At 70.6% G+C, this 57,671-nt stretch carries 48 protein-coding genes, 3 pseudogenes and 2 riboswitches (2 of these 53 running past the window's edge); of the genes and pseudogenes, 30 read left to right on the top strand and 21 right to left on the bottom strand.

What is annotated here, in order from left to right; all coding sequences use genetic code 11:
* From ACFYY1_RS26650 to ACFYY1_RS26580, 15 genes are all read left to right on the top strand, one after another.
* Positions 1-542, top strand: partial view of a TetR/AcrR family transcriptional regulator gene (locus ACFYY1_RS26650; RefSeq protein WP_388590082.1) — the 3' portion only. The gene continues 232 nt to the left of window position 1, outside the view; 542 of the gene's 774 nt are visible here — the last part of the coding sequence; the start codon falls outside the window, past its left edge; its stop codon occupies positions 540-542.
* Between the two features lie 96 nt (positions 543-638).
* Entirely contained in the window at positions 639-1,856 is a 1,218-nt protein-coding gene (locus ACFYY1_RS26645) for a cytochrome P450 (protein WP_388590079.1), read from the top strand.
* The gene (locus tag ACFYY1_RS26640) at positions 1,853-2,086 is read left to right on the top strand and encodes a ferredoxin (RefSeq protein WP_388590077.1); all 234 of its coding nucleotides are present in this window, start codon (positions 1,853-1,855) and stop codon (positions 2,084-2,086) included. Before ACFYY1_RS26645 ends, ACFYY1_RS26640 begins: the two co-directional genes overlap by 4 nt.
* 65 nt (positions 2,087-2,151) lie before the next feature.
* Positions 2,152-3,147, top strand: coding sequence for an aldo/keto reductase (locus ACFYY1_RS26635; RefSeq protein ID WP_388590076.1), 996 nt, complete (start codon positions 2,152-2,154; stop codon positions 3,145-3,147).
* Positions 3,144-4,778, top strand: coding sequence for an ABC transporter substrate-binding protein (locus ACFYY1_RS26630; protein WP_388590073.1), 1,635 nt, complete (start codon positions 3,144-3,146; stop codon positions 4,776-4,778). Before ACFYY1_RS26635 ends, ACFYY1_RS26630 begins: the two co-directional genes overlap by 4 nt.
* Positions 4,775-5,716: an ABC transporter permease gene (locus ACFYY1_RS26625; protein WP_388590070.1), complete on the top strand. Its 942-nt coding sequence runs from the start codon at positions 4,775-4,777 to the stop codon at positions 5,714-5,716. Before ACFYY1_RS26630 ends, ACFYY1_RS26625 begins: the two co-directional genes overlap by 4 nt.
* Complete coding sequence (locus ACFYY1_RS26620) at positions 5,713-6,954, top strand: amidohydrolase family protein (RefSeq protein ID WP_388590067.1); 1,242 nt, start codon at positions 5,713-5,715, stop codon at positions 6,952-6,954. Before ACFYY1_RS26625 ends, ACFYY1_RS26620 begins: the two co-directional genes overlap by 4 nt.
* A complete protein-coding gene (locus ACFYY1_RS26615; protein ID WP_388590065.1) occupies positions 6,951-7,847 on the top strand; it encodes an ABC transporter permease in 897 nt (298 codons plus the stop codon). Before ACFYY1_RS26620 ends, ACFYY1_RS26615 begins: the two co-directional genes overlap by 4 nt.
* Positions 7,834-9,516, top strand: a complete 1,683-nt coding sequence (locus tag ACFYY1_RS26610; RefSeq protein WP_388590063.1) for a dipeptide ABC transporter ATP-binding protein — start codon at positions 7,834-7,836, stop codon at positions 9,514-9,516. Before ACFYY1_RS26615 ends, ACFYY1_RS26610 begins: the two co-directional genes overlap by 14 nt.
* The gene (locus ACFYY1_RS26605; RefSeq protein ID WP_388590061.1) at positions 9,513-10,358 is read left to right on the top strand and encodes a metallophosphoesterase family protein; all 846 of its coding nucleotides are present in this window, start codon (positions 9,513-9,515) and stop codon (positions 10,356-10,358) included. Before ACFYY1_RS26610 ends, ACFYY1_RS26605 begins: the two co-directional genes overlap by 4 nt.
* A complete protein-coding gene (locus ACFYY1_RS26600) occupies positions 10,355-11,098 on the top strand; it encodes a 4'-phosphopantetheinyl transferase (protein WP_388590059.1) in 744 nt (247 codons plus the stop codon). The genes ACFYY1_RS26605 and ACFYY1_RS26600 overlap by 4 nt, the downstream gene beginning before the upstream one ends.
* A gap of 33 nt (positions 11,099-11,131) precedes the next feature.
* Positions 11,132-11,791 (top strand): hypothetical protein, encoded by a 660-nt coding sequence (locus tag ACFYY1_RS26595; protein WP_388590057.1) that lies wholly within the window; start codon positions 11,132-11,134, stop codon positions 11,789-11,791.
* 7 nt (positions 11,792-11,798) lie between these two features.
* Complete coding sequence (locus ACFYY1_RS26590; protein ID WP_388590055.1) at positions 11,799-12,974, top strand: acyltransferase family protein; 1,176 nt, start codon at positions 11,799-11,801, stop codon at positions 12,972-12,974.
* A gap of 13 nt (positions 12,975-12,987) precedes the next feature.
* On the top strand, positions 12,988-13,740 hold the full coding sequence (locus ACFYY1_RS26585; RefSeq protein WP_388590053.1) for a methylmalonyl-CoA mutase family protein: 753 nt from the start codon (positions 12,988-12,990) through the stop codon (positions 13,738-13,740).
* Entirely contained in the window at positions 13,635-14,192 is a 558-nt protein-coding gene (locus tag ACFYY1_RS26580; protein WP_388590052.1) for a tyrosine-type recombinase/integrase, read from the top strand. The genes ACFYY1_RS26585 and ACFYY1_RS26580 overlap by 106 nt, the downstream gene beginning before the upstream one ends.
* A 40-nt stretch (positions 14,193-14,232) precedes the next feature.
* Here the strand turns inward: ACFYY1_RS26580 and ACFYY1_RS26575 are convergent, their stop codons facing one another.
* From ACFYY1_RS26575 to ACFYY1_RS26565, 3 genes are read right to left on the bottom strand one after another with little or no spacing between them, the layout of a single operon-like run.
* Positions 14,233-15,027, bottom strand: coding sequence for a MerR family transcriptional regulator (locus tag ACFYY1_RS26575; RefSeq protein ID WP_388590050.1), 795 nt, complete (start codon positions 15,025-15,027; stop codon positions 14,233-14,235).
* Between the two features lie 12 nt (positions 15,028-15,039).
* The gene (locus ACFYY1_RS26570; protein ID WP_388590049.1) at positions 15,040-15,834 is read right to left on the bottom strand and encodes an ABC transporter permease; all 795 of its coding nucleotides are present in this window, start codon (positions 15,832-15,834) and stop codon (positions 15,040-15,042) included.
* Complete coding sequence (locus ACFYY1_RS26565) at positions 15,831-16,787, bottom strand: ABC transporter ATP-binding protein (RefSeq protein ID WP_388590046.1); 957 nt, start codon at positions 16,785-16,787, stop codon at positions 15,831-15,833. The genes ACFYY1_RS26570 and ACFYY1_RS26565 overlap by 4 nt, the downstream gene beginning before the upstream one ends.
* 117 nt (positions 16,788-16,904) lie before the next feature.
* Between ACFYY1_RS26565 and ACFYY1_RS26560 the strand changes: the two genes are divergently transcribed.
* Positions 16,905-17,396 (top strand): methylmalonyl-CoA mutase family protein, encoded by a 492-nt coding sequence (locus tag ACFYY1_RS26560; protein ID WP_388590044.1) that lies wholly within the window; start codon positions 16,905-16,907, stop codon positions 17,394-17,396.
* Between the two features lie 83 nt (positions 17,397-17,479).
* Here ACFYY1_RS26560 and ACFYY1_RS26555 read toward each other — a convergent pair whose 3' ends face one another.
* The 4 genes from ACFYY1_RS26555 to ACFYY1_RS26540 all read right to left on the bottom strand — a co-directional run bounded on the left by ACFYY1_RS26555 (position 17,480) and on the right by ACFYY1_RS26540 (position 23,600).
* Positions 17,480-18,895, bottom strand: a complete 1,416-nt coding sequence (locus tag ACFYY1_RS26555) for a lanthionine synthetase C family protein (protein ID WP_388590042.1) — start codon at positions 18,893-18,895, stop codon at positions 17,480-17,482.
* A complete protein-coding gene (locus ACFYY1_RS26550; RefSeq protein ID WP_388590039.1) occupies positions 18,892-22,161 on the bottom strand; it encodes a lantibiotic dehydratase in 3,270 nt (1,089 codons plus the stop codon). The genes ACFYY1_RS26555 and ACFYY1_RS26550 overlap by 4 nt, the downstream gene beginning before the upstream one ends.
* A gap of 103 nt (positions 22,162-22,264) precedes the next feature.
* On the bottom strand, positions 22,265-22,411 hold the full coding sequence (locus tag ACFYY1_RS26545) for a hypothetical protein (RefSeq protein WP_388590036.1): 147 nt from the start codon (positions 22,409-22,411) through the stop codon (positions 22,265-22,267).
* Positions 22,412-22,568: 157 nt separating this feature from the next.
* Entirely contained in the window at positions 22,569-23,600 is a 1,032-nt protein-coding gene (locus tag ACFYY1_RS26540; RefSeq protein ID WP_388590034.1) for an LLM class flavin-dependent oxidoreductase, read from the bottom strand.
* Positions 23,601-23,883: 283 nt separating this feature from the next.
* Here ACFYY1_RS26540 and ACFYY1_RS26535 point away from each other — a divergent pair, with 283 nt between their 5' ends.
* Positions 23,884-24,654, top strand: a complete 771-nt coding sequence (locus ACFYY1_RS26535) for a BTAD domain-containing putative transcriptional regulator (protein ID WP_388590031.1) — start codon at positions 23,884-23,886, stop codon at positions 24,652-24,654.
* 94 nt (positions 24,655-24,748) lie between these two features.
* On the opposite strand, the gene ACFYY1_RS26530 is transcribed toward ACFYY1_RS26535, so the two are convergent.
* On the bottom strand, positions 24,749-25,615 hold the full coding sequence (locus ACFYY1_RS26530) for a phosphotransferase enzyme family protein (protein ID WP_388590028.1): 867 nt from the start codon (positions 25,613-25,615) through the stop codon (positions 24,749-24,751).
* Positions 25,616-26,204: 589 nt separating this feature from the next.
* Here ACFYY1_RS26530 and ACFYY1_RS26525 point away from each other — a divergent pair.
* Both ACFYY1_RS26525 and ACFYY1_RS26520 read left to right on the top strand, forming a co-directional pair.
* Positions 26,205-28,067, top strand: coding sequence for an ABC transporter ATP-binding protein (locus ACFYY1_RS26525; RefSeq protein WP_388590134.1), 1,863 nt, complete (start codon positions 26,205-26,207; stop codon positions 28,065-28,067).
* A gap of 131 nt (positions 28,068-28,198) precedes the next feature.
* Positions 28,199-28,798, top strand: a complete 600-nt coding sequence (locus tag ACFYY1_RS26520) for an NUDIX domain-containing protein (protein ID WP_388590026.1) — start codon at positions 28,199-28,201, stop codon at positions 28,796-28,798.
* A 149-nt stretch (positions 28,799-28,947) separates the two neighbouring features.
* Here the strand turns inward: ACFYY1_RS26520 and ACFYY1_RS26515 are convergent, their stop codons facing one another.
* Genes ACFYY1_RS26515 through ACFYY1_RS26490 form a run of 6 tightly spaced genes read right to left on the bottom strand, consistent with a single transcriptional unit; the run spans position 28,948 to position 34,471 of the window.
* Positions 28,948-29,496, bottom strand: a complete 549-nt coding sequence (locus ACFYY1_RS26515; protein WP_388590023.1) for a hypothetical protein — start codon at positions 29,494-29,496, stop codon at positions 28,948-28,950.
* A complete protein-coding gene (locus tag ACFYY1_RS26510; protein ID WP_388590021.1) occupies positions 29,493-30,860 on the bottom strand; it encodes a molybdopterin-dependent oxidoreductase in 1,368 nt (455 codons plus the stop codon). The genes ACFYY1_RS26515 and ACFYY1_RS26510 overlap by 4 nt, the downstream gene beginning before the upstream one ends.
* Before the next feature lie 32 nt (positions 30,861-30,892).
* The gene (locus tag ACFYY1_RS26505; RefSeq protein ID WP_388590018.1) at positions 30,893-32,416 is read right to left on the bottom strand and encodes a glycosyltransferase 87 family protein; all 1,524 of its coding nucleotides are present in this window, start codon (positions 32,414-32,416) and stop codon (positions 30,893-30,895) included.
* Positions 32,413-33,138 carry a methyltransferase domain-containing protein gene (locus ACFYY1_RS26500; RefSeq protein ID WP_388590015.1) on the bottom strand — a complete coding sequence of 242 codons (726 nt, stop codon included), beginning with the start codon at positions 33,136-33,138 and terminating at the stop codon, positions 32,413-32,415. Before ACFYY1_RS26500 ends, ACFYY1_RS26505 begins: the two co-directional genes overlap by 4 nt.
* Complete coding sequence (locus tag ACFYY1_RS26495; RefSeq protein ID WP_388590013.1) at positions 33,135-33,764, bottom strand: DUF2064 domain-containing protein; 630 nt, start codon at positions 33,762-33,764, stop codon at positions 33,135-33,137. Before ACFYY1_RS26495 ends, ACFYY1_RS26500 begins: the two co-directional genes overlap by 4 nt.
* On the bottom strand, positions 33,761-34,471 hold the full coding sequence (locus ACFYY1_RS26490; RefSeq protein ID WP_388590011.1) for a glycosyltransferase family 2 protein: 711 nt from the start codon (positions 34,469-34,471) through the stop codon (positions 33,761-33,763). The genes ACFYY1_RS26495 and ACFYY1_RS26490 overlap by 4 nt, the downstream gene beginning before the upstream one ends.
* Positions 34,472-34,586: 115 nt before the next feature.
* Here ACFYY1_RS26490 and ACFYY1_RS26485 point away from each other — a divergent pair, with 115 nt between their 5' ends.
* Both ACFYY1_RS26485 and ACFYY1_RS26480 read left to right on the top strand, forming a co-directional pair.
* Positions 34,587-35,312 (top strand): response regulator transcription factor, encoded by a 726-nt coding sequence (locus ACFYY1_RS26485; protein ID WP_388590008.1) that lies wholly within the window; start codon positions 34,587-34,589, stop codon positions 35,310-35,312.
* Entirely contained in the window at positions 35,309-36,427 is a 1,119-nt protein-coding gene (locus ACFYY1_RS26480) for a sensor histidine kinase (RefSeq protein WP_388590005.1), read from the top strand. Before ACFYY1_RS26485 ends, ACFYY1_RS26480 begins: the two co-directional genes overlap by 4 nt.
* Before the next feature lie 74 nt (positions 36,428-36,501).
* Here the strand turns inward: ACFYY1_RS26480 and ACFYY1_RS26475 are convergent, their stop codons facing one another.
* Positions 36,502-37,563 carry an NAD-dependent epimerase/dehydratase family protein gene (locus ACFYY1_RS26475; protein WP_388590002.1) on the bottom strand — a complete coding sequence of 354 codons (1,062 nt, stop codon included), beginning with the start codon at positions 37,561-37,563 and terminating at the stop codon, positions 36,502-36,504.
* Between the two features lie 716 nt (positions 37,564-38,279).
* Here ACFYY1_RS26475 and ACFYY1_RS26470 point away from each other — a divergent pair.
* The 5 genes from ACFYY1_RS26470 to ACFYY1_RS26450 all read left to right on the top strand — a co-directional run bounded on the left by ACFYY1_RS26470 (position 38,280) and on the right by ACFYY1_RS26450 (position 50,712).
* Entirely contained in the window at positions 38,280-39,047 is a 768-nt protein-coding gene (locus ACFYY1_RS26470; protein ID WP_388589999.1) for a transposase, read from the top strand.
* 537 nt (positions 39,048-39,584) lie between these two features.
* Positions 39,585-43,115: a LamG domain-containing protein gene (locus ACFYY1_RS26465; protein WP_388589996.1), complete on the top strand. Its 3,531-nt coding sequence runs from the start codon at positions 39,585-39,587 to the stop codon at positions 43,113-43,115.
* 253 nt (positions 43,116-43,368) lie between these two features.
* Complete coding sequence (locus tag ACFYY1_RS26460) at positions 43,369-49,776, top strand: RHS repeat-associated core domain-containing protein (protein WP_388590131.1); 6,408 nt, start codon at positions 43,369-43,371, stop codon at positions 49,774-49,776.
* 15 nt (positions 49,777-49,791) lie between these two features.
* Positions 49,792-50,199, top strand: coding sequence for a hypothetical protein (locus tag ACFYY1_RS26455; RefSeq protein ID WP_388589993.1), 408 nt, complete (start codon positions 49,792-49,794; stop codon positions 50,197-50,199).
* A 171-nt stretch (positions 50,200-50,370) separates the two neighbouring features.
* A complete protein-coding gene (locus tag ACFYY1_RS26450) occupies positions 50,371-50,712 on the top strand; it encodes a hypothetical protein (RefSeq protein ID WP_388589990.1) in 342 nt (113 codons plus the stop codon).
* A gap of 343 nt (positions 50,713-51,055) precedes the next feature.
* On the opposite strand, the gene ACFYY1_RS26445 is transcribed toward ACFYY1_RS26450, so the two are convergent.
* A protein-coding gene (locus ACFYY1_RS26445) for an IS5 family transposase (RefSeq protein WP_388589987.1) occupies positions 51,056-51,867 on the bottom strand; the annotation gives its coding sequence in 2 pieces (ribosomal slippage) (positions 51,056-51,534 and positions 51,534-51,867; 813 coding nt in all).
* Between ACFYY1_RS26445 and ACFYY1_RS26440 the strand changes: the two are divergent.
* The 3 genes and pseudogenes from ACFYY1_RS26440 to ACFYY1_RS26430 all read left to right on the top strand — a co-directional run.
* Positions 51,865-52,683, top strand: a pseudogene (locus ACFYY1_RS26440) (hypothetical protein); the annotation flags it as partial. The gene ACFYY1_RS26445 and the pseudogene ACFYY1_RS26440 sit on opposite strands and share 3 nt — an antisense overlap.
* A 35-nt stretch (positions 52,684-52,718) precedes the next feature.
* A riboswitch (cobalamin riboswitch) is annotated at positions 52,719-52,861 on the top strand.
* Between the two features lie 310 nt (positions 52,862-53,171).
* Positions 53,172-54,224, top strand: a pseudogene (locus ACFYY1_RS26435) (FecCD family ABC transporter permease); the annotation flags it as partial.
* A gap of 1 nt (position 54,225) precedes the next feature.
* Positions 54,226-54,675, top strand: a complete 450-nt coding sequence (locus tag ACFYY1_RS26430) for an ATP-binding cassette domain-containing protein (RefSeq protein WP_388589984.1) — start codon at positions 54,226-54,228, stop codon at positions 54,673-54,675.
* 73 nt (positions 54,676-54,748) lie between these two features.
* Here ACFYY1_RS26430 and ACFYY1_RS26425 read toward each other — a convergent pair whose 3' ends face one another.
* Complete coding sequence (locus tag ACFYY1_RS26425) at positions 54,749-55,339, bottom strand: transposase (protein WP_388589981.1); 591 nt, start codon at positions 55,337-55,339, stop codon at positions 54,749-54,751.
* Entirely contained in the window at positions 55,336-55,851 is a 516-nt protein-coding gene (locus ACFYY1_RS26420) for a winged helix-turn-helix domain-containing protein (RefSeq protein ID WP_388589978.1), read from the bottom strand. The genes ACFYY1_RS26425 and ACFYY1_RS26420 overlap by 4 nt, the downstream gene beginning before the upstream one ends.
* A gap of 60 nt (positions 55,852-55,911) precedes the next feature.
* On the opposite strand from ACFYY1_RS26420, the pseudogene ACFYY1_RS26415 reads away from it, so the two are divergent.
* A pseudogene (locus tag ACFYY1_RS26415) lies at positions 55,912-56,181 on the top strand (histidinol phosphatase); the annotation flags it as partial.
* A gap of 4 nt (positions 56,182-56,185) precedes the next feature.
* Here the strand turns inward: ACFYY1_RS26415 and ACFYY1_RS26410 are convergent.
* The 3 genes from ACFYY1_RS26410 to ACFYY1_RS26400 all read right to left on the bottom strand — a co-directional run.
* Positions 56,186-56,881 (bottom strand): (2Fe-2S)-binding protein, encoded by a 696-nt coding sequence (locus tag ACFYY1_RS26410; protein WP_388589975.1) that lies wholly within the window; start codon positions 56,879-56,881, stop codon positions 56,186-56,188.
* On the bottom strand, positions 56,878-57,270 hold the full coding sequence (locus tag ACFYY1_RS26405) for a (2Fe-2S) ferredoxin domain-containing protein (RefSeq protein ID WP_388589971.1): 393 nt from the start codon (positions 57,268-57,270) through the stop codon (positions 56,878-56,880). Before ACFYY1_RS26405 ends, ACFYY1_RS26410 begins: the two co-directional genes overlap by 4 nt.
* Before the next feature lie 61 nt (positions 57,271-57,331).
* Positions 57,332-57,454: riboswitch (cobalamin riboswitch) on the bottom strand.
* 110 nt (positions 57,455-57,564) lie between these two features.
* Positions 57,565-57,671, bottom strand: partial view of a deoxynucleoside kinase gene (locus tag ACFYY1_RS26400; protein ID WP_388589968.1) — the 3' portion only. Its footprint extends 559 nt past the window's final position; 107 of the gene's 666 nt are visible here — the last part of the coding sequence; its start codon lies off the right edge, out of view; it ends in the stop codon at positions 57,565-57,567.

Raw genomic sequence — 57,671 nt, 5'->3', positions numbered from 1 at the left:
GCTCCAGCACCAAGTCCCTCGCCGCGCTCGAAGGCTTCCCGACGCAGCAGCCCGACGACCTGCGCACGGAACTGGAGGGCGTCGCCACCCGGCTGGTCGCCTGCTTCCGCGACGAGAACTCCTGGGCACTGCAACGGTTGCTGTACGCGGAGACCGTACGCTTCCCCACCGTGTTCGACGACTGGCGGGCCGGCGGACCCGCGAAGGTGTCCGACGCGCTCGCCGGACGACTGGCCCGCCTCGCCAACGCCGGCCACCTCGACATCTCCGAACCCGACCGGGCGGCGGGGCAGTTCCTGGCCCTGATCGCCGACGACATGCCGATGCTCTCCGCGCTCGGCACCCGGCCCATCGACGACGAGGCGCTGCGACGCGCCGTGGAGTCGGGCGTCGAGACCTTCCTCAAGGCGTTCGCCGCCAAGGAGGCGGAGAGCCCGCAGAGGCAGGAAGCCGAGCCCGACCGCCCGGCACGCCCCGGCTCCTCCCGCACCGGCGGCTCCGCGCGTCAAAGCGGCTCTAAAGCCGCTGCAAAGCAGCGCTGAGAACCGTTTGCCGCTTCCTCCAGCAGCCACTTAGCGTCCTCAGCGGACACGACGGACCCCGCTGTCCGCCCCCGTCGACCGCTGAGGACCCTGACCATGGCCGCTGCCCCGCACGACTCCGCCGCGCTCCTCGCCTTCCCCCAGCCACGCTCCTGCCCGCACCAGGCCCCGCCCGGCTACGACGCACTGCGCGACCAGGGGGCGCTGTCAGAGGTGGCTCTCTACGACGGCCGCGCCGTCTGGCTGGTCACGGGCTACGCGGAGGCCCGCGCGCTGCTCTCGGACCCCCGGCTCTCCGCCGACCGCACCCGCCCCGGATTCCCGGTCCTCGCCCCGCGCTTCCGCGCCTCGGTCGCCCGCAAGCTGCCGCTGATCGCGCAGGACCCGCCCGTGCACGACACCCACCGGCGGCTGCTCAACCCGGACTTCAGCCTCAAGCACATGCGGGCCATGCGCTCCGAGGTCCAGGAGGTCGTCGACGGCTTCATCGACCGGATGCTGGAGAAGGGCCCGCCGTCCGACCTGGTCGAGGACTTCGCGATCCCCGTCCCCTCCCTGGTCATCTCCCGGCTGCTCGGCGTCCCCTACGAGGACCACGCGTTCTTCCAGGACGCCACCAGCCGCCTGATGCGGGCCACCGAGGAAGGCCCCTCGCAGGCCGCCGGTGGTGAACTCGCCTCCTACCTCGACAAGCTGGTCACCCGGCTGCGCTCGGAGCGCGGCACCGGACTGCTGGGCCGGCTGGCCGCGGAGGACGTCGGGAACGGCACCCTCAGCCACGAGGAACTCGTCCAGATCGCCCTCGTCCTGCTGGTCGCGGGACACGAGACGACCGCCTCGATGATCGCGCTGGGCACCGTGGCCCTGCTGGAGGCACCCGAGCAGCTCGCCGAACTGCGCGCCGACCCCGACTCCCTGCCGGGCACCGTCGAGGAACTGCTGCGCGTGCTCGCCGTGACGGACCTGGCGGGCTCCCGCGTGGCCACCGAGGACATCGAGATCGCCGGCCGGACCATCCGGGCGGGCGACGGCGTCCTCTTCTCGGCCACCGTCGCCAACCGCGACCCCCAAGTGCACGCCGACCCCGACCGGTTCGACCCGCACCGCACCGGCCGCAGCCACCTGAGCTTCGGCTACGGCATCCACCAGTGCCTCGGCCAGAACCTGGCCCGGCTCGAACTCGAACTGGCCTTCCGGTCCCTGTTCACCCGGATCCCCACCCTCAAGCTGACCGTGCCCGCCGCCGAACTCCCGCTGCGCGGCGTCGGCACCGGCACCATCCAGAGCGCCGACCACCTGCCGGTGACCTGGTGAACGAGAGCCTTCCGACGCTGCGCGTCGCCGTCGACCGGACGCTCTGCCTGGGAGCCGGGCAGTGCGCCTTCAGCGCCCCCGACGTCTTCGACCAGGACGACGACGGTCTGGTCACGGTCCTCGACCCCGCCCCCTCCGCCGAGCACCTGACGGCCCTGTACCAGGCCGAGGACCTCTGTCCCTCCGGCGCGCTGCGCGTCATCGAGGCCGCGCCCGACCACGCGCCGTAGGACCCCCTTCCTTCCTCTGCTCCGCTCCCCCGCCGCTCGTTCCCGCCGCTGCCCCGGAGGCTGACGTGACCCCGATCCCCCGCAAGACACTCGGCACCCTCGCCGTCGGCGCGCAGGGCCTCGGCTGTCTGGGCATGAGCGAGTTCTACGGGCCCACCGACGAGACCGAAGCCGTCGCCACCATCCACCGGGCCCTGGAGCTCGGCGTCACCCTGCTGGACACGGCGGACGTCTACGCCCTGGGCGCCAACGAGCAACTTCTCGGCCGCGCCCTGTCCGGCGAGAGGCGCGACCGGGCGGTGATCGTGACCAAGGGCGGCGTGGTACGCCCCGATCAGCGCGTCGGGCGCGGGGTGCGCGGTGACGCGGCGCACCTGCGGGCCGCCTGCGACGCTTCACTGGCCCGGCTGGGCACCGACCGCATCGACCTCTACCTGCTGGCCAGGATCGACCCCGAGGTCCCCGTCGAGGAGTCCGTCGGCGCCCTGGCCGAACTGGTCGCGGCGGGCAAGGTACGCCACATCGGTCTGTCCGAGGCCGGTCCCGGGACGATCCGCCGGGCGCACGCCGTGCATCCGCTGACCGCCGTCGAGACCGAGTGGTCGCTGTTCTCCCGCGGCATCGAGGACGACGTGCTGCCCGTGTGCCGGGCCGAGGGCATCGGCGTCCTCGCCTACGCGCCGCTCGGCCGGGGGCTGCTCACCGGGCGGCTCCGCTCGACGAGCACGCTCGGCGAGCACGACTTCCGCAGGATCGCCCAGCCCCGCTTCGAGGCCGCCAACCTGCCCCGCAACCTGGCCCTCGTCGACGCGCTGGCACTCGTCGCCGGCGCCGCCGGCCTCACCCCCGCCCAGCTCGCCCTCGCCTGGCTGCACGCGCAGGGCCCCGACGTGGTCCCCATCCCCGGCGCCAAGCGCCGTTCCCACCTGGCCGAGAACGCGGCGGCGACCGTGCTCGACGTACCGGCCGCAACCCTGGCCGAGGCGGTGCGGGCCGTCCCGCGCGACGCGGTCGCCGGTGAGCGGTACCTCGCGACCAGCATGGCGATGGTGGGCCTGTGACCAAGCCCCGTTCCAGCCCGGGAGCCGTCCGCGCCGCACTGCTCGCCCTCGCGCTCGCCGCCACCCTCACCAGTTGCGCCGACGGGTCGCAGGCGGCCCGCGTCCGGGCGAACGTCCTGGCCTTCGGCACCGACCAGCAGCCCGACTGCCTCGACCCCCAGGTCAGCCCGCTCGACGTGACCGCCATGGTGGGCCGCAACCTCTTCGACTCGCTCGTGGAGATGACCGCCGACGGCCGCTTCCAGCCATGGCTCGCCAAGAGCTGGACGCTCTCCCCCGACGGCCGCACCTACACCTTCGTGCTGCGCGAGGGCGTCGTCTTCCACGACGGCACCCCCTTCACCGCGCAGGCCGTCAAGGCGACCCTCGACCATGCCGTGGACCCGCGCACCAAGTCGCAGTACGCCGCCTCGCTGATCAGCTCGTACACCTCGTCGCGGGTGGTGGACGACCACACGGTGACGGTGCGGCTGTCCCGGCCGGACGCCGCCTTCCTCCAGGCGCTGAGCACCACCTACCTCGGCATCCAGTCGCCCGCCTCGCTGCGGAGGAACGCCGGGAAGCTGTGCAGCACACCGGTGGGCAGCGGCCCCTTCGAACTGACCGGCTGGACCCGCAACCGCAGCCTCACCATGAAGCGCAACCCCGCCTACCGCTGGGCACCACCCGGTGCCCAGCACTCCGGACCCGCCCACCTGGACGGCCTGGAGATCCGGTTCATCACCGAGGGGACCGCCCGCTTCGGCGCGCTCACCACCGGCCAGGTCGACGCGATCGGCAACGTACCGCCCGCGAAGATCGGCACCCTCAAGGCCTCCAGCCAGCTGCGGCTGCTGCGGGCCGAGGCCCCCGGAGCGGCCAGCACCGCCTTCCTCAACACCCGTTCGGGCCCGCTCTCCGACGAGCGGGTACGCAAGGCCCTGCTGCGCAGCGTCGACCTCGAACAGCTCGTACGGACCGTGTACTTCGGGCAGTACCGCCGCTCCTGGAGCGTGCTGACGCCCACCACCCCGTATTACGACAAGGGAGTCGAGGGCAGTTGGCCGTTCGACCCGAAGGAGGCCGCGCGCCTGCTCGACGAGGCGGGCTGGACGGGCCGTGACGCGGCCGGCATCCGCACCAAGGACGGCAAGCCGCTCTCCCTGCGCTGGCCGTACATCCAAGAGGTGCACGGGAAGATCAGCACCCTCGCCCAGGGCATGCAGGCCCAGGCCAAGCAGGTCGGCATCGATCTGCGCTGGACCAGTGTGGACGCGGGCGCCTTCATCCAGATGACCGACTCGGGGCGCGGTCTCGACATGTTCAGCGCCGGGTTCGTGCGCGCCGATCCGGACATCCTGCGCTACTGGTTCGGTACGTCGATGACGATCGCCAAGGGCGGCGGCAACGTCTTCCACCTCAGCGACCCGGCCCTCGACAAGGCCCTCGCCGAAGGGCTGGCCGGTCGCGACCCGGCGGCCAGGGCCCGTGCCTACGCCAAGGCGCAGCAGGAACTGGCCGACCACGCGCTGGCGCTGCCGGTCTTCGTGCCCGTCTCGCTGGCCGGCACCACCGACCGGGTGCGGGGGCTGCGTTTCGAGCCCCACGCGTATCCGCTGTTCTACGACGCGAGTCTGGGTGAGGCCCGATGAAGAACCGCACGGCCGCCCTGTGGGTGGCACGCAGACTGCTGCTCGCGGTGTTCGTCGTCCTCGGCGCCGCCACCGCCGCCTTCCTCGGCATGGAGCTGACGCCGGGCGACCCGGTGCGCACCCTGCTGGGCACCGCGCCGACCACCCCCGCCCTCACCGAGCAGATCCGCGAGGAACTGGGCTTCGACCGCCCGCTGTACGCCCGTTACGGTCTCTTCCTCGGCAGGCTGCTCACCGGGGATCTGGGCTCCTCCTACCAACTGGAGGAAAATGTCTGGTCCCTGATCACCAGTCAGCTGTGGTCGACGGTCGTGCTCGCCGTCACGGGGTTCCTGCTGGCCCTGCTGGGGGCGGTACTGCTGGCGGGGTTCACCGCGGGCGGCCACTGGCTGCCGCGGCGCATCGCCGGAGCCTTCGAGCTGCTCACCATCTCGGCTCCCGGTTTCTGGGTCGGGGTGCTGCTGCTCACCGTGTTCTCGTTCCAGCTGCGGATCTTCCCCGCGGCGGGCGGTGACGGCCTCTCGGGGCTGGTGCTGCCCGCGGTGACGCTGGCGCTCAGCATGGTCGGCACGTTCTCCCAGGTGCTGCGCGAGGCCATGGAACGGTCGCTGGAGGAGCCCTTCGCGCTCAGCGCCCGGGCACGCGGCACGGGCCTGCCCGGTCTGCGGTTCAGGCACGCGCTCCGGCACGGCCTGGTCCCGCTGGTGACGCTGTCCGGCTGGACCCTCGGCGCGCTGCTCGGCGGTGCCGTCGTCATCGAGACGGTCTTCAGCCGTCCCGGCCTCGGCCGGGTGCTCGCCACCGCCATCATCAGCCGGGACCTGCCGGTCGTCACCGGGGTCGTGGTCGTGTCGGCGGCCTCGTTCGCACTGATCAGCCTCGTCGTCGACGGGCTGTACCGGGTCGTCGACCCCCGACTGCGGGAGATACGCGCATGACGCCGCCCCCTTCCACCGACCGGATCCTGCTCGCCGCACTGCTGCTTCCGGGACCGCGCGGCGAAGCGGTCCGCGACGCCGCCGTCGTCGTACGGGACGGGCTCGTCGCGGACGCGGGGCCCCGCGAGGAGGTCCTGGCCAGGGCGGACGACCGCGCCCCGGTCCTCGACTTCGCCACCCGTACGCTCCTGCCGGGCCTCGTCGACTCCCATGTCCACCTCGTCTTCGACGCCTCGCCGGAACCGGTGGCCGCGCTGCGGGCGGCGGACGACCATTCCGTGCTGCTCGCGGCGGCAGGGCGCGCCCGCGCCCTGCTGGACGCCGGTGTCACCACCGTGCGCGACCTCGGCGACCGGAGCTTTCTGACGCTGGCGCTGCGGGACGCGGTGGCCGACGGCACGCTGGCCGGGCCCCGGATCCTCACGGCCGGACCTCCGCTCACCATCACCGGGGGCCATTGCTGGTTCCTGGGCGGAGAGGCGGACGGCGAGGACGGGGTCCGGCGCGCGGCCCGCGCCCGGCTGCGGGCCGGCACCGACTGGATCAAGGTCATGGCGACGGGCGGTACGTTCACACCGGGCGGCCCGCCGCCGTGGCGCAGCCAGTACGGGCTGCCCGAACTCACCGCGGCGGCCGACGAGGCCCACCGGTTCGGCAGGCGCGCGGCGGCCCATGTGCACGGCACCGCCGGGATCGAGGACGCCGTCGCGGCGGGCTTCGACACACTGGAGCACTGTTCGTTCAGCACCGGCGCCGGGGTGGCCACCGACCGGGACGCGGCACGCCGTCTCGCCGACCGGCTCGCGGAACGGGACATCGCGGTGTGCCCGACGCTCAGCGGCGGACTGCGCGACAAACTCCCCGACCTGGGCGAGGAGTTGGTCTGGCGGGTCCTCGACCAGGTCGGGCTGCTGCACCGGCACGGAGTGCGCGTGATCGCCGGTACCGACGCGGGCATGCCGGGTTCGGACTTCGGCCGCTTCGCGGAAGGGCTCGAATGGTTCGCCGAGGCCGGACTGTCCACGGCGGAGGTACTGGAGTCCGCGACGGTCGGCGCGGCCCACGCGCTGGGCCTGGCGGACCGCACGGGCCGGATCGCCCCCGGACTGGACGCCGACCTCCTGGTCGTCGACGACGACCCCCGCACCTCGCTGCACACCCTGCGCAGGCCGCACGCGGTGTTCGCCCGCGGCCGCCTGCACGTCCCGCACGACTCCGCGGAAGGGAGCCTTCGATGACCACCGTGGAAGACCCCCCCGTCCGGGCCGTTTCCGTGGGCGGACCCGCGCTGCCGGCCCGCCCGTCGTCCCGCCGGCTGCCCGGGATCGGCACCGCGCTCGCGGTCCTGGTGCTGGCCGTGGTGGCCGTCGCCGCGCTCTGGCCCGGCCTGCTCGCCACGTACCCCCCGGACCAGGTGGATCCCGTGTCCGCGCTCCAGGGGCCGAGCGGCACCCACCTGCTGGGCACCGACCAGTTGGGCCGGGACGTCCTGAGCCGCATGGTGCACGGCACCCGGCTCACCCTGGTCCTGGGCCTGGGTTCGGTACTGATCTCGGTCGTCGCGGGCACCGCGCTGGGGCTCGTCGCCGCGGCGGGCAACCGGGCCGTCGACGAAGCCGTCATGCGGCTGACGGACATCCTGATGGCCTTCCCCGGTCTGCTGCTGGCACTGCTCGTGGTGGCGGTGCTCGGCCCGGGCACCACCAATGCGACGATCGCCATCGGTGCCGCCGCCGCCCCTGCCTTCGCCCGCCTGGTGCGCGGCCAGGCACTCGTGGTGCGCGGGTCGGGATACGTACAGGCCGCACGGGTGCTGGGCACCTCCGGGTCCTCGGTGTTCCTGCGGCACGTCGTGCCCAACTCGCTGCCGCCCGTCCTGGTCTTCGCCACCGTGCACACCGGGTCGGCGATCATCTCCGGGTCCTCCCTCAGCTTCCTGGGGCTCGGCCCGCAGGCGCCCGCGTCCGAGTGGGGCGCGATGCTCTCCGAGGGCCGGGACTACGTGGACCTCTCATGGGGCCTCGGGGTGTTCCCGGGCCTCGCCGTCACCGCCACGGTCGTGGCGATCAATGTCGTCGGCACCCGCCTCCGGCGCCGCTTCGAGGGAAGGATTCCCGATGGGGAACGCTGAGGCCGGGCGGCTGCTCACCCTGTCCGACCTGGAGGTCTCCTTCCGGGGCCGACAGGGCCGGACCGACGCCGTCCGGGGGGTGAGCCTGACCGTGGACGCGGGCGAATGCCTCGCGGTGGTCGGCGAGTCCGGGTCGGGCAAGAGCGTCACCACACGCTCCCTGATGGGACTGGCAGGACCCGGGGCACAGGTGCGGGCGGGCCGGATGAGCCTGCACGCACCGGACCTCGACCTGTTGTCCGTACGGGGCCGCCAGTGGCGCCGGATACGCGGCCGGCGCATCGGGCTCGTCCTCCAGGACGCGCTCACCTCCCTCGACCCGCTGCGCACCGTGGGGGCGGAGGTCGCCGAGGCGCTGCGCAACCACCGGGTGGTGCCGCGCGGCGAGCTGAACGATCGTGCCGTGTCGCTGCTGACGGACGCCCGGATCCCGGAACCGGCCCTGCGCGCCCGCCAGTTCCCCCACCAGCTGTCGGGCGGTCTGCGCCAGCGCGCGCTCATCGCGACGGCGCTGGCCGCGGCACCGCCCCTGCTGATCGCGGACGAACCCACGACCGCCCTGGACGTCACGGTGCAGGCGGAGATCCTCACGCTGCTGGCCGCCCGGAAGGAGGCCGGCACCGGCATCCTGCTGATCAGTCACGACCTGGCGGTGGTGGCGCGTCTGGCGGACCGGATCGCGGTGATGCGGCAGGGCGAGATCGTGGAGGAGGGCCCGGCCGCACATGTGCTGTCGGACCCCTCACACCCGTACACCCAGCGGCTCCTGGCAGCCGCGGGCCGGACCTCGGCACCTCGCAGGAGTACGGCCGAGAAGACCCGGGGGGCCGAGGGCGCCGAGGGATCCGCACAGCCGGTCCTCGAAGTCGGCGGCGTCGAGAAGTCGTTCAGGTCGCCCGACGGACTGCGCAGGCCCGCCGTCGACGGCGTCTCCTTCCGGCTGCACGCGGGTGAGACCCTCGGAATCGTCGGCGAGTCCGGGTCCGGCAAGACGACCACCGCCCACATGGTGATGGGGCTGCTGGAGCCGGACGCCGGGGAGGTCCAGCTGCTGGGCCGCCCCTGGTCGGCGCTGCCCGAACGCGAGCGCAGGTCCCTGCGGCGGCGCATCCAGCTCGTCCAGCAGGACCCGCTCGGTTCCTTCGACCCGCGCTACACCGTCGGGCAGATCGTCGGTGAGGCGCTGAGGGCGCACGGCCGGCGCGGCGTCCACGCACACCACGACCGCCTCGTGGAGCTGCTGGGACTGGTCGGTCTCGGCCCGGAGATGCTGGAACGGCGGCCCCGCCAGCTGTCCGGCGGCCAGCGCCAGCGCGTGGCCATCGCCCGCGCCCTGGCCCCCGAGCCCGAGGTCATCGTGTGCGACGAGCCCGTCTCGGCGCTCGACGTCTCGGTCCAGGAGCAGATCCTCGACCTCTTCCACGACCTCCAACAGCGCCTGGACGTCGCCCTGTTGTTCATCTCGCACGACCTGGGTGTGGTCCGGCGGATCTGCGACCGGGTGCTGGTGATGCGGGGCGGCGAGGTCGTGGAGAGCGGCGCCGTCGCAGATGTGTTCCGCGCCCCGTCCCACCCGTACACCCAGGCACTGCTGACCGCACTGCCCCGTCCGCAGGACGCACTGGCCACGGGCGGTGGGCCGCTCGTCGGTACGGCGGAGACGTCATGACCGGGTCCCGGGGCGAACTGCTCGCCGTGAGCGACCTGCACGTGGCGTACGCCGAGAACCGGGAGGTCCTCGACCGGTTGCGCCCCGGCTCGGACGACGACTGGCTCATCGTCGCCGGTGACGTCGGCGAACTGTTCGCCGACGTGGAACGGGCCCTGCGGCAGCTCTCCGCGACCTTCGCCAAGGTCATCTGGACACCCGGCAACCACGAACTGTGGACGCACCCGCAGGACCCGGTCCAACTCCGTGGCGAGCAGCGCTATCTGCGCCTGGTGGAGATGTGCCGTTCGCTCGGCGTCCTGACGCCCGAGGACCCCTATCCGGTGTTCGAGGGCGTCGGCGGACCGGTGACCGTGGCGCCGCTGTTCGTGCTGTACGACTACTCGTTCCGGGGCGGCGACACCGCCGGCGCCACCAGTGTGGGCGAGGCGCTGGCACTGGCCAGGGAGGCGGGAGTGGTCTGTTCCGACGAGCACTTCCTGCACCCCGACCCGTACCCGACCAGGCAGGCGTGGTGCGAGCAGCGCGTGGCATACACGGAGCGCCGTCTCGCGGCGTGCGACCCGAAGCTTCCGACCGCGCTCGTCAACCACTTCCCGCTGACCAGGCTGCCGTTGCGGCCCCTGCACTACCCGGAGTTCTCCCTGTGGTGCGGCACCGAACGCACCGTCGACTGGCACCGCGAGTACCGGGCGGCCTCAGTGGTCTACGGGCATCTGCACATCCCCCGGGTCACGGAGGAGGACGGGGTCGTCTTCACGGAGGTGTCGATCGGCTATCCGCGTGAATGGCGCCGCCGGGGGCTGCCGGCCGATCCGCTGCGGAAGGTGCTGGCCCGGTGATCGAGGATCTGCTGCCGCCGGGCGTGTACGCCGCCGAGGCCTTCGACGACCGTGACGCGGAGGAGCAACTGCATCCTGTGGAGCGGCAGTTGGTGGCAAGGGCCACTCCCGGCCGCCGTCGCGAGTTCGCCACGGCGCGGCTGACCGCGCGCAGGGCGCTGGCACGGGCGGGGCTGCCCGTGGTGCCGATACCGACCGGGGAGTTCGGCGAACCCCGCTGGCCCGCGGGGGTCGTCGGCAGCATCACGCACTGCGCCGGCTACCGTGCCGCCGCCGTGGCCCGGGCCGGGGACGTGACGGTGCTGGGCATCGACGCCGAACCGGACCTGCCGCTGCCGTCCAGCGTGCTGGAGGCGATCACCCGCCCCGCCGAACTCGCCCGCCTGCGCGCCCTGGACCGGGCCGCACCGGGCCGTGCCCCGTGGGGGCGACTGCTCTTCAGCGCCAAGGAGAGCGCCTACAAGGCGTGGTTCCCGCTGGGCCGCCGCCGTCTGGACTTCGTCGAGACGGACGCGGACATCGCGGCCGACGGCTCGTTCCGCGTCATGTTGCTCGTGCGGGGACCGTTGCTGAACGGCGAGCGGGTCACCGGGTTCACCGGGAGCTGGGCCACCCGCGGCGGTCTGCTGCTCACCGCGGCCAGCGCGGTCGTGACCGCTCCGGCAGCGGCCCACGACTCCCCTCGCCAGGACCACCGCAACCACCCGGACCAGCAGCACCGAGAGATCCGACAGAGCTGACGGAACCAACAGCACTCACAGGAGGAGAACGTCATGAACGAACGATTCGCCCTGCCCGCCCACAGCCCGGCCATCGCGGCGCTCGTCCCCGAGTTCCTCGACCTGGCGCGAGCCGCCGCGCACGGTGGGACGGCCGCCGAGGGGAGGGACCTCGCCCTGTGGGAGAACCTGACGGAGCACGTGTCGCTGGACTACCGGTTCGCCAATCCGCCCGTGCACGGTCCCGGCGACTGGGACACGTACGACAGCCGGTTCGTCGACTCCTCCGGCATGGAGATCGGCACCCTCCAGGGCACCGGGCGCATCCTGTACGAGCGTTCGTCGGACGCGCACCTGATGATGTACTACCGCGAGCAGCTGACCTTCCCCGACGGGTCGGCGCAGACCGCGGGCTGGGTCGACGGCACCGCGATCCTCGGCGGTGCGTGGCAGCGCTTCCCCATCCTGGGTTCGGGCGGCCGGTACGGCTCCATGATCGGGCTGCGCTCCTTCCAGCCCACCCCGGAGGCCCCGCACAGCCTCTACCGCACGCACCTGGTGCTCAGGGAGGTCCCCGGCGGACACGGGCTCACCGGTCCCGAGGAGATCGACGCCGCGCTGTCCCTGCTCGGCTCCTTCCTGGGCCCCTCGGTCAACCCGGCGACCGGGAACGGCCGCCTCGAACCCCCCGTACGTGCCCAGCAGTCCGCCTGAGGGAGCGGTGAGCCGCACACGGGCGGAACGAACGGCCGGGGTCCGTTCCGCCACCCGGCTCCCCTCGCTCACGGGCATGCGCTTCGGTGCGGCGTTCCTGGTGTTCACCACGCACGTGGCGGTGTCCCGGCCGTTCGCCGACCAGGGCGCCGACGACGAGCTGGCGAAATGGCTGGGCCGGGCCGGGTTCCTCGGCGTGAGCTTCTTCTTCACGCTGAGCGGCTTCGTACTGACCTGGTCGGCCAGGCCCGGCGAGCGGCTGCTGCCGTTCTGGCGACGGCGCCTGATGAAGATCTTCCCGAACAACGTCGTCGCCTGGCTCGCCGGACTCCTGCTCATGCTGGGGGTGGGGAAGCAGGTGACGGCGGGGCAGCTGGTGCCGAGCCTGCTCCTGGTGCACGGCTGGTTCCCGCAGATGGCGATCGTCGGCGGCACCAACGGCTCGACCTGGTCGCTCGCCTGTGAACTGGCCTTCTATCTGCTGTTCCCCTGGCTGCTGCGACTGGTGCGGCGCATCCCGGAGCGGTGGCTGTGGGGAGCGGCGGGCCTGGTGATCGTCGCGATGTGGCTGGTCCCGCTGGCGGCCCGGCTGCTGCCGTCCGAGCCGTCGTCCCCGTTCCAGTCCGTGCCCTGGTGGCGCTACTGGTTCACGTACTTCTTCCCCGGCACCCGGGTGCTCGACTTCCTCCTGGGCATCGTCGCCGCCCGCCTCGTGCTGAGCGGGCGCTGGATCGGACCGCGGCTCGGCCCGGCCCTGCTGCTCCTGGTTCCCGGCTATCTGCTGATGGCGCTGCTGCCGGACGCGTTCGGCCTGGTGGCGCCGACGGCCGTGCCGATCGTGCTGGTCATCGCGGCCGCCGCGACCCGGGACGCCGCGCACAACCGTACGTTCTTCGCCGGCCGGACCATGGTGTGGCTGGGCGAGGTGTCGTTCGCCTTCTACCTCGTCCACTTCCTCGTGGTCGCGTACGGGCCGCTGCACATGGCGTCCGGCGACCCCGCCGCCGGACCGACGTGGTCGGTGCCCGGCATGCTGGCGGTGAGCCTTGCCAGCTTCCTGGTCAGTCTCGTACTCAGCTGGGCGCTGTACTCCCTGGTCGAGAAGCCCGCGATGCGCGCATGGGGACGGAGACGGGAGCGTCCCGGTCGCACGAGCGCCCCGTCCGTCGGCCCGACACGCTGAAGGAGACCCGTCCGTGCCGCAAGCGGAGTCCGCACCCACGTGGCCCCTGACCCCAGGTGTCCGTACGCCGGGGGAGGCCGGGGTCCGGCAGCCCGTGCGCCCCTTCCCCGGGGCTCCCGGGTGCGGGGCCGCCGGTGCCGCCAACGCCCACTTCAAACAGCTGCTCGCGGGCGGGGCGCGGGCCCTGTCCGTCCCCTTCGACCTGCCGACCGGGGCGGGCCGGGACTCCGACGCGCCCGAGGCCCGGGGGAAGGTCGGGCACGGCGGCGTGGCCGTCGGCTCGATCGACGACATGCGGGTGCTGTTCGGCGGCATCCCGCTGGACCGGGTGCACCTCTCGCTGGAGGCCGACGCCCCGGCAGCCGTGCTGCTGCTTATGTGCCAACTGGTGGCGGAGGAGCAGGGGTTGGGGGCCGGGGTGCTGACCGGCAGTCTCCGCAACGACGTCCTGGACGCCCAGGACGATTCCCTCGCGCGCGGGACGTCCTTCTTCCCGCCGGCCTCCGCGCCGCGGCTGGCGGCCGACACCTTCGCCTACTGCCGGGCGGAGGTCCCCCGTTGGAGCACCCTCGCGATCCTGGGCGGCCGGCCGGCACCGTCGCCCGCCTGCTGCGTAAGACCCTGGCCCGGATGGGACTGCGCGACCAGGCCGGCAACCCCTTGCGCGTCACGCCCCACGACTTCCGCCGGATGTTCGCAACCGAGGCCGTCACCGGCGGACTGCCCGTCCACATCGCCGCCCGCATCCTCGGACACAAAACCCTGACGACCACCCAGGCCTACCTCGCCGTCTTCCAAGACGACCTGATCCGGACCTACCGCGGCTTCCTCGACCGCCGCCGGGCCGAGCGGCCCGTCGAGGAATACCGGGAACCCACCGAGCAGGAATGGCGCGACTGCCAGCAGCACTTCGAGCTGCGCAAGGTCTCCCTGGGAACCTGCGGGACGTCTTGCAAGCACGAACACGCCTGCATCCGCTGCCCCGTCCTCCAGATCGACCCACGCCAGCGAGGTCGGCTCATCGAGATCATCCAAAACCTCCGCAAGCGCGTCCACGAATCCCGCGGCAATGGCTGGCTCGGCGAGGTCGAAGGGCTCCAGGTCAGCCTCGACGCCGCCAACGCCAAGCTGCACAGCCTCAAGCGCGCCCCCGCCGACGGCCGACCACAGCTGGTCGACCTCGGCATGCCCCTCTTCACCGACACTCCAGGTTCCTGACGTATGCGATGGCACGGGCCTTGAGGTTCAGCCCACTGAACTACCGTGTTCCGGCCGCACCCCGTGTTGGGTTCACGCGCTTGAGCTTGGTCCAGCCGGTCCAGCCTCGCTTCGTCAGCAGCTCGATCAGCCGACGGGTCGGCGGCAGGGTGTCGAACACATGCGTATCCAGCAGCTCCGCGAACGGCGGCTCGAGGCCGGTGTCGTCGACGTAGAACTCGCCCTGCTCGTTGGCCATCTGCGTTATGTAGGTGGCCAACTTGTCGGCCAGTTCATCCAGCCGTGAGTCGTCGTCGGTGCGGTCGAGAGCTTCGCTCAGGGTGAGATAGAAGTCGATGAACTGCGGATCGGCGATCTGCTTCCGCTTGCGTGCCATCCACTCCGGGACGCGATCGGGTGAGCGCGCGGCCAGCGGAATCCAGCCGTCGCGCTCGACCTGGACAACCCGTTCGTCGACCCCGAGCGCCCGCAGCCGGTCGAGGTACTCGACCACCTCCTGGGGCAGTACCAGGCTGTCCCCGGCGGCGAGGCGGGCAATCCGCTCGCGGTGTCGCTGCCGCTCCCGAATCTCTGCCCGCAGCCGCTCATCGATATCTGCGACTGCCGCGGCGAACTCCTCCTCGTCGGCCTGCAGCAACTCCCGCACGCGCGCCAGAGGGATCCCGGCCTCGGCGAGGGTCCGGATCCTGACCAACTCGACCACGGCGTCGGCGCTGTACCTCCGGTAGCCCGAGTGGTCCCGCTCCGGCTCCGGCAGCAGCCCCTTGGCGTGATAGTGCCGCACCGCGCGCACCGTAACTCCGGCATACGACGCCAGCTCGCCGATAGTCAGCATCAGACCAGTCTCCTAGTTCGCAGCCCGGGTCCGGTAGAGACGCCGCGACCAGAGGTAGCCGACCAGTCCGATCACCACACACCAGCCGATGGCCCAGAGCGTGTCCGAACCATCGGGCGATCCGGCCAGCAGACCACGGAGAGCGTTCATGATCGGCGTGAACGGCTGGTACTCGGCGAACCACCGCAGCCCGGTCGGCATCGACTCCACCGGCACGAACCCGCTGCCCACGAACGGCAGCAGTATGAAGATCATCGGCCAGTTACTTGCGGCCTCCGGGTTCGGGCTGACCAGCCCCAGCGCCACGGTGAACCAGGTCATCGCGAACGACAGCAGCGCGAGCAGCCCGACAAGGCCCGACCACTGCATCGCCGAGGCGGCGGTCTCCAAGCCCAGCAGGAACGACACCCCGAAGACCGTGGCGAGGGCCAGCGCAGTCTGGACCATCGCGCCCAGCACATGGCCGGTGAGCACCGAGACCTTGGCGATCGACATGGTCCGGAACCGGTCGATGATCCCGCCAGCCATGTCGGTGGCGACCGAGACCGCGGTGCTGATGGACACGCTTGCCACCGCCATCACCACGATCCCGGGAGTGATGAACGTCAGGTAGTCGCCGCGGTCCCCCGCCGGGGCTCCCGGCAGACCGGCGCCCATAGTGCCGCCGAAGACGTAGACGAACAACAGCAGGAACAGCAGCGGCAGCCCGATCAGCATCAGCGTCTGCGACGGGTACCGGGCCATGTGCTTCAGGTTGCGGCGCAGCATGGTCGCCGAATCACGGACGGCATACGTCGCGCTGTTCATGCCGACACCTCCTCGGGAGACTCGTCGGCGGTGGAGTGGTCGGTCAGAGACAGGAACACGTCATCCAGGTCCGCGGTGTGCACAGCGAGCCCGGTGACTGCGTCATCGTCGATCCCGGCCAACAGCCTTCGCAGCGTGGTGAGGCTGCCGTCGTGCGGCAGAGTCAGGGTCAGCGCCGCTGCGTTCGGGGTCGCCTCGGGGAACCGGCGCGCCAACTCGGTCAGTCGTTCGCTGTCGGCGGCCTGGAGCTCGACATGACCGCCGGGAACCAGCTGCTTCAGCTCGGCCGCGGTACCCTCGGCGACCAGCCGGCCCCCGTCGAGCACACCGATCCGGTCGGCGAGCTGGTCGGCCTCCTCCAGGTACTGGGTGGTGAGGAAGACAGTGACCCCGTCGGCCACCAGTTCCCGCACGATCCCCCATAGGTCACGGCGGCTGCGTGGGTCGAGGCCGGTGGTCGGCTCGTCGAGAAAGATCAGCTGCGGCCCGGCCACCAGGGTCATCGCCAGGTCCAGCCGCCGCTTCATACCGCCGGAGTACGTCACTGCGCGCCGGTCGGCGGCATCAGCCAGGTGGAATCGCTCCAGCAGTTGCTCCACCACGCTCTTCGCCTGGCGCCGGTCGAGGTGACCGAGGTCGGCCATCAGCCGCAAATTTTCACGCCCGGTCAGTAACTCGTCCACGGCGGAGAACTGCCCGGTCACTCCGATCGATGCACGCACCTGGTCTGCCTCGCGGCGTATGTCGTACCCGGCGACCCGAGCGTTACCGGCGTCCGCAGGCAGCAACGTGGACAGGATACGGACTGTGGTGGTCTTGCCCGCCCCGTTGGGTCCGAGCAGGGCGTAGACGGTGCCTGCGGGGACGGTCAGGTCCACTCCGGCGACCACCCTGTGGTCGCCGTACGACTTGCGTAGCCCGGCGACCTCGATCGCACTGGTTCTTGTCGTCATGCCGCCCATGCTGAGAGGTTGCCCCTGCGTCAGGGTCAACTGTTGCGGCTATACGGCCTCCACTCGGTGATCCATTTCTTAGTCCGGAAAAGCACGCGGCCGACCACGGTGGCGAAGGTGCTGGCGGCCCGCCGGATCTGGGCCTGGTTGATGCGCGAGGAGTTCGGCGCGGCGCAGGGGGAGCCACTGATGCCGCGCTTCCGCTTCGTCGTCGGTCGCGCCCAGGAGTGGACGGCGGACGACGTCGAGACGGCTGCGCGGGAGCTGCTCGCACGGATCGAGCGCATGGGAGGCGCGGTGTGTGTGGCGGAACTCGGTTTTCCGCGGTCCGAGATCGGGCGAGGCGCAGCACGACGCGTACGCGGTGCCGTTGCCCTGTCCCCGGACGTCGCCCTGGAGGTCGGGCAGGCCGAACGCCTCGCCAAGCTCCGCGCGTGGCGCGACCGGAACCGACTGGACGGCTTCCTCGCCCGGCTCAGGGCGGCGGGCGGGGACACGAACGTCCTCTACCCGATGAAGTCGGCGCTCGCGGCGGGCGCGACGGTGGGCGAGGTCTGCGGTGTGCTGGGCGAAGTGTGGGGGTGGCGGGTGCCGGGTGATGGGGGCTGAGGTGTCGGGAGGGCATGTGCCGGCCGGTGCGTGCCGGGGCCGGGGGGCTCCGGGGGCAGGGCCCCGGCGGGGCTCGCAGCAGGTCAGGCCACCAGGAACGCCGCGTCCCAGCTCCCTGCTTCCGCCGCGCCGCCCGTTTCCCCCGGCCCCGCGCCGCACGCGTCCGCATAGCCGAGGAGGGCGAGCGCGATGCCCGTCGCGCCGTCGACGAGGCCCGGGCTGTCGACGAACGTGGTGCCGGCCTCGGTCCGCACCGCCTGGCGATAGCCGAACGGCAGGCGGGGATCGTAGGCGGCGGCGACGTCGCGGGCCGTCCGCGTCGCCGCGTCCCACAGCTCGGCGTCCTCGGTCGCGGCGGCCATCCGGACGGCGGCGTGCAGCGTCCCGGCCCGGCCGTGGCAGAAGCCGAGATCGAGTCCGGCACCGTCGTCCAGGGGCCTGCGGCACGCCGCCCGCATCGCGGCGAGCGCCCGCGCCCGTACGGTGGGATCCCCGAGCGCGCGCCCGGCGTGGTCGAGCGCGAGGGCGACCCCGGACGAGCCGTAGCACCAGCCCGCCCCCGGCTTGGCGGGAGCGGGACCGGGGGCGACACCGGTCTCCTCCTCGAAGGAGACCCGGCCGGGCCAGTATCCGCCCCACTCGTCCGCGCGTTCCTTGGCGAGCACCCAGTCGGTGATGTGCCGCACGGCGGGCAGCGTTCCCGGTACCCCGTACCCGGCCAGTGCGGCGAGGGAGAGCAGTGCGAGCGGGCCGCAAATGCCGTGCGCGGCACCGACGTTGAGGTCGCCCTGCGGGAAGGTGGTCCGGTCGCGGGGCACCACGTACCGGTCCGGGGCGCACCACCAGCCGGGCACCGTGGCACCCCCGACCCGGACGGGGCGCGTCAGGGCGACGAGACAGCCGAGGACGCGGCGCAGGGCCTCGGCGCCGGGTGCGTGTCCGTGCTCGGCGGCGAGCAGGAGGACCCGGCCCTGACCGGCAAGCCCCGCCAGCACGTCGTAGTCCATGTAGGACAGGCCGAAGTCCGCCTCGGCGATCCGCTGTTCGAGGCGTGCCGCGTGGGCGGTCGCGAAGGAGGCGAGGACATCGGCGCTGCGGGTGAGCAGCCGCGCGTAGCCACCGGCGACGTCGGCGTGCAGCCGCGCGGCCAGGAAGAGGTCCCCCGCACTCGCGGCGCCCGCCCGCGCGGCGGCCGTGACGGCTGCCGACAGGTGTCCGTGGACGACCTCGTTCCAAGCGTCGTCGTCCCTGGCACGGCGGCTGTGCAGGAGCGCCATGCCGGGGTGGCCGAGCGTCAGGGAGGCGGGCTGCCAGCCGGGCAGCATCAGATCTGCGGGCAGGGCCGCCATCCGGCTGCCGGTGAGCTCCGCGACGTGCGCCGGGTCCCTGAGCCGGTCCGCGACCGCGGCGGCGGTGTCGGCGGCCATGACCCGTACGGTCCCGGTGTCCGTCGCGTCGCCCGGCGCCGTACCTGCACCCGTACCCGTACTCCTTCTCATACTCCGTGCCTCCTCCTGGAGAGCGCGAGGGCGAGTCCCTCCCTGGCCGTCACATGGGCCAGCGTCTCCGTTTCGCGCTGCGGACCGAACACACGGTTGCAGTGCATGTGGGCCAGGCTGAGGGCGACGGACCGCCGCCCGGCGCCGTCGGCCGTGTCCGCACCGGGCTCCGCGCCGGAAGCCCCGGCCCGGATGGAGTCCACAGGGGCGGCTTCCGCGGACTCCAGCACCTCGCGCAGGGCGTCCAGCGCGCTCCCCCGCCCCGCCCACAGGTCCGCCGGCTCCACGTCCGGCCCCTGCGCGAGCCGCTCGGGCACCGGCCGGCCACTGGCGTCGAGCAGCCCGGCCACAAGTTGCTTGTGTTCCCTGGGTACTTCGGAGCGCCGGGCGAGCAGGGCGTCGTTGCCGAGCCATGCGAGGGCTTCGTGCGCCGTGCCCAGCCGGGTGAGGAGACCGAGGATTCCCAGGGCCGCGCCGACCTGTTCGGGAAGGCGGTCACCGACGGCGGGGGGCCGGCCCAACCGGTGCAGGACGACGGCGCTGTCCGCGTGGAACACCCGCTCGGCATGGCCGATCGCCGCGGCCCCTCCGTACCGTTCGGTCTCGGGGTCATAGGTGTCCAGCACCAGGTTCCCGGCGAGTCCGGCGTCGCGCAGTTCATGGGTCCACTGCCGCAGGGCGGGCAGCAGAACTCCCCACAGCGGGCCGGGTTTTCCGTGGAAGCGCAGGCGCAGATGGGGGTCCGGGTCCGCGTAGCGGAGGAAGAACCAGGAATCGACGCCTGCGGCCGTCATGAGTTCGGTGCCGGTGAGCCGGCCGAGGTGCCGACCCAGCACCTGGGCCTGTTGCGCCTCGGGCACGTACAGCTTGGCATACAGCCATTCGCCGCCCGGTACGTGGACGGACGGGCCGCTGCCGCGCCGGGCGGGCCGTACGGCATCGGCAGCCGCCGTCTCCGCCACTCCTCCGGCCTCCGGACCTCCCGCGCGGCTCGCGAACAGGGGGATCACCAGCTCGCCCGCGTGCGCCCCCGCGGTTCCCGACAGCCAGCGGCTCGCCCGTGGCCCTTCGACCCGTTCCCGTACGAGCAGACCCGTACCCTTGCGCGCCTCGTCCTGGAACACGATCAGGTGCAGCGGGTCGTCGAGGTCGACCGTGATCCGGTTGTCCGCCCGGGTCAGCATGACGTGCCGGGGCACCGACCACCGCTGCCGCCAGCGTGCCACCTCGCGCGGCCAGCCGCCGTCGCGCAGGGCCGCCGCCTCCAGCAGCTGCCGGTCGAGCAGCCATTGGGCGGGGGCCAGGACCGTACGCCCGTACGTCACACGCGGCTGGACAGGCGCGGCGGACCAGGCACCCCAGTTCCACGGGATGCACCACTCCTGCCCCTCCTGGCCGAGCTCCAGCAGGAACCGGGCGGTGTGCGGGAGGTGTCCGGTGGCCGGGTTGAGCATGGAGTACGACACCGGGCGCACGGGCTGCCCGGTCGCGGTGTTCACGAGCCGCAGCCTTGCCAGATCGGCGTGCACGGCGAGGTCGGCGATCCGGACGTCGCCGGTGCCCGGTGTCGCCGCCGGTCCCACATCGAGGGGGACCCGGTGCGGCAGCCACTGCGGCACAGCGGCCACGTTGGTGGAACGTACGACGCGCGGCCGGTACGCGACCGAGACCAGCCGCTCCGCCCCGGCTGCCCCGGCGAGCCCGGTGGCCGCTCCCTTCTCCCGTACCGCGAACTCCCGCAGATCCGCCGCGCGTTCACCGAGCACATGCGCGAAGCGGCCGAAGGTCGTCCCGGCCATGGGTGAACCGGGATTCATGCCCAGCAGCAACCGGAAGTCACCCGCACAGAGCGCTTCCCAGCTGTCGGCCAGCAGCTCGACGCCGAGCTCCAGGGATGCGGGCGGGCGCCGCGGGGCGGATGGCGCCAGCGCGCGCAAGTCCTCCTCGTCCAGGCGCACTTCGGGAACAGAGCCGGGTGCACTCGGATCGGTACCGGCGCCATGACGGCCGACGGCTTGGCGGCCGGTGTCGCGCATGAACAGCTCGCCCAGGAGCCGGTCCCGACGAGCGGTCTGCGGATGCGGTTCGGGAGCCGCGCCCTCACGTCGCCGATAGGACTCCGGAAGCCCCAACCCCCGCGCCTCGTCCAGCAGTTCAAGAACAGGCACGGCCCGCTCGGTTCCGTACCGTTCGAGGAAGCGGAGGTGGTAGTCCCGCAGGTGCGGGCTGCCCGGGGCGATGAACGAGGTCCGCCACAGTGCGGTGGCCGCACGTTCGGCCTCGCGGGCCACCTCCTGCGGCAGCACGGCCCGGGCGTCCAGCGCCAGATCGCTCTGGACGAGGTCCTCCGCCGGGTGCAGGGCCCGCATCCTGGCGACGGCCGCCGCGAGGGCGGGACGCTTGTCGGCGACGGGTGCGGCGTCCAGTGCGGCAAGTTCCGTACGTATCTCCCGCAGGGCATCGGCCAGCGGATGGGCGAAGCCGTCCAGTCGGCGGTCGAGATGGGCGAGCGGGTCGGGGCAGTCCGGCGGCGGGGTGAGGTCGCTGAGGAGGAAACGGGCACGGACCAACTGGCCGACGCACCGTTCGACGGCGTTGTCGGGCGCTTCGGGAAACCGCTCCAGGAGCGAACCGACGAGATCGCTCCAGGTGACGGGCTCGGCCGCGCACTCCAGTGCGCTGCTGACGACGGCGGTGAGCCGCACGGAGTGGAGCAGCCGCCGGGTGCCGGTGGCGTCGTGGGAGTCCGTGAGGACGAGACGCCCGTCCCGGACGGTCCGCAGATCGTTCGCAACCAGCCGGGTGCGCTCCAGCACGCCGGGCGTGGTGTGCAGGAGTTCCAGTACGTGCTCCAGCCAGCCCGCGTCGGGGCGGCTGCGACTGCGGTGCGCCGAGCCCAGTTCGAGGGCGGGCCGCGGGCCGAACTCCGCCAGTGCCACGCCCGCGAACAGACCGAAAGGAGTGGGGCGATGGGTCATGCGCAGGTGGTACTTGGCCAGGGAAACGGCGACCCGGCGCAGCCGCTTCTCCTTGAGTTCCGCCCCGTCGAGCACCTTGCGGACGTCGTCGGCGAGGCTGGGGCTGGCGAGCGCCACCGCCGCCATGAACGAGGGATCGGCGGCGAGCCGCGCAGTCCAGGCACGCAGCCCGGCCCCGGCCGCACTGCCCGGGCCGGACACCGCACCCTCGGTGCCGCCGGGCAGTGGCAGGACGGCCGCTCGCAGGAGGACCACCTGCGCCGCCCTGAAGTCGATGTCGTCCCGCATGTCCGCCGCCCGTCCGTCCTGTCCGCCGCATGGATGTCGATGCACCCGCTGCCGGGCCGCGGCCACGCACGAGGCGCGCCGCGGCCCGGCCGGGGCCTGGGACTCAGCAGTGCCAGGAGGTCACCGGACAGGAGAGGCAGGTGCCCGTGCCGGTGAAGGACTTCGCCTCCAGGGCGGGCGCCCCCTCCGGGACGGCTTCCAGGTCCAGGTCGAGGTCGAACTCCGACTGGGCGGTCAGGGCGTTCACCATGTGCTCCTCCAAGAGAAATCGCGGTCACGCCGGCGGTGCCACCGATTGGCGCACTCCGAACGTGTCCTTATCGGAGCTTTTTCTAACAGCTCATGACAAAGCACCTCTAAAGCCGCTGCTGCGAAGGCTTAACGCCGCCCTGATGGAGGCGCTCCTCCTAGATGTCCTTGGTGTACGGAAGGACCCGTCCGGCGAACAACTCCATGGACTGCTTGGCGAGTTCGCCTGGCATGTCCCCGTACCGGAAGCCCGCGATGACCTGGGTGACACCTGCCCCGGCGAGTTGCTCCAACTGCTCCAGGACGGTGTCCGGCCCTCCCGCGAGGAGCAGTTCGTCCGCCTTCTCGACGAGCGCCGGGTCCACCTCGTCGACCAGGAGGTGGTTGCCGCCGTACGGAATCCCCCCGCCGGCCAGCAGGGACGAGAACTGCAGCTGGCGGGCGGCCTCAAGACGGGCGGTGTCACGGCCGCGCGAGTCGGAACCGCAGTAGACGTATCGCGTGGTGGACACGCGGTGCTCGGCCGGCTCGTGTCCGCTCTCGCGCAGGGCCGTGGCCATCAGCCTGGACTGCGCGGCAAGTTGGTCGACGGTCTGGGCCGCCGGGGTGAGCAGGTGGAAGCCGTGCTGTGCGGCGTAGCGGACGGACTCGGCGCTCACCGCCGCCATCCAGATCGGCGGGTGCGGCGACTGCACCGGCCGCGGCAGGACGGTCACCGGGGCTGCCACCCGGTGGTGGTCCCCGGAGAACGTCACATCCTCCTCGGTGAACAACCGCAGAATCAGATCGACCGACTCCTCGAACCTGCGGCGGCTGTCGGCCACGTCCCGCCCCCAGCCGAGGAATTCGTGCGGCTGGTAGCCCCGCCCGATGCCGAGGTCGAACCGGCCGCCGGTGAGCACGTCGAGGGTGGAGACGTCGGCCACCAGTCGCGCCGGGTCCCAGAGCGGCAGCACCAGCACCGAGGTGCCGACCCGCAGGCTCGGCGCGAGCATGGCCGCCCGGGCCAGCAGCAGGAGCGGGGAGGAACTGGCGCTGTACGTGGAGAAGTGGTGCTCCGTGATCCAGATGCCGGAGAAGCCCCTGCCCTCCGCCCACTGGACCTCGCTGAAGAAGTCGTTGTACGCGGAGATCAGCTCTGCCCTACCGGTTGAGGACGAAGGACTCAAATAGGCGATACCTATATCCATACACACCTCCTGGCACATATCGATCGACCGAGCGTGACCGACCGAGTTTTTACTACCCAGTCCATCATGCAGAACCGGTGGGTTCATTGCGTCTGCCAGGCCATTCACGTCACAGGATGACCGGATCACCCCTCACGTACGTGACTTCGAGCGATGCCGCCGTCACCCGAGTACGTGTTTTCCCTGATGCGGACCGGCTGCCGACATTGCGAAGCTCAAGCCAGAGCCGAGTGCGGACCCAACGATGTGCCCGCCGCCATTCAGTACTGCTGGAGGGGGACTTGTGAAGTTCGAGATTCTGGGAATTCTTCGCGTCGTCGATGGAGGCTCTCACCGCACGCCCAGCGCCCAGAAGGTCCGTACGCTCCTGACGGCCCTGCTCATACGCCCCAACGAGGTCGTGTCGGCGGAGCAGTTGATGTACGAGATATGGGGTGAGGATCCGCCGCGCCGAGCCCGCGCGGCCCTCCATGTGTACGTGTCTCAGCTGCGCAAGTTCCTCGCGGGCCCCGAGGAACCGGAGGAACGCATCATCACGCAGCCGCCCGGCTACCTCATCCGTGTTCCGTACGGCGACCTGGACGTCAACGTCTTCCGCAGGCACCTCCAGCAGGGGCGCACCCACGCACGGGCCCAGCGCCACGAGGAGGCCACGATCGCCCTGGGCGCGGCACTCAAGCTGCTGCACGGCGAGGAGCTGGACCGTCTACAAGGAGGCAGCATCACCCGGAACTTCATCACGTGGCTGGAGGAAGTCCGGCTCGAATGCCAGGAGATGCTCATCGAGTCGAGCCTCTCGCTGGGCCGGCACCGCGAGTCCATCAGCACCCTCCAGTCCCTGACCGCCCGCTACCCCCTGCACGAGGCCTTCTATCGCCAGCTGATGATCGCCTTCTACCGCAGCGACCGCCGAGCCGAAGCCCTCCGCACCTACCAGGCGGCCCGCGGCACCCTGCGCGAGGAACTGGGCCTGGACCCGTGCGACGCCCTCTACGACCTCCACCACGCCATCCTCCTCGCCGACGACCGCCTCCAACTGCGCCAGGCCGTCTGACCCCGGGGGCAGGCGAGGCCACCCGGCCCCGCCTGCCCCCGGGTACTGGTCCCGGTTGCGCTGGACGCGGGGCGGATGTGACCTTCGGCGATGTCTACAGACCGCCCAGTCGCCTGGTCACCGTGTCGAGTGTCGGCCAAGGAGGACCCTCGCGCAGCAGGCGCAGGAGTTCCTCTCCGAATCGCCTCCCCTGCGGGAACTGGTCGCCGAGCTCCCAGCGCCAGGCGGCGACCATCGCGATGACGAGATGCCGACACTCGTCCAGCAGCCCTTGGTCAACGCTTGGGTAGTGCTCGCAGACCGCCTCCGGAACATGGGCGAGATCGAACTCGACGGGCCCGCGGCAGCACGTCTCGAGGTCGATGAACAACGGGCCGTTCTCCGTGCTGAGCACATTGCCCGGATGCGGCTCGCCGTGGAGCAGCTGCTCCGCGGCGCCGCGGTCGTCGATCGCCCGTCGCAGGCCGGCCAGCCTGCTGCTGAGGAGCGCGCGGTCCGCGTCGGTGAGTTCCGGCGAGCGATCCGGGTCGGCGACAACTTCTTCCGCCTCCGTGATCCGGTCCGTGAATTTCGGGCTCGGAACATCGGCCCTGCGCATGCCGGCGTGCAGCTGCTCCAGCGCCTTGGCGTAGTCGACCGGTGAGGTGCGAGGTGTCACGGGTTCGTAGTAGGTCCACAGCGTCACTGCGAAGCCATCGCGCTCGTACACACGCGGGTCCGCCCGAGGCTCCAAGGGACACACCGGGCATCCGACCTCGGTGAGCCGCTGAGCGAGCTCGACTTCGAACTGCGCCACCTCTTGTCCCACAGGGGCGACCCGGGCGAAGACGCCGCATGGCGTCAGCCGCAGTGCCAGCTTGTTCGAGTTGTGGAGCACGATTGCATCGTTGGCCGGCAGGCCGAGCGATGCGGCGACCGAAGTCGCAGCCGCGGTCGCACGCGTGACGTCGGTCATCTCCATCCTGGAATCCTGGCATGGATGAGCGAGGGCGACACCAACCAGTGTGCCTCCGTACGAGCAACCCTGCGGGGGACGGCGACAGGTACCTCGCTCGGACGGGACTCATCTGCTCGGGCTCAGGAAGCCCTCGGGGGATACGGCCGGACGGACGACCATCCATCGAACGAGGGCGTTTCAAACGCCCCGCACCGTACTCCCCTGCGCGAACCGCGATATTCGCACAGATTTCCAGAATTCCCCTCGCCGTCACCCGTTACGGCGAGCCGCGAGCCACGTTTTTAGTGCACCAGTGCCCCACCGACACCCAGACGGAGGACGCCATGCACACTGGCCCCGCCCCCACGAACCGGCCTCCCGGAATCGAACGGCCCGGCTCGCTCACGCTCGACGTCGGCAGCATCCATGCCTCAGCAGTCCCGGATACGGGGTGGGAGGCATGAGCGAGCCCGATGCATCAGCCCGCAATGTGCCGGGACCGCGCACCACCCCTTCCAGCAACGGCGCAGCCACAACGCCCGGCCGGCCAGAAGGCGCTTCGAGCGGCTCCTCCCCCGGGGCCGGGCCCTCGGCCGATGTCCCCGCCCCGCAGATGCGGTACGTCGATCTGACCGGCAGCCGTGAAGCGGCCGGGCGTTCCATCCGGATGCGTGACATGGCCCGGCGCCTGCCCCGACTGGTGCGCCGTTCACTGGCTCTGGCCTGGCAGGTCGACCGGCGGGCGACCATCGGTCTCCTGCTGTGCCAGGCCGTCGCCGGCGTGATGCAGGCCCTGGGCCTGGTCGCCATCGCCGGCACCTTGACCGCGCTGCTGAGCAGCGGGGACGTCTACCACCGGCTTCTTCAGGCGTGGCCGTCCGTGGCCCTGCTGGCGGGTGCCTCCGGTGTGCGTGCACTTCTGGGGATCACCGTCAACTGGCTGTCCTCGCGGCTGGGCCCGCTGATGTCGCGCGAGGCCGAACAGATGCTGCTCACCGGCTGTGCCGGGGTGGAGCTGTGCGCCTACGACGAGCCCGACTTCAACCGTGATCGCGAGGCCGCCGACCGCGGGGCTCAGGTCACCGGGGATCTGATCGACGAAGGCCAGGACCTGATCGCGTCGAGTGCCAGTTTCCTCGCCGGCGCCATCGTGCTGGCCGGTGTGCACTGGGTCCTCCTCCCGCTCCTGGTGGCGGCCAGCCTTCCGCAGGCCCTGGCCCAGGTCAGTGCCGCCCGGGTGCGGTACCTGGCGAACCTGCGCAGCAATGGCGACAACCGGATGCTGTCGGTGCTGCGGTGGCACATCTTCACGAAGGAGGCGGCCGATCAGATCCGCGCCGGAACCATGGCCGCGTTCCTGTCCGGCCGGTACCGGCAGACAGTTGCCCGGATCAACCGCGAGGACCGGGCCGCGGCCGACACGGGTGCCCGTATGTCTCTGGTCGGTGCGCTGTGCGGAGGCGTGGGGTCCGCGGTGGTGTGGTCGGCAGTTGTGTGGCTGCTGGCCAACGGCCGGATCAGTGTCGGGCATGCGGGGACGGCCGTCTTCGCTCTTCAGACGGTCGGGCAGTCGGTCCGGGGACTTGTGGCCGTCGGGGCGCGCGCCGTGCGCACGGGCCTGTACATGGATGACTGGAGCGGTTTCCTGGACAAGGCCGGCGGGTTCCGCCTGCGTCGGGGTTCGCATCGTCCGGAGGCGCCCGAGGAGATCGTGATCAAGTCGGTCACCCACCGCTACTCGGGCAAGGACGGCAACGCGCTGTCCGACGTGTCGCTGACCCTGCGCCGCGGCGAGGTCACCGCCCTGGTCGGTTTCAACGGGTCGGGCAAGTCGACGTTGTCGAAGCTGGTCAGCGGCTTGTACCTGCCCACCGGCGGGCAGGTGCTGTGGGACGGTGTACCCACCGGCGACGCCGACCCCCAGGCGTTGTGGGAACAGGTGGCTCTGGTGCCGCAGGACTACGCCCACTGGCCGCTGACCGTGCGCGAGAACGTGACCCTGGGACAGCCCACGGCTCGCGGTGACGTGGCGGTGCGTGAGGCGTGCGAGGCTTCCGGCGCCGATGAGGTCGTCGACGGGCTCGGTGCCGGGCTGGACACGCTGCTTGCGCGTGAATGGCTCAACGGGGAGGAGCTCAGCGGCGGTCAGTGGCAGCGCATCGCCCTGGCGAGGGCGTTCTTCCGGGAGGCCGGGCTGTTGGTTCTTGACGAGCCGACCGCGAATCTCGATCCACGGGCCGAGTTCCGGATCTTCCAGCGGCTGCGGGACCTGGCCCGGGACCGGGTGGTGCTGCTGGTGACCCATCGCATCACCAATGTTGCCGTGGCCGACCGGATCGTCGTGCTCGATGAAGGCAGGGTTGTTCAGGAGGGCACCTACCAGCAACTCGCCCAGCAGCCCGGACTGTTCCGGCAGTTGCTGTCCTACCAGGTCTCGTCCGAACCGGACGGCGAGAAGGACGGGACGCGCACATGAGCCGCCCCGTTGCCCTTACGGATGCCCGAGCCGAGGTCGTGCCCTGCACCCGAACGGCCATCGACGGCATCGGGTGATCCCCGGCTGCGCGCCGGGCACCGATCCCGCAACTCACCGAATGGAGAAAGCACATGAGACACGACGCGGCCCCCGCCACCACGATCGGTTCGCCAGGTGCGGCGGCCCGGCGACCGGTGGTCCCGAGTGTGCGGCCGAGCGGTGCGGCCGCCGCGTCCTCGATGACGCCGGAGCAGTACGCCGATACCGTCCCCAAGGCAACCATGTGGGCGTGCCTCCACTTCACCGACGAGGACGACCAGCCGCTCCAGGTCCACTCCGTCTACTCTCCCGCGCACCCGTGGCAGTTGGTGGGCGGCACGACGGACCCCGGCGAAACCCCCTGGCAGACGGCCGTGCGGGAGTGCAGGGAGGAAACCGGAATCACGCCGACCGGGCCACCCCGGCTCCTGGCGGCGGTTTTCGGACCGCCCGGCGGCGGATGGCCCTACAGCACGATCGGCTGCGTCTTCGACGGCGGCCGGCTCACCGCAGCGCAGATCTGTGCCATCACCCTCGCCCCGGAGGAACACGACGAGGTCCGTGTCCTGCCACTGATCGGATGGAAAGAGCTGATGCCGCCCAGCGACTTCGCTCGCCTGTGCGCCGTGGACGAGGCACGCCGTACCGGAGTGGCCGCGTACTTCGACACATGGGGCTGGGGACCCGAATGACCCGGCAGCATCGCATCCGATGTCCGGGTCAACGGTGGCCACGAGCCGGCGCCCCCTGGCCGTGCCGGGTGCCGTTGGGCCACCCATGAACACCACATCAGCGATGCCGAGCTTCCTCCAGGGAGACGGCGCCCTCGACGCACGGCGCCTCACTTCCCGGCTCTGCGCGCCCGCGCCCTGGCCTGTGCGCGGGCGCGGGCCCGAGCTTTCCGCGCGTCCCTGCCACCGATCCAGAGCCGCACGGCCATCACGGCCGCCGAAGCCGCGAACAGGCAGGCGGTGATCAGCAGCCACCGTCCCAGAAAGACATCGGCCGGCAGGTCCGTGGTGATCGTGTAATGGCCGACCTGGCGGAGAATCAGCGGCCAGTACACGAGCAGCAGGACACCGGAGACGAAAGCGGGTACCCGGACGTGATTGACGCCGGCCCGTGCCCTGCCCTCCTCCTTCCCCGGAAGGTGCCCCAGGACCCGTTGGACGGCGAGGTCGGTGACGGCGTACAGCGGCAGGAGGACCAGATCGTGCAGGAGCGCCGCACCGACGAACCACACCGCCACGCCGAGAGTGTCCCCCTTGAGGAGACGCAGACCCGCGTAGCAGGCCAGAGCGAAGGAGGCGAGGACGAGGAGCAGGTGGAGCGGCGACGATCCGTAGCGGCGCCGGAAGGCCGTCGTGAGGGCGTGCCGGGAGGGTGTCATGCCGGTTCCCCGAAGGTGAGGCGGGTGACCCACTTGGTGTTGTGGACCCCCGGAGCACCGGGAATGATCACCCGGGCCGGGTAGCCGTGGTCGTGGGAGAGGACAGCCCCGTTGACCCGTACGGCCAGGAGGGAGCGGGCGTCCTGGACCTGGTGGGCGCTCAGGACGACGGAGCTGAACGATCCGCCCCTCTGGACCGACTCGACCAGGAGGTTCGGGGTCCGTGTGCCGAGGCCGACCAGTGCGGCCAGGTCGGTGAGGCGGACCCCGCTCCAGTGCTGGTCGGGGGTCGACCAGCCCTCCACGCAGGCGATGGGGAGCAGCGCTTCGTTCTGTGGCAGGGCCAGCAGCCGGTCGTAGGTGAGGTCGGTCCGGCGGCCGGCACCCCGTACGGTCAGCCGCCACGCCGGACCGATGTCGCTGGGGCGGATGCCGACGGAGGCGGCGGTCTTGTTGATCTGGAAGCCGTTCTGCCCGGCACCCGGGTCCTGGCCGTGCGGGGCCAGCAGCGCCGTCTGCCGCCACCAGCCGCCCACGCTCTGCCCGGCCGTCACCACGAAGAGCGCCAGCGATCCCAGCCCGACCATCCCCAGCGCGCCCCGCCGGGAGATCGTGGGAGGGGCCGGGTTGGGCGAGACCAGCCCCGCCGCCTCCTCGCTGTCCGGCGGCGGCTGGGACGGCCCGGCGCGCAGGGTCCGCACGGCCCTTCCCAGCCGGAGGACCACGTGGACCACGAAGGCTCCGATGAACACCCAGGCCCCGTAGAGGTGGAGCGTGTAGAAGGAGCCCGGGAAGATGTAGTGGAGTTGCACGTTGAGGATGCCGGTGACGAACTCGAAGCCGGCGCCTCCCACCAGCAGGAGCAGGGAGAGCCGCTCGACGGTCTGGGCCGCCGACCGCACCGGGGGCCACGCGAACAGCTTCGGGATCACCGACCACAACTTCGCCAGCAGCACCGGCACGAGCATGACGCCGAGCGTGACGTGGACGCCCTGGGTGACCCGGTAGAGCCAGTACGGCGAGGTCGGCCAGGAGAACAGGTAGAAGCCGAGCCACCCCTTGTCCGGGGTCTGGTCATTGACCGCCGCGAGGTCCGGATCGTAGGCGGCGTACGACAGCAGACCCGTGACGAACAGGACCGTGACGCCGAAGAGCAGGACGATCCCGAGCACCGCGGTCAGCCACGGGCCACGCAGCGGGCTGCGCCAGAACTCCGGGCGCGAGGGACCGTTCGGCGGGCCGGCCGCCCAGCCGGACGCCAGGGACGCCCGCAGCCGGGCAAGCCGCGTCGGGCCGTCGTCGGGTTCTGTTCCCGCACGCGCCGGGCTGCCCGGTGCGGGTGTACCGCCGCTATTCGCGTCCATGGGGTGCCTCCGCAGATTCCGCATTCCAGGGCTCACCGGGCTTCCCCCGCCGAGAAGAACATGACCCTCCGCAGGGACGGGAGGGCTCGTGACACGCAGGCTCGGAGCGGCTCGTGCCGGGGGCCGGTCTCGCCGCGGTCCGGCTGCCGGGCCTCGTGGTCGCCCGAGCGTGGGGCCTCTGCGCAGTCCGGGGTGCGGCGGGGTCTCCCGGGCCGCCTCCGGGCCGCCCAGCCGCATACGACGGCCAGGGCGGCGACGGCGTACACGACCGTGCCCACGTCGGCCACGGCGCGGTCGGTCAGGTAGGCGGCCGCGCCCGCGACCGCGACGCCCAGCCACTCCCAGCGTCCGTCGAGCGCCACCAGGGCGACGAGGAGGAGGGCGTACCAGGAATAGCCGGGTGTGGTCAGGAGGAACGCGGTCCCGGTGACCAGGAGTGCGCCGCGCCACGGCCGCCGGGGGTCGCCCCGCCGGATCACGTACAGGCTGACGGCGACCATCCCGGCGATCACGGCGGGCAGGGCCCAGGAGTCGGGGAGCAGCAGACGCAGGAGTGCGTAGCGGTTCTTGGAGGAGGCGTCCTGGTAGCCCTCTTCGGCCGCGTAACCACCGAGGTAGCCGAGGACGGACGAGTGGGAGAGGAGCACGTATGGCACGTAGAGGGCTGTGAGGACCGCGGCGGCCGGGAGCAGAACGGCTGCCGCGTCACGGGCGCGGCGTACGCCGGAGAGGGCTCCGGGGATCAGGACGGCCGGCAGGAGTTTGACGGCGATGGCCAGGCCGAGCACGGCGCCGCCCCAGGCGCGGTGGCGGACCGTCAGGCCCAGGGCGGTGACGGACAGCAGGACGGCGAGGACATCGGCATGGGCGTTGTTGACGGCTTCGACGGGGACGGCGGGGCACCAGGCCCAGTAGGCGGCGGTGCGCACATCGCCCCGTCGGCGGAGGATCCGCAGCAGTACCGGCGTGGTGGCCACGGCGAGGACGGCGCCGCCCATCTGGAGGGCCTTGTGGCGGACACCGTCCGGTGAGACGGCGTGAACGAGGAGGAAGTACAGCTCGCCGGCCGGGGGGTAGATCGTGTGGACGCGGGGGCGGTTGATCCGGGTGCAGACGCCCTCGGACACGGCCGTGAGGTCCGGCTTGCCGCACTCCGCCCCGGAGGGGAACAGCCAGCCGTCCCGGTACGGCACGAGGGCGGCGTCGGCCGGGGCATGGTCGTAGGGGGAGATGCCCGCCGCCTGCACGCGGCCGTCCCAGGCGTAGCGGAACGAGTCGGTGCTCGTACGGGGCGCAGCCACCAGGCCGGTAGCGGCGACGGCGATACCGCCGACGAGGACAAGAACGGCGGCGTGCCGTGCGGGCGCCCGGCGCAGAGACCACGCGGCCGCCGCGAACAGGGCCCAGCACGCGGCGTACAGCCAGGACAGGCCCGCCGGGTCCGTGAAGTAGCCGTCCTTGCGGATGGTGAGGACGAGCACCGTGACCAGCGACGTCACGAGGGCACCGGTGATGACCGTGGCCCGGGTGGTGGGAGTGGTCGGCTGTCGTGTCACGGAGCGGCTCCGACCGCGGCCGGGGCGGCCGCGGGGGTGGCGCCACGCGGGGTGGTGGGGACGAGTTCGGCGAAGTGCCGCCCTGTCACCATCCAGCTGTGGACGGCCCGCCAGCCGGTGGCTTCGGCGTGTCGCAGCAGTGCCGTGCGACCTGCTCGGGCCCACGGGAAGGGGGTTCCGAGGGTGCCTCGGCCGTCGTCGAGGCGGACCTCGCACCGCTCGTCGACCTCGACGGGCGCAGCCTCGGCGAGCAGGCGCCCACCGGGGGACAGAAGACCCGCGATGCGCTCCAGGAGGGCTGCGGGGTCGCCGCCGATGCCGATGTTGCCGTCCATCAGCAGGGCCGTGTCCCAGCGGCGTTCGCAGGGCAAGTGCTCGAACACGGAACGGCACAGGGCCGTTCCGCCGCGGCGGACCGTCTGGGACACGGCGGCCGGGGTCACGTCGATACCGAGGGCGCGCCGGCCGCGTTCGGCCAGTGCCGCGACGAGCCGGCCGGGACCGCACCCGATGTCGAGAACGGCCCCGTGGCAGCGGGCCAGGACGCTCTCGTCGGCGGCGTCGGTCCCGGCGCACCAGCGCTGGACGTCCAGCGGCAGCAGCCAGCCATCCGTCCGCCGCAAGAAGAGAGGGCCTTGACCGGTGCGCAGGGCCAGGGCGTAGGGGTCCGCCCGCCACGCCAGGGACGGCACGCCGAGCGACTGGGAACCGGTGCGGGTCATCGTGCCGCCGGCAGGTCGGCGGCAAGTTCCCGGTAGCGAGCCGCGAACCGCCCGGTCGGTGCCGAAGCGGCGACCTCGGCCGCGTCGGCCGCGGTGTCCACGTCCCGCAACCGGGGCAGCAGTGCGGTGCGCAGTCCGGCCGTGCGCAGCCGCTCGTACTGCACCGCTCCGGTCTCGGGTCGGGACATGGGTACGCCGAGCAGGAGGGCCGGGTCCGGATCCGTCAGGCCCAGAGCCCAGAAACCTCCGTCCACCGCCGGTCCGAACCAGGCGTCGCAGGTGTCGAAGGCCAGGGCGGGTGCCAGGAGTTCCGGGGTGACCTGAGGGGTGTCCATGCCGATCAGCAGCGCCGGGCCGGTACAGGCCGCGAAGGCGGCCGCGAGCCGCTCGTCGAGTCCCCCGCCGCACTGGGGTACGACCTCGAAGCCGGGCGGCAGCCACGGACCCGGGGCTCCGTCCAGAACCAGGAGGTGCCGGTCGGCGGGGGCCGACGCCGCGGCCGTCAGGGTGTCGGCGAGCGCGGCCTCTGCCAGGACCGCGGCCTCCTCGGGGGAGAACGGCGGGGTGAGCCGGGTCTTGACCCTGCCCGGCACAGGCTCCTTGGCGATCACGAGCAGGGTGGTCATCGCGCGCCCCCGGCGGCCTCGGCGACGGTCCTGACGCGCGGCTCGGCAAGCACGGCACGCATGTCGCGAACCGCCCGCCAGGTGCCTCGCCAGGTGCCGGTGACCTTCGACTTCCCGCTCCGCGGAAGGTAGGGCACGTCCTCCTCCCGCACCCGCCAGCCCGCGTCCGCGGCCCGGACGACCATCTGCAGCGGGTAGCCGGAACGCCGGTCGGTCAACTGCAGGCTCAGGAGTGCCTCCCGTCGCATCGCCCGCAAGGGGCCGAGGTCGTGCAGATGGAGCCCGGTGCGCCGGCGCAGCATCCGTGACAGTGCGGCGTTTCCGGCGCGGGCGTGCGCGGGCCAGGTGCCCCGGCCCTGAGGCCGGCGCCGCCCCAGCACCAGGTCGGCCTCCCCGGCGGCGACGGTGGCGACGAAGCCTGTCAGCCGGCCGGGGTCGAGGGAGGCGTCGCAGTCGCAGAAGCAGACGTACTCGGCTCCGGCGGCCATGAGACCGGCGTGGCAGGCGGCGCCGAAGCCTCGCCGGGACTCGGTCACGACGGTGGCTCCGAGGGAGCGGGCGAGGTCGGCGGACCCGTCGGTGGACCCGTTGTCCACGACCAGGGCCCGCCAGCCGGCGGGGATGCGGGCGAGGACCCAGGGCAGTGCCTCGGCCTCGTTCAGACAGGGAAGGACGACGTCCACGGTGTGTGCTGTCACACCTGCCACCGTAGGAATTCTCGGCTGACATATCGGACAACGACTCCTTACGAAACGCGGACGTCGGCCGTACGGGCGGCTTCGGAGCGGACGGCGGGGGCCGGGTGGTGCCAGGCTTGCGGCCATGAGCACGTCTGCGCCCACGCCGCCCGCCCGCGTCCTCGTCGTCGACGACGACCCGACCGTCGCCGAGGTCGTCACCGGCTATCTGCGCCGCGCCGGCCACAGCGTCGACCACGCCGCCGACGGCCCCGCCGCCCTCGACTCCGCAGCCCGCCACGACCCCGACCTGGTCGTCCTCGACCTGATGCTCCCCGGCATCGACGGGCTGGAGGTGTGCCGCCGGCTGCGTGCCGAGCACCCCGTCCCAGTGATCATGCTGACGGCGTGCGGGGACGAGAACGACCGGATCTCGGGCCTGGAACTCGGCGCCGACGACTACGTCACCAAGCCCTTCAGTCCGCGCGAACTGGTCCTGCGCGTCGAGTCCGTACTGCGACGCAGCCGCGCCACCGCCCCGGCTGCCACCCCCACGCTGCTGCGCGCGGCCGGGATCAGCGTCCGCCCCGAGACGCGCCGGGCCACCAAGGACGGCCGGGACCTCACCCTCACCCTGCGGGAGTTCGACCTCCTCGCCCACTTCCTCACCCACCCCGGGCGGGCCCACGGCCGTGAGGAGCTGATGCGCGACGTGTGGGGCTGGGACTTCGGCGACCTCTCCACCGTCACCGTCCACGTACGCCGTCTGCGCGCCAAGATCGAGGACGACCCGGCCGAACCTCGCCTCATCCAGACCGTCTGGGGAGTCGGCTACCGCTTCGAACCGACGGGGCAGGAAGGCGTTCGATGAAGGACGTCCTGCTCATCGCGGTCCTCGCGCTCGGCGGCGCGGCCTGCGCCGGCGCGCTCGGCGCGGTTGCGCTGCGTCTGCTGCGGCACCGGTCGGTCGCCGTCTCCCTGACCGTGGTCGCCGCGGTCACCGTCACCGCGATGCTCGCGGGCACCCTCGCCGTCGCCCGGGCGATGTTCCTCTCCCCGCACGACCTGACCGTCGTGACCCTCGTGGCCGCCATGACCGCCGTGGTCTCCCTCGGCACCGCGCTCGTGCTCGGACGGTGGGTCGTGGCCCGCGGCCGCGACCTCGCCCGTGCGGCCCGGGACTTCGGCGACGGCGGCAGCTTCGCCGCACCGCCCGCCCGGCCGACCGCGGAACTGGCCGCCGTCACCCGCGAACTCGCTGCCACCAGCGCCAGACTCACGGCCTCACGGGAACGCGAACGCGCCCTGGAGACCTCCCGCCGCGAGCTCGTCGCCTGGATCTCCCACGACCTGCGCACCCCGCTCGCCGGCCTGCGGGCCATGGCCGAGGCCCTGGAGGACGGGGTGGCCGCCGACCCCGCCCGCTACCACCGGCAGATCCGCACCGAGGTCGAACGCCTCGACACCATGGTCGGCGACCTCTTCGAGCTCTCCCGCATCCACGCCGGCGCCCTCGAACTGACCCCCAGCCGCTTCTCCCTCCAGGACCTGGCGGCCGACGCCCTGCTCGGCGCCGACGCACTCGCACGTGAACGCGGCGTCCGGCTGTGCGGCGACGGCATCGCCCACGTACCCGTCGACGTGGACGGCAAGGAAATGACCCGCGTCCTGGCCAACCTCCTCGTCAACGCCATCCGCCACACCGCCGCCGACGGAACCGTCGCCGTACGCGTCGGCCGGCGCGAGGACACCGCCGTGCTCTCCGTCACCGACGGCTGCGGCGGCATCCCCGAGGAAGACCTGCCGAAGGTCTTCGACACCGGCTGGCGCGGGAGCCCCGCCCGTACTCCCCCCGCCGGCGCAGGGCTCGGGCTCGCGATCGTACGCGGCATCGTCGAGGCGCACGCAGGGCAGGCACGGGTGGACAACGTCCCCGGCGGCTGCCGCTTCGAAGTGACCCTGCCCCTCGCCGGCACGAACGCCTGACGGTCCCTTCGCCGGCACGAACGCCTGACGGTCCCTTCGCGGGCACGAACGCCTGACGGTCCCTTCGCGGCCGGCTACCCCACCCCGGCCGACGCCCGCTGCCCGGCGCGGGCGAACTCGGCCATGCCCTCGGCGAAACCGGTCCCGGGACGCCAGCCCAGCTCACGCCGCAGCCGGGACGAATCCGCCGTGATGTGCCGGACGTCGCCCAGGCGGAACTCCCCCGTCACCACGGGCGCCGGCCCGCCGTGCTCCGCCGCGAGCGCGGCGGCCATCTCCCCCACGGTGCGGGGGTCGCCGCTGCCCACGTTGTACGCCCTGTGGCCACCGGCCGGCAGCTCCCCGACGCCCGCGAGCACGACCGCGTTGGCCGCGGCGACGTCGCGGACGTGGACGAAGTCCCGCCGCTGTGCGCCGTCCTCGAACACCCTCGGCGGCTCGCCCCTGGCCAGCGCCGACCGGAAGAACGAGGCCACACCCGCATACGGGGTGTCCCGAGGCATCCCGGGCCCGTACACATTGTGGTAGCGCAGCGATACGGCCGTCCCCCCGACGGACCGTGCCCAGGCCGCGGCCAGGTGCTCCTGCGCCAGCTTCGTCGTCGCGTAGACGTTGCGCGGGGCGGCCGGGGCGTCTTCTCCGACCAGCCCCGGCACCAGTTCGGCCCCGCAGCGGGGACAGCGCGGATCGAAACGGCCGGCCTCCAGATCCGCCACCGCCCGCGGACCCGGGCGCACCACCCCGTGCTCGCCGCACTCATAGCGCCCCTCGCCGTACACCACCATCGACCCCGCCTGCACGAACCGGCTCACCCGGGCCTCGGCCATGCCGGCCAGCAGCACCGCCGTCCCCAGGTCGTTGCAGGCGACGTACTCCGGCGCGTCCGCGAAGTCCTTCCCCAGGCCGACCATCGCGGCCTGGTGACAGACCGCATCCACACCCCGCAGCGCGCCACTCACCACCTCCACGTCCCGGACGTCGCCCCGGACGAACTCGACGTCCGGCACCTGCGGGGCCTGCGGATGGGCGGCCGGCAGCAGCGCGTCGAGCACCACCGGCGTGTGCCCCTCGGCCGCCAGCGCGGCGACCACCTTCGAGCCGATGAACCCGGCTCCTCCTGTGACGAGTACTCGCATACCCGGCACGCTACGGAATCCGGTCCGGCCACGGCCGTTCCCGCACCGGGCCGTAAGACTTACGTCATGGTCGGGAGGATCACTCCGCGAGGCTGCGCTCCCCGCGAGGCAGGTCCGACAGGGGACCCGGCACCAACTGCCCGGCCCGCAGGGAGATATGTCTGCGGGAGGCGGTCGACATCGGCGGCAGCCCCCATGGCCCCCAAGAACGGCCGAGGGCCGGTTTCGGATTTCTCCGAAACCGGCCCTCATTGCGACTGTCTCCAGTCGGGACGACAGGATTTGAACCTGCGACCCCTTGACCCCCAGGAGTAAGGGTCAAGGGTATTTTCTGGATATAGCAGACTTAATCCGGGCGCACTGAGTGCACGTGACGGCCCGTCGTGCACCGTCGCGCACACCGTGTGGTCCCCAGCTGGTCCCCAACTCACGTCCGGACCCAGCCCCATGCCCCTCGGCAATCCTTGCGAGCGACAACGAAGCAGCGAACTGCCCCGCCCTTCGAGGCAGTCTGCCGATACCATCCCGTTCCTGGGCTGGGGACTCCATTCATGGGTGTGTGTCAGCCTCATGGCGCTCCATCGCAGCCGCCCTCGTCCCAGGCGATCGTCTCTCCTTACGACACTTCGGCCCGCTACGCACGCCACGGGCACGTCATCAGTTGGAAGGGGTTCTCCGCTCACCTGACCGAGACCTGTTCTCCCGACGGCCCGAATGTGATCACGGATGTGGTCACCACCGCGGCCACCACCCACGACAGTCAGGTCCTGCCCGGCATCCACGCCCGCCTGGCGCGTCGCGGGTTGCTGCCCGCCGAGCACCTGGTCGACGGCGGCTACACCTCCCTGCCCCACCTGGCACAAGCCACCCGTGAACACCAGGTCACCGTCTCAGGGCCGCTCCGGAGCAACCCCACCCTCCAGCACCGTCGGAACGAGGGCTTCGCCCGGGACGACTTCCACATCGACTACGACCGCCAGCAGGTCACCTGCCCCCAGGGACAGGTCAGCGCGGGCTGGCACGGCCCCTACCCGACCTCCTCGCCCACCGCGGCCCCGCTGATCGTGGCCAGGTTCACCAAGAGCCAGTGCCGCCCCTGCCCGGCCCGCGCGCAGTGCACCAGCACCGCAGACAGTGCGCGCACTGTGGGCTTTCCCCCGCGAGAACTCCGCGACCTGCAACTTCGCGTCCGCACCGAGCAGCAGACACCCGAGTGGAAGGCCCGCTATGCGGTCCGCTCCGGAGTGGAGGGCACGGTCAACGAGTTCGCCCACGGCCACGGCATGCGGCGCTGCCGCTACCGAGGACAGGGAAAGGCCCACATCCAGCACGTCCTGACGGCCATCGCCGTCAACATCGAGCGCCTCAGCGGACTGCCACCGGACGAGGAAACCCCCGCACCCCGCCGACCGACCGCCTTCCAGGACTACCTCGACCAGCGCGAGATTCCCCGGCTGAAGTCCTGGCGAACCTTGGGCAGCTGACCTCGGCGACTCCAAGATCCCCGACAGAGTCAAGCTAGTACTGAGACCGACTTGTTGGGCAGCGAGAGGGCCGTCGCACGGAGTTGGTGCAGCGCGTCCCTGGCCGCGCAGGAGTTACTCCCGCCGGACGGTCCGGTTCTGCTCCGATTTCCACCCGGATGCCTCGGCCTTGCCGTCCCTGCCTGCACCAAGCCCGGGGATGTCTCGTCCAGTTCGTCGCGGTCCCTGCTGGCCGAAATAGATCAATGTGATGCACGACACGGTTGACCACCATGCTTGATCAACACATGATCCACACAGATTCTTTTAAAGAAAAACTAAGGGGATGGGTGGGGCGTGTTTACTCAGGGACGGGGGCACAGCTGGCGTCAGGCGGTGCGAAGTTGGGCCGTAGTCGTCGCACTTCTGGGGAGTGCGATTCCAGTGGTCGGGGTCGGAGCTACCCCGGCAATCGCCCATGCCGGAGCGGCCTCGACAGCGGTCGACGGGACTCCTGAGTCGAAGGCTAGTGTTCTCGCGGAGGAGACCGGTGAGCGAGTGGCCGTGGACGGGGCGACTACCGAATCGTCCCAGGTCTTCGCCAACCCGGACGGCACCTTCACGCAGGAAATGAACGCGGCTCCGGTCCGTGCCCGGACGGACGTCGGTACCTGGGCACCCATCGACACCACCCTCGTTCGCGAGACCAACGGCTCTGTGCGGGCGAAGAACACGACAGCTGGTCTCACTTTCTCCGGCGGCGGCAGCGGGGATGGACTGGTCACGCTGAAGGATGAGGGACACGAGCTGCGGCTCGGCTGGCCCACTGAGCTCCCGGAGCCCCAACTCGACGGCGACGCCGTCACGTACGCCGGGGTCCTCCCGGACGTCGATCTGAAACTGACTGCGCTGAGCTCCGGCTACACCTCGGTGCTCGTGGTCAAGACCGCGGAGGCGGCAAAGAATCCGGCGCTCGAGACGATCAGAATGAGCGTCTCTGGCACCGGTCTGGACATTGCCCCGACAGCCGATGGCGGTTTCGTCGCGCGCGACGGCGACGGATCCCCGGTCTTCGAGAGCCCGGCAGGGCGGATGTGGGACTCGGCCGGTGACAGCCAGGCAGCGGGCATCACCACGCAACTCGACCGCACCGTTTCAGCAGAACCTGAGGGCAAGCCGCAGGTGACGGCTTCGGTCCCGTTGTCTGCCGCCGGGGGTGAGCCTGGGCCTTCGGAGGGCCCCAGCAGTGGTGACGCGGCTGCCGAGCTCCCGCTCAAGCTCGCTGGCACCACCCTGGAGATCACCCCTGATCCGGCCCTGCTCCACGGCGAGGACACCGTCTTCCCGCTCTACATCGATCCGCCGACCAAGGGCATCGCGCTGGGCGACTGGACAGCCCTGGCCTCCAACGGCACCAAGTACTGGGAGTTCGACGGGGACAAGGGCGTGGGCCACTGCTCCAACTACGCCGGCTACCTCTGCTCCAACAGCCCGTACACCCAGCGCATGTACTTCGAGTACCCGCTCTCGTCGATCCACGGCAAGAAGATCCTGGACGCGACACTGGAGGTGTATCAGCTGTGGACGTTCACCTGTGATCCGCACTGGTACGACCTGAGCCACGTCAACAAGGGCATCTCCTCCAGCACCACCTGGTCGACCCGCCCCGCCGCGGACGACCTGATGGGCGACCGGAACGTGGCCTACGGCCGGGGCAGCCTGTGCGACCCGTCGCAGCCGGCGAACTGGGTACGCTTCAGCGACAACGTGGGCGAGGAGACCAACGAAAACCTGACGACGACCCTCGCGTCCCACGCCGCCAACAAGTCGGCGCAGATCACCTTCTCGCTGACCGCACACGACGAGTCCGACGCCGCCGCCTGGGCACGGTTCCGCAACGACGCGAAGCTGTCGGTGACCTACGTCTCCTACCCGGACAAGCCGACCTCGTACGGCGTCCAGCAAGGCACCACCGGGCGAGCCTGCAACGCCTCCACGCTGCCCTTCGCCACCAGCGACACCACGCCGAAGATGCTGGCCACGGTGCAGTCGGCGGACGGCGCCAACGCCCAGGTGCGCGCCCTGTTCGAGGTATGGAAGGGCGACGGCTCCAGCCGCGCCTGGTACGCGGCCTCGCCGGACGGCGCCTGGGTGGCCGACAACGCCCCCCGCGACGCGACCTCCAGCGCGCTGCCGGCACAGACGGACTACCGGATGCGGGTCAAGACACAGGCTTACTACAAGACGGACCGAGGCGTCACCGGTGTCCTGGACTCGTCCTGGTCGTCCTGGTGCTACTTCCGGGTCGACACCGATTCGCCGCCACCTCCGGTGGTGACCAGCGCGGACGGCGTCTACAAGCCGGCCGAGACCGATCCGGCCGCCGGCGGGGTAGGCACGTCCGGCAAGTTCACCTTCACTCCCGCGGACACCGACCCCACCACGCCCGGCATCCAGTCGGACGTTGTCAGCTACAAGTGGAAGCTGAACAGCGGCGTAGTCTCGGCCCCGATCACCGTCGCCAAGGGCGCGGCCACCACTCAGACGATCACGCCGAATCAGGCTGGTGAGAACACCATCCAGGTCTGGGGCTTCGACGCGGCCGGACACAGCTCGCTCACCGGCTACTACAGCTTCCTCGTGAAGGGCGCAGAGAAGCCCTCGGGGATCTGGCACCTGGACAACGCCCTCACCGACGCCACCACCGCCACCCAGCACCCTTTGACCTCCTCGGGGGCCACCTGGGACACCCTGGCCCGCAGCGGCTCCGGCGCGGCCAAGTTCAACGGCACGAGCGCCTACCTCTCCACCCCCGGCGCGGTACTGGACACCACCAAGTCCTTCTCCGTCTCGGCCTGGGCCCGTCTGGAGAAGAAGGACGTCAACTACACCGTTCTGTCCCAGGCGGGAACGAACGCCTCCGGGTTCCAGCTGTACTACTCCACGGCCGCCAACGCCTGGGTCTTCAACCGGCACCAGACGGACGTCTCGGCTCCGGCGATCACTCGCTCAATCGGAGCGAAACCGCCGGTTCTGAACGCCTGGACCCATCTCGCCGGTGTCTACAACGCGGCGTCGCAGACGATCCAGCTCTACGTCAACGGCGTCCCGCAGGGCGAGCCGGTGCCGTTCACCGTGACCCCGTGGAAGGCGTCCGGCGGACTGCAGGTCGGCCGCCTCTGGGCCTCGGCGACCGGCAAGGAGAATTTCGCCGGCACCATCGACGAGGTCAAGGTCTGGTCTCGCACGCTTGCGGACACCGAGGTCGCCCACGACGCCTGGCTGGAGGACGAGGACATCAGCGACGGCACCGCCGGCGACCCGGTCCCTGCACTCGTCGCCAAGTGGGACGCCACCGACATGGCCAACGCCGCCGGCACCACGGTGAAGGACACCAGCGGCTTCGGCCGGAACCTGACACTCAACGGTGCCGCGCTCACCAAGTTCACCACCGGAGACCCGGATATCGGAGAAGAGGTCACGACCACGCAGTCGATGACCCTGAACGGCACCAGCGCCTACGCCACCGCCGCCGGCCCGCTCCTCGACGACTCCGGTTCGTTCACCGCAACCGCCTGGGTCACGCTGGACCCCGCCAAGCTCGCCGACACCACCAAGTCATACGCGGTGCAGGTGTTCGGCCAGTCCGGGACGAACCAGTCCTCCTGGGGCGTCTGGTACGAGCAGCCGGCCGGCAGCGCCCAGGGGCGGTGGACGTTCGGCCGTCCCGACAAGGACGGCACCGGAGCCGCCTGGACCGAGAGTGAATCCACCGCATTCACCACCGCTCAGCTGGGAGTGCCCGTCATGCTGAGCGTCGTCTACGACGCCCAGGCGACAGCCGACCCCGAGGACACATCCAAACTCGGCGCGCTCAGGCTGTACGTCGACAGCGCCCTGATGGGCGACGAGGACGGCGTGCCGTACACCACTTCCTGGCAGAGCGGCGGAGCGTTCGAGATCGGCCGGGCGAAGATCAACGGCGCCGCCGCGCGCTACTTCCCCGGAATGATCGACAGCGTCCGTGTCTGGGCCGGAGCCACCTCCACCGACACCATCGCCAACCGGCACAACATCGAACAGCGGTAGAAGCGAGGACAGTCGGAGCGCCGGCGCTACCCCCCGATCTCCGACCAGTTCAGGCCCGGGTGCTGCTGATGCCGACGCCCGGGCCGTCTCGCACTTCTCCAAGTCTCCCGTAGCACGCACGCCTTGACGGGCGCGCGCCAAAGGCAGCGCTCGCGGCGCCGATGCCGTTGCCGGAGCGTTTCCCATCCATCATCGAACACGGAGAGTAACTGTGTCCTCGCCACCCTTCCGTAAGCGCTTGCCAGGGGCGGTCATACGCCGCTGGCTCGGCCGCGGTGCCCTCGTCGTCTCCCTCTCTGTCCTTCCGCAAGTTGTGATTCCCTCGGGGTACGACTTCGCCGCCCAGGCCCAGACCGCGACAGCCCGAAAGCAGCTGGAGGACCAGCCCGAGGCGAAGATCGACAAGGTAGGCAGGTTCAAGCCCGGCGCGTCCAAGACCCCGAAGAACAAGGCCGCCTCCGCCTCAAGCAAGACCCGCGCGCGGCTGAACAGTGCCGCGTGGCCGGAGGCTGGAAAGGCCACCGCAAAGGTCCCCGCGACCAGCACGGGGACCGCCGTCACGGTCGGTGGACTCGGCGTGGAGCTGGCCCAGGAGCCCACCGCCCCGGCAGCCAAGTCGGCCAAGACCAAGACGGAAGCGGTGGCTACCGGCCCCGCCGAAGAGGTGGCGCTCAGGGTCCACTCCCAGGCTGCCGCGAAGAAGGCAGGTGTCAACGGGATCCTGCTCACCGTTGATCCCTCCGACGGAGCTGCCGGAGATACCGACAGGCTCCGGGTATCTCTGGACTACTCCACCTTCAACGACGTCTACGGTGGCAACTTCGGCCCCCGCCTGCGCCTGGTGACGCTCCCGGCGTGTGCACTGACCACCCCCGAGAAGGAGTCCTGCCGCACTCAGCAGCTAGTAGCCGGCGCGAGCAACGACACCGGATCGCAGAGGCTGACGGGTACCGTCTCCGCCCGCGCACTCGCTGCCGGTGCCCCGATGCTGCTGGCGGCAGCAGCCGACAGCTCGGGCGGTGGGGGTGACTACGCCTCCACTCCGCTGTCCCCGACCGCCACCTGGGAGGCCGGTGGCAGTACGGGTGACTTCACCTGGAACTACCCGCTGCGGGTTCCCCCGGCCACGGCCGGCCCGTCCCCGAACCTGGCCATCTCCTACAACTCCGCATCCGTGGACGGCCGCACAGCTGGGGAGAACAACCAGACCTCGGTGGTCGGCGAAGGCTTCTCGATTACCGAGTCCTACATCGAGCGCAAGTACGGCTCCTGCAAGGACGACGGCCAGTCCGGCAAGGGGGACCTCTGCTGGAAGTACGCAAATGCCACACTGGTTCTCAACGGCAAGGCCGTCGAGCTGGTCAACACTTGTGCCGACAAGGCGGCCTGCGACACCGCGGCCCTCTCGCAGGCGTCCGGCGGTTCGTGGAAGCTGAAGAACGAGGATGGCTCCCGGGTTGAGCACCTGACCGGCGCCACCGGCAACGGCGACGACAACACCGAGTACTGGAAGGTCACGGACCCGTCCGGCACCCAGTACTTCTTCGGCCAGCACCGGCTGCCCGAATGGAGCGACAAGGGCACCACCGACACCACCGACGACGACCCCGTCACCAACTCCGTGTGGACCGTCCCGGTCTTCGGCGACGACCCCGGAGAGCCCTGCTACAAGTCCACCGGCTTCGCCGACTCCGCCTGCAACCAGGCATGGCGCTGGAACCTGGACTACGTCGTCGACACCCACGACAACGCCTCCACCTACTGGTACAGCAAGGAGACGAACTACTACTCCAAGAACGCCGACACCACTGTCAACGGCACCGGCTACACCCGCGGCGGCTACCTCGACCGCATCGACTACGGCCTGCGCAGCGACCTGATCTACTCCAAGCCCGCCGCCCAGCAGGTCCGCTTCACCTACGCCGAGCGCTGCGTCACCTCGGGTGGCTGCTCCAGCCTGACGGCAACCACCAAGGCCAACTGGCCCGACGTGCCATTTGACATGATCTGCGCGTCGGGCACCAAGTGCACCACCCAGATCGGCCCGGCCTTCTTCACCCGCAAGCGCCTCACAGACATCACCACCTCGGTGTGGACCGGCACCGGCACCACCCGCAGAGACGTGGACACCTGGCACCTGGAACAGGACTTCCCCGACACCGGCGACGCCTCCTCCGCCAGCCTGTGGCTGAAGTCCATCCAGAACACCGGCAAGGCCAACACCACCACGGCCGCCATGCCGCCGGTCACCTTCGACGGCATGCAACTGCCTAACCACGTCGAGGGCAGCGGTCCGGACACCCTGCGCTACATCAAGTGGCGCGTTCGCAAAATCAAGTCCGAGACCGGCTCCACCCTCACCGCCAACTACTCCGACCCAGACTGCATCTGGGGCACCAGCATGCCGGCGGACGTCGACAAGAACGCCCGCCGCTGCTTCCCGGTCAAGTGGTCCCAGTCCGGGGCGACCCCGGTCACCGACTGGTTCCACAAGTACGTGGTCACCTCCGTCTTCCAGGACGACCCCTACGGCCACGGCGACACCGGCGAGAGGTACTACGACTACCAGGGCGGCGCCGGCTGGGCGTACTCCGACGACGAGGGACTGACCAAGGCCTCCAACCGCACCTGGTCGCAGTGGCGCGGTTACGGCAAGGTCGTGGAGACCTCCGGCGACTCCGAAGGCCCGCGCAGTAAGAAGTCCACGCTCTACATGCGCGGACTGAACGGCGAGAAGGAACTCGACGGCACCGCACGCGTGGAGAAGGTCACCGATTCCACCGGCACCGCGATCGACGACTCCCGCCAGTACGCCGGCTTCGTCCGCGAGACCATCGCCTACAACGGCGCCGAAGAAGTCAGCGGCACCATCAACAACCCTTGGTCCCGCAAGACCGGCAGCCACACCTACAGCTGGGGCACCACCGACTCCTGGATCGTCCAGGCCGACGAGACCACCACCCGCACCAAGACCTCCACCGGCACCCGCACGGTCAAGCAGAAGACCACGTACGACACCACGTACGGCATGCCGATCACCGTGGAGGACACCGGCGACATCGCCAAGACCGGCGACGAGTCCTGCGTGCGGACCACCTACGCCCGCAACACCTCGGCCTGGCTGGTGAACGCGGTCTCGCGCACCGAGTCCTACTCGGTTGCCTGCACGACCACCCCGGTGATCCCCGACGACGTCGTCTCCGATATCACCATGGCCTACGACGGCCAGGCGGTCGGGGTCGCGCCCACCAAGGGCGAAATCACCGCCTCCTACCGGGTCGCGAGCTACGGCGAGCTCGACAAGAAGCCCGTCTACCAGCAGGTCTCCGGCTCCACCTACGACAAGCTGGGCCGCCCGCTCACTGCGACCAACTCCGTCAACAGCACGGTCAGGACCACCTACGTCCCCGACGACACCGGCTACGGCCCGCTGGCGTCCAAGACCTCTATCGACCCCAAGCTCTACACCTCCACCACCGAGGTGGACCCGGCTTGGGGCACGGCCACCAAGTCCACCGACGCCAACGGCAATGTCACCGAGTGGTCCTTCGACGCGCTTGGCCGCCTGCGGTCACTCTGGAAGCCGGACCGCTCCCGCACGCTCGGCGACGCAGCCAGCATTGTCTACGCCTACAGCATCAACAACGACAAGGAGACTTGGGTCCGCACCGACGCACTCAAGGCCGACGGCAAGACCTACAACTCCTCCTACGAGATCCTCGACAGCCTGCTGCGGTCCCGCCAGAAGCAGGTCCCCGCGCCCAACGGCGGCCGGGTGATCTCCGAAACCCTCTACGACGACCGCGGCCTGGCATACATCTCCAACAGCCAGATCCACGACAACAATGCCCCCTCAGGCACCCTGGCCAACACCTACCCCGGCTCCACCCCCGCCTCCACCGAGACGGTCTTCGACGCCGCCGGCCGCGCCACCGACGCGATCTTCCGGGTCTACGACCAGGAGAAGTGGCGCACCAAAACCGACCAGCAGGGCGATCGCACAACTGTCACCGCCGCCGAGGGCGGCACCGGCACCATGACGATTATCGACGCCCGCGGCCGGATCACCGAGCGCCGTGAGTACAGCGGACCCGTCCCGACCGGCAGCGACTACACCCGCACCCTGTACGAGTACACCCCCGGCAGCCAGCTCAAGAAGATGACCGGTCCGGACGGGGCAGTCTGGACGTACGGCTACGACCTGCGCGGCCGCGAGACCACCTCCACCGACCCCGACAGGAGCCGTGTCGACACCACCTACAACGACGCCGACCAGCCACTGACCGTCGCCACGACCCTCAACGGCGTGTCCCGCACCCTGATCACCGACTACGACGAGCTCGGCCGCAAGACCGGCACCTGGGACGGGGTGAAGGACAACGCCCACCAGCTGACCAAGTTCACCTACGACTCCCTGGCCAAGGGACAGCCGACCGCCTCGATCCGCTACGTCGGCGGCACCACCGGAAAGATCTACTCCCAGGTCGTCACCGGCTACGACGCACTCGGCCGCCCGAAGGGCACCAAGACGGTCATCGCCGCCACCGACGCCCTGGTCGCCGTCGCCGGTGCGCCGCAGACGTTCACCACCTCCACCGCCTACAACATGGACGGCACCGTCCAGTCCACCTCGCTGCCCGCAGTGGCAGGCCTTCCCGCCGAGTCCGTGGCCAACAAGTACAACGGCCTCGGCATGCTCACCGGCTCCGACGGCATGACCGACTACGTCCAGAACATCGGCTACTCACCGTACGGCGAGATTGAGGAGACCCGCCTGGGCACCTCCACCGGTGCCAAGCAGCTCCAGATCCTCAACCGTTACGAGGACGGCACCCGCCGCCTGGCCAACACCCACACGGTCGACCAGACCAACACCGGCAACACCAGCGACTCCGACTACGTCTACGACGCCGCTGGCAACGTCAAGTCGATCACCGACAACGCCAACGGCAAGGACACCCAGTGCTTCGCCTACGACGGCTACCGCCGTCTGACCGAAGCCTGGACCCCGTCCTCCAACGACTGCACCACCGCCCGCGCGGCGTCCGCCCTCGGCGGGCCAGCCCCGTACTGGACCAGCTGGACCTACAAGCCCGGCGGCCTACGCGACACCCAGACCGAGCACAAGGCCACCGGCGACACCAAGACCGGCTACGGCTACCCCGCTGTCAACGCCTCCGGCACCGGACAGCCCCACACCCTGACCTCCGTCACCGTCAACAGTGGCACCGCCAAGACCTACACCTACGACGAGCAGGGCAACACCACAAAGCGCTACAGCCCCACCGGCGCCGCGCAGAGCCTCACCTGGGACATCGAAGGAGAACTCACCCGCCTCACCGAAGGCACCAAGAACACCGACTACCTCTACGATGCCAACGGCGAACTCCTGGTCCGGCGTGGCCCCGTCAAGACCGTCCTCTACCTGGGCAGTCAGGAACTCCACTACGACACGGCCGCCAAGAAGTTCACCGCCCAGCGCTACTACCCGGCCGGCGACGCCACCGCCGTCCGCACCGAGACCGGCCTGTCCTGGATGGTCGACGACCACCACGGCACCGCTTCGATGACGGTAGACGCCACCACCCAGGCCATAACCCGCCGCTACACCAAGCCCTTCGGCGAGAGCCGCGGAACGGCACCGTCGGCCTGGCCAGATGACAAGGGATTCCTCGGCAAACCAGCCGACGCCGACACCGGACTCACCCACGTCGGCGCCCGCGAGTACGACCCGTCCACCGGACGCTTCCTCTCCATCGACCCCGTCCTCGCCCGCGACGACCACGAGTCCCTCAACGGCTACGCCTACGCCAACAACACCCCCGTCACCAAGTCCGACCCCACCGGACTCCGCCCCGACGGCGCGTGCGGCGGTGCCTCCAGCTCCTGCAACGGTGGTACCGAGACCTGGACGCTCAATGACAAGGGCGGCTGGGACTGGAGCTACACCAAGACCTACACACAAACGGGCAATTACAAGGGCGTAAACGGCACCCTCACCACGGTAGTCACCCAGACCCGGAACAGCACGACGTCCAAGGTCACCTTCAAAATGGGCCCAGAACCGGCACCTCTGAAGACGACAGGAAACGGGCCGCAACTACCTCCACTACCGAAATTCCGCCTCCCGGGCATCCTGGGGTTGTTTGGCGGAATAGAGAAGGAGTTTGATGCTGAAGGCACGCTCAAGCGGTTCACCAAGCCGGGTAACCTGACGATCAATCAATGGTCCACCGCCGTCGATCAATGTCAGGAAACTACGGGCCTCAGCATCTCTCAGTGCTCGGAAAAGCCATTGTTCATCGTTGATGGGAAGCGGACCCCCGAGATCGCCATCAACGACATCTCGGCGCAAGCCAAGGGCCACCCGATGCTCTTGACCTACAATGGTGGCGGTAGAAAACTGCGAGATGCGAATCGAGAACTCGCCGGATGCACGTCTGCTTGGCGGGGGCCGGGGAGCTGTGACGAGTACCCATTCGCCACCACACGTGAAGGTGGCGTGGGATCTCAGACCCGAGGCGTTCCGGTACCGGAGCAGCACAAGCAAGGGGGCGACCTGTCCGGGTTCTACACATCCAACAAGATGAAGGCCGGCGATCAGTTCCTCGTTATCGTGATCAACGTGCGATTCGAAAACGGTCAGTATGTGGCACCCTGATGACGAGGTGAAGAAATGAGCGAACTACTCTGGTCCGATACCATTCCGACCCAGTTCGGGTTGATCTCGATTCGCGATTTCGAGACTGCGGACCATCCATACGTGGAGACTGGCCAGGAAGCGGTGGTTTCCACTCCTGGGCATATCTTCGTCGCGAGTCAGACCGATACGGATGGGGATGTCGCGGTTGCTGTCCGAGTGGGCGAGCCAGACATTCCCGGTCTTCGTCTCGTCTTCGACGGCGTGATGCATTTCAATTCGTCATCGCTGTGCGTCGTTGTCCCCACGGAGCCCGACGAGAAAACCGTAGCGATTCCGGCACCAGGGATATGGAAAGTTAAGATTGGCGTGGAAGGGGACCCCCCTCACTCCATCGTAATCTTTTTCGACCCCGCCGAGTGGGCCGGGAGTCCTCGGGAATAGCGACGCTGCCTGAGGAAATTTCGCCGCAGGGTCGTGTGCGAGTGCTCACGACCCTGCGGTGCCAACTGAGGTATTCGCTTCGGGGTGACGCCATAACGGGTCTCGAATTTAACCGGACTTCGCCTCTCCGCGACTCCGCCTGGTGGTTGCGCAGCATGACCGTAGGCGCTGGTGCTCGCGGTTGCGGAAGCCCAAGGCGCTGCGGGCTTCGAGCTTGGTGAGGCGGTTGTTGCCTTAGCTCGCGGCGTTGGTTTTCCGGTGATCACGCAGGCCTCGATGCCGTCCCACCACTGGTCGAGGGGTCTCGGCGAGGGTGATCAGTTCGGGCAGGTGAGGGCGGTCTACGCAGAAACGCTGGAAGCGGTAGCAAGCGGCGGAGATCGCGGAATGGTCGGGGAGGATGTGGGCGTGCTTGGCGGTGAGACAGAGCAGATCGCGCAAGAGTTCCTTGGCCTGCCAACCCTCATAGATCTGCCGCCCACAGGTTCCCATCTGCGTCAACTCGGCTTTTAGAGGTCGTTTCTTATGGCGGCACGGCTTGAATGAGGGCAAGCGATCGGTTCGTCGTGTGGGGGCTGCTCAGGGCAGCGGGGTATGAAGATGCATACTCATCTGAACGCGTGAGCGTGGGAAGAGTGGCTGATGTTTGCTGTCATGGTTGGAGCCGTCGTGGCGGGCTTCGGGATCTGCCTCGTGGCGAACCTGTGGAACCTCGCAGATCGGATCTTTTCCTACTATTCCTGCCGCGTTTCGATGGGAAGCGCTACGGCTGGGACGTTTCGTCTGGTGGGAGGAGGAGCGGTTCTGGTCGGGCTTTTCTGGATCGCAAGCGCCCTGTCTGAAATGTTTTAGGCCGTCAACTGCGTGTGAAGCGGCGATGGCAGATGAGTACGGCGGCTATGCCGACGAAGGCGAGGAAGTGTTCGGCCTTGCGTTCGTAGCGGCGGTGCAGACGTCGGCAGCCGGCCATCCAGGACACCGTCCGCTCGACCACCCAGCGGTGGCGTCCGAGTCGCTGTGAGGACTCGATGCCCTTGCGGGCGATGCGGTGCCGGATGCCGCGCTTGCGGAGCCATCGGCGCAGGTGGTCGTAGTCATAGCCCTTGTCCGCGTGGAGCCTGTCGGGCCTTCGGCGGCGTGGGCCTCGCCGGGATCGGATGGGCGGGATCCCGCGCACGAGCGGCTGGAGGCCGAGGCTGTCGTGCATGTTTGCGCCGGAGACACCCGGCGACAGCGGCAGTCCGTTCCGGTCAACAATCAGGTGGATTTTCGATCCCGCCTTGCCGCGGTCGGTCGGATTCGGTCCCGTCAGTGGCCCCCTTTTACGGCCCGGAGGCTCACGGAGTCGATGGCGCACCGGGACCAGTCGAGCTCGCCACGGGCGCCGAGTTCGTCGAGGACGACACGGTGGAGCCTCGCCCAGACCCGGTCCCGGCTCCACTGGGCGAAACGTCGGTACACCGTCTGCCAGCACGGACCGAACACCGGAGGCAACTGCCTCCACGTGCAGCCTGACGTCGCCACGAACACGATCGCGGCCAGGGCCTCACGGTCACCCGCCCGACGCCGACCCCCACCCTGCGGACGCTTTACCTCCGTCGGCGGCACCACCCGCCGAAACAGCACCCACAACTCGTCCGGCACCAGCCGCTCAACCAGATCCGTCATGCACTCGGCGGCTGGAACTACAGCAAGGCCGAAGGCGACTCCGGCCAGCTCGCCGCGGTCAGCGACATCGACATGACCGGCGCGGCGATGGCCGCCCTGTGCGTCTCCGGCGTACCGAACACCGACACCGACATCGTCCAGGCGAAGACCTTCCTCAAGAGCAAGCTGATCGCCAACTCCGGTGCTTTCGACGCCATGTTCGGCGTCAACACGGACTCCAACGGCTGGGCCGTCTCCGGGCTCAACGCCTGCGGCATCAAACCGCAGACGGGCGACTTCCTCGCCTCCAAGGGCAAGACCCCCGTCGACTTCCTGATCAGCCAGCAGTTCAACCCCGGCGGCGGCTTCAAATACCTGCCCAGCGACACCGCACCGCAGGCGTACGCGTCCATCGACGGTCTGCGCGCCGTCGCCGGCGGCGGCTTCACCGCGGCCCCGCCCGCCCCGGTGACGTCCGGCGCCCCTCAGTGGGTCGGCCAGTCGTCGCTCACATCGGGCAGCTCCGCCACGTTCGCCGTGACCGTGGACGACGGCTCCGGCACCCTCAAGGTCTGCTCCGCCGCCGTCACGGCGACCGGCACCACCACCACGCTCGGCGCGGTCCTTGACGCCGCCTCCGGTACGTCGACCCCGTCCGGCTGCGTCAGCGGTGTCACGCCCTCCTCGGGCACCGGCCAGATCACGTCACTCAACGGCAAGGCCAACAGCGGCTCCGACATCTGGAAGGTCAGCGTGGACGGCGCGGCCTTCGCCGATGCCACCCGCGGCAGGGCAATCGGTGTTGGCGACACGATCGCCCTGCGCTGGGGCGCCTGACCGGGGTCCGGCCCGGTTTTTCTCGTTTACCTGGTCATTACGGACGATCACTAGGTCAAAGCCGCGGCAGGAGCCAGGAAGCCGGTGTGAGTCCGGCACGGTCCCGCCAATGTGACCGCGCACGTCCCACCGGGCGTGCGCGGAAGTCAGGTCGCTGACCTGCCGCGGGCCTGATCCGAGGAGCGCGGACTTCACAGGACGCTTCTCATGCACGACGGTCACAACCGTCCCCTTTTCTCGTTCCCCCTGCTGTCGGTGGCCTCCCACGGGCGCCGCCCGGCACGCGTCGCCGCGGCCATCACCGCGCTGTCGGCGATCCTGCTGACCGCAGGCTGCGGCTCGTCCGCCACCTCCGCCGACTCCCCGAAGGCGGGGGCCTGGGCGGCGAAGGGTGCCGTTGACCGACACCCTCGTCGGCGGACGCGGTGGGCGACCTGGCGCGCGGGCTGCACCCGGACAACTTCCAGTGACGCCGTCCGTCATGGCCGCTGCCGCATCGAGACCGCGCCGCCGGGCCCGCGTTCGCCGTCACCCTGGTCGCGCTCACCGTGCTCCTGGCCGCCTCCCTGACCGCCGGGCTCGCCCTCGGCTCGGTGCACGTGCCGCCTGGCCAGGTGTGGGGCATCATGAGCACGCGCTCGGCGCCGACCGGTCGGATCCCCCTGGACCCGGGCGTGGGAGACGATCGTCGTCGACGTGCGCGGGCCTCGCATCCTGCTCGGCGCGGTCACCGGGGCGGGCCTCGCCGTCGTCGGTACGGCGCTCCGGGCCCTGGTGCGCAACGCGCTCGCCGAGCCCTACCTCCTCGGAGTCTCCTCCGGCGCCTCGCTCGACGCGGTCGCGGTCATCCTGTTCGGGGTGAGTCTCTTCGGAGCGGTGTCCCTGTCGGCGGCCGCATTCGCGGGAGCGCTCGGCGCGCTCGTGCTCGTCTACGCCGCCGCCCGCACCGGCGGCCGCATCACCTTCCTGCGGCTCATCCCGACCGGGCTCGCGGTGGCATCGGTGCTCAGCGCGCTGCTGAACCTCCTGCTGCTGACGACGGACAACAGCAACGAGGCGCGCACCGTCCTCGCCTGGACGCTGGATGGCCTGGGCGGTGTGTCCTGGGGTTCGCTGTGGCTGCCGGGACTGGCGCTACTGCTCGGCATCGCCGTGCTCATGGTGCAGGCCCCGAATCTGAACCTGCTGCTCGCCGGGGCGAAGGCCGCCGCCATCCTGGGCCTGGGCATCGCACGGTTCAGGGCCCGGGTGTTTGTGCTCATCTCGCTGGTCACTGGAGTGCTGGTGGCCGCTGCCGGGCCGATCGGCTTCGTCGGCCTGATGCTGCCCCACATCGTGCGGCTGCTCGTGGGTAGCGATCGCCGGCGTGTGCTGCCGGCCGCCGCGCTGGGGGGGGTGCGTCCTTCCTGGGCCTGGCGGACATCGCGGCGCGGACTGTGACGGCACCGCAGGAGATCCCGGTCGGCGTCCCCACCACCCTGTGCGGAGGGCCGTTCTTCCTGTGGCTGATGCGGCGCGACGCACGCAAGCGGGAGGCGCGGCATGACGGCGGCCGAACTGCACGGCGAGGGCGTCACGCTCACAGCCGGCGCGCGGCGACTGGTCCACGACATCACGCTCGCAGCCGGTCCCGGCGAGACGATCGGCCTCGTCGGCCCGAACGGCAGTGGCAAGTCCAGCCTGCTGCGCGCCGTCTACCGCGTACTGCGGCCGGAGAGCGGAACGGTCCGCGTCGACGGCGACGACATCTGGTCGCCGGCCCCGCGCCGAGTCGCTCGCACACTGGCCGCGGTGGTGCAGGACACCCCGTCCGGCCTCGATCTGAGCGTGTGGGAAGTCATCTCGATGGGGCCGTACCCCGCACAAGCGCCTGCTGGCGACACGACGGAGGACGCCACGCTGATCGAGTCGACACTCGCCTTGGTCGACGCCGTCGCCTTGGCCGACGGCCCCTTCGACCGGCTCTCCGGCGTGAGCGGCAGCGGGTGCTGATCGCCCGCGCCCTGGCCCAGGGGCCGTCGCTGCTCGTCCTGGACGAACCGACCAACCACCGTGACATCCGGCACTACTGATCTCTTCGTAAGTTCAGTGGGCGTGGTGGGTGGATGGTCAGGCCCGTATGGGCGAGGAATGACCATGGCAGTCGGGGGTTGGCGTTGATGCGGTGGATGCCTTGCTCGGTAGCGTCGGCGACATCGGCGAGGTGGTCGTCGGCGAGGTTGGCGAGTTCGCGCTTCTTGAGCGAGGACCACAGCGGTTCCACCGGGTTCAGCTCGGGAGCGTAGGCGGGTGATCGTTCCAGGGTGAGCCAGTCCTGTTCGGCGACCCAGGCCCGCATGGCCCGGCTCCAGTGGGCGGACAGGCCGTCCCGGACCAGGACCACTCGCTCGCCGCGGTAGAACATCTTCATCTGCTCCAGGACCTCGATGAGTCCGGCGGTGTCGTAGCTGCCGGGCTTGAGGTGGAAGCACAGGCGCGCGCCGCGATGGGGGTCGGTGGAGTGGTAACCCAAGGCTCCGGCCATCGACGTGCGCTTCCGGTTCAGGTGGTGCCGCAGGAGTGGAGTCCGCCCTCGGGGCGAGTAGGTGCGGCGGATCCGAGGGAGTAGGGAGACGCCTGATTCGTCGAGGAAGACGATCCAGGCACGTGTGTTCATGGCCCCTTTTTGATGCGTGGCCACTCGTGCGCGGTCCAACGGGCGATCTCCGACTCGTTCCGCTCGACCGCCCGCCGCTCGGGCCGTTGCAGGCTCCATCCGAGCCGGCCGGTCAGCAGCCGCCACACCGACGCCCTCGACAACACCACCCCCGTTGCCCGGGTGACGACCGCGCCGACTCGTTCCAGGGTCCACAGGTCGGCCTCGAAACCATGGGCCTGGGCACCTTGCTCCAACGCAGCCCGGACCGTCTCGGCCTGGGTGTCGTCCAGCTCGGGTGGGCGTCCGGTGGCTGCCCGTCGCCGCAGGGCCGAAGCACCGTCCTGCTCCCACATCCGCCGCCAACGCCGCACACTCTGGGCACACACCCCCACCGCCCTCGGGATCTCCGCATTCGAGACGCCGTCCTCGAACAACTCGACTGCCCGAACACGACGTGCCTCCGCCAACTGAGGCCGCGACAAAGGAGGAAGGGAGGGGCCGGCAATCAAAGGGGAAGGTTGATAAGCCACCCCGACAGCCTCCCACCCACACGGCCACCACACCCACCGAACTTACGAAAAGATCCGTAGTTGGAGAACCTGACCGCGCTGTGCCGACTGCCCGCGACGGTCCTCGTCGCCCTCTACGACCCCAACCTGGCCGCGCACTACTGCGGTCGCCTGTACGTTCTGCGTCACGGCGGTGTTGGGGCGTCCGGACCGGCGCACGAGGTGCTCACTCCGCGCCTGCTCGCGGAGGTGTACGAGGTGACCGCCGAGGTCGCGGTGCATCCCCGCACGGGCCGACCTCAGGTGACGTTCCTTCCTGCGCACGTGCCGATGCCCGAAGTGGCCCGGTGACCGGTCACCGAGCCAGGCAGCAGTCTCCGCACATCGAGCCGTTCGGCGCCCGGTAGTACAGACAACAGCTGCGGCGGCGGAACGTCAGCTCGGGGCCGATGATCCGGCCGGTCCCGACCAACCGTCCCGTCTCCAGAAGTCCCCGGGTCAGTTCGGTGAGCGGCGCCCGCAGACCGGGCCGGGCCCTCAGCAGCTGCGTCGCGGAACCGACCAGCGCGGAAGCGGAGTTTCCCGCGAGCAACCGCGGCGCCATCTTCGCAGGCAGGCGGCTCTCCACACGCTGAAGAACGCCGTCGGCCTGCGCGCCCACGGCAGCGGCGAGCGACGGCACCAGCCGCGGAGCGCGGCTGCCTAGCGGTCCGGCCAATCGAAGGGCCGAGCCTTCACCGGCCCATTCCGCGGTGGTCATCACCGGCACGATCCCGTGGACGAGGGCGCAGGCGAGGACAGGCGACCACAGGCGGGCTGCGAGTCCGAGGTGGGCGATGGAGACGCCGACACGTGTCTCAGCGGTGGCGTAGTGTTCGTTGACAGCCCTGGCCCGCGCGGCGAACCCCTCCCGCGTCAGCCGCACTTCGCCGGAGGCGGGCCCCCGGACCGTGTCGAGGGCGAAGAAGCCACCCATCCGTGCGATGTCGCGCAGCGCCTCGACGACCTCGTCCGCCGGTACTTCGTCCGCCGTGCCCCGGGTTCCGGTCATGAGGCCGATGTCCCGACGCGGCGCGGCGGATCGATCAGATAGAGGTCGAGGATCTCGGGGCGGGCCGCGACGCCCGGCCCGCCGGCCCGCACCCAGTCCGCTATGTCCTCGGTGGCAGCCGGGTCGTTGACGAGCCCGAGCCAGACAGGGCGGGCGCCTGCCGCCCGCCCGGCCGCCGAGGGCTGCACGACGACGACGTTGGCCTGTTCGCACACGTCCAGGCACTCGGAGATCCACACCGGGGCGATCTCCCGCAACCGCGCGGTCTGCGCCGCGTGATCAGCGTTGACCTTCACGGTCCCGCAACAGCAGTCGCGGCACACCACCACCCGGCACGGGACCGCCCGGTCCGCTGTCAGCGCGTTCTGTTCGGCGGGCTGTTCAAGCATGCCGCGTCCTCCCTCTCGCCGAGGAGTTCCGCCCCGGGGTCCGTCGAGGAGGCGACAGCGTGAGTCTCCTGGCTCTCGGGTCCGCGCTCGTCCCGGCCTTCCCACCCGCGCGGGGCAGTGGCACGTCGGGATCCGCTCGCCGATCACAGTGGCGGTACCGCACCGGATTCACACCGGTTTCCTCGGGGCGCTGCCGCCCGTGTCCGCGGCCCATCATGTCACCCCGCCCCACGGCGGCGGGGTCCCGGCCGAACGGCATACGGCGACACCTCGGCTTGCGGCCACCGGGAAGCGTCACGCGCGCCGTGACCTCGCCAGTGCCAGGGCGTCCGCGACCTGCCGGACCACACGTTCCGCGTCCTCGGGACGGTTAACGACATCGGTGTCGTTCATGTCGATCA

Source organism: Streptomyces sp. NPDC001890 (assembly GCF_042891445.1).
In the GTDB taxonomy this organism is placed as follows: domain Bacteria; phylum Actinomycetota; class Actinomycetes; order Streptomycetales; family Streptomycetaceae; genus Streptomyces.
Note: the sequence above shows the minus strand (reverse complement) of the source record. Positions and strands in the feature narration are given on the sequence as shown.

What these genes read in the sequence shown, in the direction of transcription:
- ACFYY1_RS26605 (WP_388590061.1), top strand. Translation starts at nt 9,513, where the DNA reads ATGACCGGGTCCCGGGGCGAACTGCTCGCCGTGAGCGACCTGCACGTG.
- ACFYY1_RS26625 (WP_388590070.1), top strand. Translation starts at nt 4,775, where the DNA reads ATGAAGAACCGCACGGCCGCCCTGTGGGTGGCACGCAGACTGCTGCTC.
- ACFYY1_RS26540 (WP_388590034.1), bottom strand. Translation starts at nt 23,600, where the DNA reads ATGGATATAGGTATCGCCTATTTGAGTCCTTCGTCCTCAACCGGTAGG.
- ACFYY1_RS26455 (WP_388589993.1), top strand. Translation starts at nt 49,792, where the DNA reads ATGAGCGAACTACTCTGGTCCGATACCATTCCGACCCAGTTCGGGTTG.
- ACFYY1_RS26565 (WP_388590046.1), bottom strand. Translation starts at nt 16,787, where the DNA reads ATGACGACAAGAACCAGTGCGATCGAGGTCGCCGGGCTACGCAAGTCG.
- ACFYY1_RS26475 (WP_388590002.1), bottom strand. Translation starts at nt 37,563, where the DNA reads ATGCGAGTACTCGTCACAGGAGGAGCCGGGTTCATCGGCTCGAAGGTG.
- ACFYY1_RS26545 (WP_388590036.1), bottom strand. Translation starts at nt 22,411, where the DNA reads ATGGTGAACGCCCTGACCGCCCAGTCGGAGTTCGACCTCGACCTGGAC.
- ACFYY1_RS26595 (WP_388590057.1), top strand. Translation starts at nt 11,132, where the DNA reads ATGAACGAACGATTCGCCCTGCCCGCCCACAGCCCGGCCATCGCGGCG.
- ACFYY1_RS26615 (WP_388590065.1), top strand. Translation starts at nt 6,951, where the DNA reads ATGACCACCGTGGAAGACCCCCCCGTCCGGGCCGTTTCCGTGGGCGGA.
- ACFYY1_RS26645 (WP_388590079.1), top strand. Translation starts at nt 639, where the DNA reads ATGGCCGCTGCCCCGCACGACTCCGCCGCGCTCCTCGCCTTCCCCCAG.
- ACFYY1_RS26425 (WP_388589981.1), bottom strand. Translation starts at nt 55,339, where the DNA reads ATGAACACACGTGCCTGGATCGTCTTCCTCGACGAATCAGGCGTCTCC.
- ACFYY1_RS26620 (WP_388590067.1), top strand. Translation starts at nt 5,713, where the DNA reads ATGACGCCGCCCCCTTCCACCGACCGGATCCTGCTCGCCGCACTGCTG.
- ACFYY1_RS26410 (WP_388589975.1), bottom strand. Translation starts at nt 56,881, where the DNA reads ATGACCGGAACCCGGGGCACGGCGGACGAAGTACCGGCGGACGAGGTC.
- ACFYY1_RS26480 (WP_388590005.1), top strand. Translation starts at nt 35,309, where the DNA reads ATGAAGGACGTCCTGCTCATCGCGGTCCTCGCGCTCGGCGGCGCGGCC.
- ACFYY1_RS26610 (WP_388590063.1), top strand. Translation starts at nt 7,834, where the DNA reads ATGGGGAACGCTGAGGCCGGGCGGCTGCTCACCCTGTCCGACCTGGAG.
- ACFYY1_RS26405 (WP_388589971.1), bottom strand. Translation starts at nt 57,270, where the DNA reads ATGCTTGAACAGCCCGCCGAACAGAACGCGCTGACAGCGGACCGGGCG.
- ACFYY1_RS26570 (WP_388590049.1), bottom strand. Translation starts at nt 15,834, where the DNA reads ATGAACAGCGCGACGTATGCCGTCCGTGATTCGGCGACCATGCTGCGC.
- ACFYY1_RS26555 (WP_388590042.1), bottom strand. Translation starts at nt 18,895, where the DNA reads ATGAGAAGGAGTACGGGTACGGGTGCAGGTACGGCGCCGGGCGACGCG.
- ACFYY1_RS26520 (WP_388590026.1), top strand. Translation starts at nt 28,199, where the DNA reads ATGAGACACGACGCGGCCCCCGCCACCACGATCGGTTCGCCAGGTGCG.
- ACFYY1_RS26430 (WP_388589984.1), top strand. Translation starts at nt 54,226, where the DNA reads ATGACGGCGGCCGAACTGCACGGCGAGGGCGTCACGCTCACAGCCGGC.
- ACFYY1_RS26515 (WP_388590023.1), bottom strand. Translation starts at nt 29,496, where the DNA reads ATGACACCCTCCCGGCACGCCCTCACGACGGCCTTCCGGCGCCGCTAC.
- ACFYY1_RS26500 (WP_388590015.1), bottom strand. Translation starts at nt 33,138, where the DNA reads ATGACCCGCACCGGTTCCCAGTCGCTCGGCGTGCCGTCCCTGGCGTGG.
- ACFYY1_RS26495 (WP_388590013.1), bottom strand. Translation starts at nt 33,764, where the DNA reads ATGACCACCCTGCTCGTGATCGCCAAGGAGCCTGTGCCGGGCAGGGTC.
- ACFYY1_RS26575 (WP_388590050.1), bottom strand. Translation starts at nt 15,027, where the DNA reads ATGCTGACTATCGGCGAGCTGGCGTCGTATGCCGGAGTTACGGTGCGC.
- ACFYY1_RS26550 (WP_388590039.1), bottom strand. Translation starts at nt 22,161, where the DNA reads ATGCGGGACGACATCGACTTCAGGGCGGCGCAGGTGGTCCTCCTGCGA.
- ACFYY1_RS26530 (WP_388590028.1), bottom strand. Translation starts at nt 25,615, where the DNA reads ATGGAGATGACCGACGTCACGCGTGCGACCGCGGCTGCGACTTCGGTC.
- ACFYY1_RS26510 (WP_388590021.1), bottom strand. Translation starts at nt 30,860, where the DNA reads ATGGACGCGAATAGCGGCGGTACACCCGCACCGGGCAGCCCGGCGCGT.
- ACFYY1_RS26485 (WP_388590008.1), top strand. Translation starts at nt 34,587, where the DNA reads ATGAGCACGTCTGCGCCCACGCCGCCCGCCCGCGTCCTCGTCGTCGAC.
- ACFYY1_RS26525 (WP_388590134.1), top strand. Translation starts at nt 26,205, where the DNA reads ATGCGGTACGTCGATCTGACCGGCAGCCGTGAAGCGGCCGGGCGTTCC.